The following is a 57,671-nucleotide window of genomic DNA, read 5'->3' as shown; positions in this document are numbered from 1 at the left end:
CAGCTGTTATTTTTACAGCATCGTCGGTATTTTCGTACGCACAATCTAATGCTCAAACCCTTGGTGAATCTGTCCAAGAAACAGAGCAGTCATTGGGAGAAACAATTAATGCTGCTGAAGTAGCTGATCATGAGCATGAAGCTGAAGCAGAACACGTAGCAGGTGAAAAATCACAAGCTGAAAAAGTGCAAGATCACATCACGCACCACTTAGCAGATGATTATTCATTCATTTTCTTCTCTGATGAAGAGACTGGAAAACATTACGGTTTTTCTTTACCAGTTATTTTAATAGACAATGGTCTTAAAGTATTTATGTCTTCTGAATTTGACTACGGAAACAAAGTAGTTGAGAAAGATGGACAACACTACAAGTTATATCACGGTAAGATATACAAAACTGATGCAGAGGGGACTATCTCTTATGATGAGGCACACCACCCTACAAATGAGAAACCATTAGATTTCTCTATTACTAAAAACGTTGCATCGTTATTATTCACTACAGTTTTAATTTTCCTTATGTTCTTAAGCTTAGCTAAGACATATAAAAAAGGACCGAACAATTTACCTAAAGGATTTGCTAGAGCACTAGAGCCAATGGTACTTTATGTTCGTGATGAGATGGCAGTTCCAAATATTGGAAAAGATAAATACAAGAAGTTTATGCCATACTTATTATCTGTATTTTTCTTAATTTTCTTATTGAACTTATTAGGATTGACTCCACTAGGATTTAACGTTACAGGAAGTATTTCAGTAACTGCGTGTTTGGCAATCTTTACATTCATAATTACTCAGTTCTCTGCAAATAAGGATTATTGGAAACACATGTTCTGGATGCCAGGTGTACCAGTTCCAATGAAAATTATGTTAGCACCTATCGAGATTTTAGGAGCTTTAATTAAGCCTTTCTCGTTAATGGTTCGTTTATTCGCTAACATTACAGCAGGTCACTCAGTAGTATTTGGTCTTATCGCTATTATCTTCGTTATGAAGGAAGCTTTAGGTACTGCAGGAGCTGTGGGAATAGGATTCTTCTTATCTACGTTCTTAGTTATTTTGGAAATATTAGTTGCTTTCTTACAAGCGTTCATCTTTACAATGTTGTCTTCTTTATTTATTGGAATGGCAGTTGCAGAGCACGAACATGATGAAGCACACCACTAGTAGATTAAAATAGAATAAAAATAAAATTTGTTTAATTAATATAAATCAATCACTATGACATTACCAAACATTATTGGTGCAGGTTTAATCGTAATCGGAGCTGGTTACGGTTTAGGAAAAATTGGATCTTCTGCAATGGACGCTATCGCTCGTCAACCAGAAGCTGCTGGAAAAATCCAAACTGCAATGATCATTATTGGAGCTTTATTGGAAGGTTTAGCATTCGGTGCTTTAATCTTAGGTAAATAATCCAAGACAAGAAAAAGAGTTTATCTGCAACGGTTGGTTGCAGGTAAACTTCTTAATTAAACAACATAGGTATTAAAAAGTATAATTTTAGATAATGGATAAATTAATTAACGATTTCGGTTTTGGATTATTTTTCTGGCAGTTCATCATTCTATTGGTGATCGTATTCATCCTAGGAAAATTTGCATGGAAACCAATTGTAAATGCTTTAGAGGCTCGTGAAGAGGGTATCGCTGATGCATTAGCAGCTGCTGAAAATGCTAAAAGAGAAATGGCTAATTTAAAAGCTGATAACGAGAAATTACTAGCTGAAGCTCGTGCTGAGCGTGATGCATTAATTAAGGAAGCTCGTGAAATTAAAGAAAAAATGTTAGCTGATGCTAAAGCTGAAGGTGAAGCTGTAGGAGAGAAAATGATCTCTCAAGCTAAAGCTACTATCGAAAGCGAAAAAGCTGCTGCTATCGTTGAGTTAAAAACTCAAGTTTCTTCAATTTCTATTGAAATCGCTGAAAAATTATTGAAAGAAGAACTAGCTAACACTGAAGCTCAAGCTAAATTGGTTGAGAAGATGTTAGATGACGTTAAACTAAACTAATAAAAGGATCATTATGGTAAGCACTAGAGCAGCTGCAAGATATGCAAAAGCAATGCTAGAAGTTTCTGGTCAAAAAGGAAACGCTGAAGCTATTAATAGTGATATGATCTTGATCTCTGAATCAGTATCTCAAAGTGAGGACTTAAAAGTGTTTTTAGTTAATCCAATCATCAGTGATGAGATTAAATTAAATGCTTTGTTAGAAGTATTCACTAATGTTGATCAAAGCACTAAAGAGTTGTTTAAAGTTCTTAAAGCAAACAAAAGATTCGAAATTCTTGGATCTATTGCTTTAGAGTTTCAAAAACAATACGAAGCTTTGAAAGGTATTGAGAAGGTAGTTGTAACAACTGCTATTCCAATGGATGCGGCTTTAGAGAGCAAAGTTTTATCTAAAGTTCAAAGTTTAGCTCCTGGAAAACAGATCATCATTTCTAACGTAGTAGATACTACTATCTTAGGAGGATTTATCTTAAAAATGGGAGATAAACAATACAATGCTTCGATAGCGAATCAATTACAAGTATTAAAAAGAGAATTAACTAATTAAAAAAATCACCGCACGAATGTTCGTGTATAAACATAGATAAAAATGGCGGAAATTAAACCAGCTGAGATATCAGCGATTTTAAAGAAACAATTATCTGGATTTAGCTCAGAGGCTTCTTTAGAAGAAGTAGGAACAGTACTAGAAGTAGGAGATGGTGTTGCTCGTGTTTACGGGTTAACAAATGCTGAGTACGGAGAGCTAGTTGTATTTGAGAATGGACTTGAAGCAATGGTACAAAACCTTGAGCAAGACAATGTAGGTATTGTATTGTTAGGTGCTCCTGTTGGTGTTAGTGAAGGTTCTGTAGTAAAAAGAACAGGTCGTATCGCATCACTTAAAGTAGGTGAGAAGATGGTAGGACGTGTTGTTAATACATTAGGTCTTCCAATCGATGGAAAAGGTGCTATTGAAGGTGATTTATATGAGATGCCATTAGAGCGTAAAGCTCCTGGAGTTATCTACCGTCAACCAGTAACTGAACCGTTACAAACAGGTATTAAATCTGTTGATGCCATGATTCCTATCGGACGTGGACAACGTGAGTTAGTAATTGGTGACCGTCAAACAGGTAAAACTACTGTTTGTATCGATACTATCTTAAATCAAAAAGAATTTTACGATGCTGGACAGCCAGTTTATTGTATATATGTAGCTATTGGACAAAAAGCTTCTACTGTAGCAGGTATTGCTAAAACTTTAGAAGATAAAGGTGCAATGGACTATACTATCATTGTTGCTGCTAATGCTTCTGACCCTGCTCCAATGCAAGTTTACTCTGCTATGGCTGGTGCTGCTATCGGAGAGTATTTCCGTGATACAGGACGTCCTGCATTAATTATCTATGATGATTTATCAAAACAAGCGGTAGCTTACCGTGAGATGTCATTAATCTTACGTCGCCCACCAGGACGTGAAGCTTACCCTGGAGACGTTTTCTATCTTCACTCAAGATTATTAGAGCGTGCTGCTCGTGTAATCGGTGATGATGAAATCGCTAAAAACATGAATGATTTACCAGAATCTATCAGACCATTCGTTAAAGGTGGTGGTTCATTAACTGCTCTTCCAATTATCGAAACTCAAGCTGGTGACGTTTCTGCTTATATCCCAACAAACGTAATTTCGATTACTGATGGACAGATATTCTTAGAATCTGATTTATTTAACTCTGGTGTACGTCCAGCGATCAACGTAGGTATCTCTGTATCTCGTGTTGGAGGTTCTGCTCAGATTAAGTCAATGAAGAAAGTAGCTGGTACATTAAAACTTGACCAAGCTCAATACCGTGAGTTAGAAGCTTTCGCTAAGTTTGGTTCTGATTTAGATGCTGCTACAATGAATGTAATTTCAAAAGGACAACGTAACGTTGAAATCTTGAAACAAGCAGTTAACGATCCTTATACTGTAGAAGATCAAGTAGCTATTATCTACGCTGGTTCTAAAAACTTATTAAGAAACGTTCCTGTTTCTAAAGTTAAAGAATTTGAGAAAGATTATCTTGATGCTTTAAATTCTCGTCATAGAGATACTTTAAACCAATTAAAAGCTGGTAAATTCACTGACGAAATTACTGCTGTATTAGAGAAAGTAGCTAAAGAGATCTCTTCAAAATATTAAGAAATAATGTTTATCCACAAGTAGTCATTTGACTATTTGTGGATAGATTTATATACAAATTACAATGGCAAACCTTAAGGAAATACGTAATAGGATTTCATCAATCGGATCGACTATGCAGATTACTTCTGCTATGAAGATGGTGTCTGCAGCTAAACTAAAAAAGGCTACTGATACTATTATGGCAATGCGTCCATATTCAGAAAAGTTGACTGAATTGATTCAAAATGTTAGCGCAACTTTAGAAGGTGATAATTCTGGGGTATACTCTCAAGAAAGAGAGATCAAAAATGTACTTCTTGTAGTTATTACTTCAAACAGAGGTTTGTGTGGTGGTTTTAATGCAAATATTATTAAGCAAATAAATGTACTTAAAGCTACTCAATACAAAGACGTTAATGTTGATTTATTGACAATTGGTAAAAAAGGTCACGATATATTACGTAAATCTTTTACTGTAATTGAGAATAAAAGTGATTTGTTTGATCATGTAGATTTTGCAAATTGTGAGGTTATCGCTGAGCAGATGATGAATGCTTTCGTTGAAGAAAAGTATGATTCTATTCAAATTGTTTACAATCAATTTAAGAATGCTGCTACTCAAGATGTAGTAACTGAACAGTTCTTACCATTGTTACCAGTTGAAACTAGTGAAAATACAAGTTCTGACTATATATATGAGCCTTCTAAAGAAGAGATTATCAATACTTTGATTCCTCTTTCTTTAAAAACTCAATTATTAAAAGCTGTTGCTGATTCAGTTGCTTCAGAACATGGTGCTCGTATGACTGCTATGCATAAAGCTACTGATAATGCTAAAGAGCTTAGAGATGATTTGACATTAAGCTATAATAAAGCTCGTCAAGCTGCAATTACAAATGAAATTTTAGAGATTGTTGGAGGTGCTGAGGCATTAAACAACTAATCTAACAATATTATACTTTTAGAAAAGGCTATCCCAAAGGATAGCCTTTTCTGTTTTTAAATGTGCTCTGTTTTGGGGTTAGTTTTCTTTGTTTGACAAATAGGTTTTAAGATGTTTTAAACCCTTTTAAGAGATTATTTTATAAAAGGTGTGTAATCTTATATGATGGAATTCATTTCTGCGTTTTAAAGGCTTTTTTAGCTAGTTTACTAAATTGTTTTGTGAAAGGTGTATGGTGATAGGTAGGAGTTAGGATTTTAATAATACAGTGATTAGATGTAAATAGTATCTATACCTAGATCGTTCAACAAGGTAAGTACTTGGATATAAAATTAAAAAAGGCCGTTTAAACATTGTTTAAACGGCCTTTTTTAGGATAGAGATTATTATTTCATTTCTCTGATTAAATAGATGTAGACAGGGAAGTGATCACTAAATCCTGGTTCTCCATTTGTATTTCTTAACGGGTAACCTTTATACTGTCCAGTAGGTTGAACCATAAAAGGTTTCTTGTATATTCTAGCTTTCCAGTATCCCCAACCTGAGAAATCACCTCTCATGTATGGTTCGCTAACAATCATTTGGTCAAATACGTCCCAAGCATCGCGGTAAGCTAATGTACCTAAACCATCTTTTGACATTTTTTCCATTGGATTGAAAAGTCCTTGAGCTTTTAAGTCTTCTTTTTTACCAGCAGTCTTAAGTACTTTTTTCATACTGTTGTTGTATGGACCATCATTCATATCTCCCATAGTTATAACCTTTGCATCTGGGTTAATAGCATATAGTGAATCAATGATCTTTTTGTTAAGAGCAGCAGCAGCCTCACGTAATGGGCTACTTTTCTTTTCACCACCAACTCTAGATGGCCAGTGATTAACGATGAAGTGAACTTCTTCTCCATCTAATTTACCACTAACTAATAATTGATCACGAGTATAGATACGTGTTCCTTTTTCACCAGTGTGTTTATCTACTTTGTTCATGTCGTAGATATAAAGTGGGTGAGGAGTAGCATTAGTAACAGTGAAGTGTTTCTTCTGGTATAAAAGTCCTACGTCAATACCACGTTTATCTGGAGAATCAAAATGCGCTATTCCGTAATCACCAGGCGCTAATTGTGGGTTTTTAACAAGGTCTTCAAGTACACCTCTGTTTTCTACTTCTGCAACACCGATGATAGCAGGCATTTTTGTGTTTTCATCTGTGCCTATTTGTGACATAACTTTTGCTAAGTTGTTCACTTTCTTTTGGTACTTCTTAGAAGTCCATGCTTGAGCTCCGTTTGGTGTCCACTCTTCATCGTAGATTTTAGGATCTCTTATTGTATCAAACAAGTTTTCACAGTTGTAAAATGCAATTGTTTGAATTTCATACTTTTTATCTTGTGCTTGAGCCCCAAAACCAAGGAGAACAAAGAACAAAACTAGTTGTTGAAGTTTGATGTGCATAACTAGGTTAATTTTAAGTAAAGAATTGTCTTATTTCTTTTACAAAAATAGCTAATATTATTATAATAACATACCTTTGTATTAGAAATAACCTTACGGTTTTTTTTAACATAGCACTTTAATCATTTTTAATTTATGAAGAAACTTTTATTTAGTTTGTTCTTTGTGTTACAGGTAGTTATATCTTATGCACAAGGAGTTCAGGAAATTAAAGGGAAGGTAGTTGATGCGAAGACGCAGATGCCAATTAGTTCGGTATCTGTTCGAATACAAGCTTCAACGAATTCCTCTTTAACAAACAATGAAGGGAACTTCACTTTAGAAAATGTTAAAGCTGGTAACCAGGATGTTGTTATATCTTATGTTGGATATATCACTAAGAGATTACCAGTAGAGGTTGGTGATAAAGTCATTGATCTTGGAACAATTTCTATAGATGAGGATTTCGCTTCTATTGAGCAATTGGGAATTATTTCACTTACGGAGAATGACCTTAGTGATGATAATTCTAGTAACGACACTTCATCAGGTTTGTTACAAGCTACTAAAGATCCATTCCAACAAGCAGCTGCTTATAACTGGGGATCTGCATTCTTTAGAATCAGAGGGCTTGACAACGAATATGGTAAAACCATGATCAATGGTGTTGTAATGAACAAAGCACAAGATGGCCGCCCACAATGGGGGAACTGGGGAGGTCTGAATGACGCTACTCGTAACCAGGTTTTCTCAGCAGGTTCTACACCATCTGATTTCAACTTCGGAGGTATCTTAGGTACCCAAAACATTTCTACAAGAGCATCTCAAATCAGAAAGGGTGCTAAAGCAGGTTTCTCTGCTTCTAATACAAATTATACTTGGAGACCTTATGCAATCTATTCTTCTGGTTTAAACAAGAAAGGATGGGCATTCGCGTTATCAGCGTCTTATAGAGGAGCTAAAGAAGGTTACTTCGATGGTACTAATTACGATGCATTATCTTTATTCGCTGCAGTTGAGAAGAAATTCAATGATAACCACAGCTTAAACTTTACAGCAATCTACGCTCAAAATAAGAGAGGAAAAAACTCTCCTATTACTGATGAGCAAGCTGAGTTAAAAGATTTTAAATACAACTCTTACTGGGGATGGCAAAATGGAGATAAAAGAAACTCTCGTTACAAAGATGTTTCTGAACCTATCTTCCAATTGACACACTACTGGAAAATTGACGAAGTTAGTAATTTGACTACAACTGCATCTTATCAGTTTGGACATATTGCTAATAGCCGTTTAGGATATATTGATGGTATTAACCCAGATCCTACTTATTACAAAAAATTACCAAGTTACTTCTTGAATAAAATAGAACCTAAATATTGGTCTATGACTAAAGAAGAATTTGAAAGTTTACCTGATAGTGAATTTAAAAGCTATACAAATTCGTTACTAGATCAAGCTCAATATGTTAAAGATGAATTCCAAAATTTTGGACAAATCAATTGGGATGATATCTATACTATTAACCAAGCTAATGGTGGGGCAAGTAAAATAATGCAGTACGAAGATAGACAAGATGATAAAACATTCTCGTTTAACACGAACTTCAAAACTATATTATCTGACCACGTAACATTAGATGCAGGTTTCAACTATAGAAGAGTTCACTCAAACTATTACAAGAAAGCTGTTGATCTTTTAGGAGGTGAATACTACATGGACCTTGATACTTATCAAGATGCTGGTAAGCAAGATAGTGATATGAATAATCCAAACCGTGCTATCGGTGTAGGAGATAAGTTTGGTTATAACTATAGTATTGACTCTAACATAGTAGATGTGTTTACACAATTTAACTTTGACTATGACAAGTTTGACTTCTATGTAGCTCAAAAAATTGGTTATACATCTTATGAGAGAGATGGTAAATATAGAAATGCTGTTTATGCTAACAATTCTTATGGTAAAAGTGGTTTAGTTGATTTCAACAACTACGGATTTAAAGGAGGAGTTGTATATCACTTGACTGGACGTCACGCGTTCAGTGTAAATGCAGCTTACTATAATCAAGCTCCAACAATCAGAAATACTTTTGCTAACTCTAGATTAAATAATTTAGTAACTAAAGATTTAACTAACGAAGACGTATTCAGTATCGATGGTAGTTATATCGTTAGAACACCAAAATTAAAAGCAAGAGTTTCTGGATATTTATCAGAAATCAAGAATAGTACTCAGATTAACTTTTACTATGCTGATGGTGTTGGTATCGTAGATGATAATGGTGATTTCTTATCAACTACAGGAGGTGCATTCGTATCTGAAATCTTAACTGGTGTGAACAAACGTAATATCGGTGTAGAAATAGGTGCTGAGTACCAATTAACACAAACATTAAAAGCTACTGCAGCAGCTACTATAGGACAGTCTATTTATACTAACAATCCTAACTTACGCCTTAACTCAGATAACGTTGCTAAAACGTTTGACTATGGTACAGCGTATATGAAAGATTATAGAACAGGTAACGGACCTCAAACAGCTTTATCTTTAGGATTAGAATACAGAGACCCAGCTTACTGGTGGGTAGGAGCGAACATCAACTATATGGATCACGCTTATACTAATATCTCTGGACTTAGAAGAACTGAAAACTTCGTGAAAGACCCTGCTACAGGACAACCTTTTAGCAACTTAACTGAAGATAAACTAAGATCTGTTTTAAAACAAGAGCAATTAGCGGACTTTACTGTTGTAAATATTACAGGAGGAAAATCATGGAGACTGCCTAATAGAAATATTATCGGTTTCTTCGCTAGCGTAAATAACTTGTTTAATAAACAATATAAAACAGGAGGATTCGAACAAGCAAGAAATGCTAACTACGAGCGTGAGATGTTAAACACTCAAAGTGGTACTAATACTTTCTCTAATAAGTACTGGTATGCTTACGGACGTAATTTCTTTGTAAATGTTTATTACAACTTCTAAAACACTTTTCAAGATGAAGACAATTTTTAAATCATTATTATATTTTTCATTCGCAGGGCTTATCCTTACAGGATGTGCGAAGAATGATGACTTCTCGGTTCCACCAATTAATTGTGAAGAACCTAATATTGCTGCTAACCAAACTATAGATGGGTTATACTCTACTATTAAAGAAGATAGTAAAGTTGTAGCTAAATATACTAACGACGAGGTTATTTCTGGTATTGTTGTTTCTAGTGATCAAGCTGGTAACTTCCACCAACAACTTTATATTGTTGATGAGAACACACAAACTCCTGTAACTTTAAAAGTTGATATTAAAGGAGGTTTTGCACTTTATCCAGTAGGATCTAAAGTTTTTGTTAAACTTAAAGATACTTATATTCACCATAGTTTTGGTATGATCACAGTTGGAGGGGGTATTTATACTTCAACATCTGGAAATAAATATGCAGATGTTATTACAGGGTCTAAATTAAGAAATACTTTATACAGATCTTGTAAGATAAAAACAGGAGATGAGTTTAATAAATACATCAACGTAGTTACTTTAGAACAACTTAAAGCTGATAAAACTTTATTAGGTAAGTTAATACGTGTTAATGAAGTTCAGTTTGAAAGAGCTGTAGTTGGTAAAACTTATTATGATAAAGATGATAAAGCAAGTAATGATGCACAAGGTCAAACACTAAGAAAAATTGTTGACAAAAAAGGAAACTCATTAGTTGTTAGAACAGGTCAATACTCTAATGGTATTAAGGATCAAATCATAGTAAAAGAGAGTGGAAGTATTACAGGTATTGTAAGCGACTTCCAAGGAACACTTCAGTTCTATCCTAGAACTATGGAAGATATGAAGTTAGACCAAGCACCATTCGATGAAGGAAATGGAGCAGTAGATGAGGATGGAAGTTATGATGACCCAAATATGAAATTAGAGCCAGGTAAGTATTTAGCATTTCCAGGATCTAATTTTGAAAAATGGGAAGATTTTACATCTGTAGTAAATAGCTATGGGTTGAAACATGTTGCTTTAGCCGAAAAACAAGGCTGGAATGGTACAAATGGAATGAGCCTTAAAGCTACTCCTACTGGTAATGATTTCTTATTTACTATTGAAAAAGTGAAAAATGTACCTACAGGAGCAACTAAGATATCTTTCTTAGTTAAAGGAAAAGCAACTGGTGGTTCGTTAGTTCCTTTAGTATATAAAGCTAATGGAAAAGATTATGTAGCATACAATGTTAAGAACCTAACTGTTCATAAAGTAGTAAAAGCAAATACTAAAGCTTTAGGAAACAATACAACACCTGTGTATGATGGTACAATTGATACAAAAGGTGAATGGGTAAAAGTTGTATTAGATTTAACTTCCGCTCCAGAAGGTGCTGGATATAATACATCAGGTGCAGGTAATTTCTTTGCTATAAAAGTTAAAAAAGAAATAGCTTATGATCTAATTATTGATGAGATTAAGTTTGAAGATGGTACACCAGGAGATGGTACAGGACCAGAAGTTCCAGAAGGAGACTTATCAGAAGCAAAAGGTTTGAATGAGGATTTCGAAAAAGAATTTACGAAAGATGATAGAGCCTCTAGTTATGATGTTAAAGATTTAGAGTTCCCTATTGGTATATGGTCTTTTTCTGATGGAGGAGTTTATGGAGAAGCTAATGATTTAAAAGCTTCTGGTAAACAATCTGTGAGACTTAGAGGAAATGATAAAGCAGAAGGATTTATACAAACTAAGTTCTTTGTTACAGGTTTGAAAAAAGTAGAATTACAGTTTGGTGGTACTAAATTTAGTGAAGCTACTGATGCAGATAAAGAGTTTGCTGTTGAAGTATTCTACTCTGTAGATAATGGTAAAACATGGAAATCTGCAGGGAAAAAAGTTGGAGTTAAAGAAGCTTTAACTAGTGCAACTTTTGATATTGCGTCTAAATCAACTGATAAAGTTATTGTGAAAATTCAAAATGCTTCTTTTACAAGAAGTACTAAGAATAGACTTAGAATTAATATTGATGATGTTAAGTTCATTAAGTAAGAAATAAATAAACTAAAAAGCTCGGCTATGCCGAGCTTTTTTTATGCAGTTAAGTTAAGTGTTATGCTTAAAGTGAATAGATCACTAAACCTATTTAAAACATCTTATTGATGATCTCTTGTCCATAGACTAGAGATACTTCCTCTACGAAAGATTGGAAGCTGAAGCTAGCTTCTTCGTTTGCGTTATCAGAGATAGTTCGGATAACGATAAATGGAACACCGAATTCATAGCACACCTGTGCTACTGCAGCACCTTCCATTTCTACACATAAAACTTCAGGAAGTTGAGCCTTAAGGTTATTTTTTTGGGTAGAGGTAGAGAAGAACTGATCCCCACTAGCTATAGTACCATAGTGAACTTTAGGTGTAGTGATATTAAACTTAGCTAATTCAGAAGGAGTGATTAATTGATACAAGTTCTCTAATCCAAACATTTCTTCGATGTGATCACATGTTTCTTTAGACCATGACTCATCAGTGTCAAAGTAAGTCTTGCCTAATAATGGAATCTCAAATTTAGGTCTAAGAGGTGAAGCATCCATATCGTATTGTACTAAATTCTTAGCAACTACCACATCGCCAACTTTGACATCAGCATGTATTCCTCCAGCCACACCTATAAAGGCAATACTGTCAACCTTGAATTCTAGCAATAATGTTGCTACTGTAGCTGCTGCAGCTACCTTACCGATACGTGAGTATACCACTACTACTTTTTGGTCATTTATGTATCCTTGATAGTAAGTGCGGTTACCTATTTTGTGTTCAGATCTATTCTTTAGTTGCGTGATAATCCCATTTACCTCTTGAGGGATTGCTCCTAATATTCCTATTATTTTATCTGCTTGCATGTTCTCATTAATAATTGATTAGTCAAAATTACAAAATTTTAGACCAATGCCTTTCCCTCTATTTTTGTTTATAATCTTATAGTGTTTTTTACGTTATGTAAGTATAGTGCTAGTACAATGCAAGTATAGTGCAAGTACCAAAACACCGTAAAATGGTACTAAAACTATACTAGGATTATGTACTAAGTATACTTACATATCATCTAGAAGAGCAATGGAAATGATAAGAAAACTATATTTGGTTATCTTCATTTTAGGTTTAGTAGTTTAGTTGATATAAATCTGGGATATTGTTGATTCGATTAAATATTTAGGCGTTAGTTTTTCTTTTTATACGCAGATGGATCACATTTAAAATGACTCTAGATTATACCTAATAAAAAGATGAAAATACAGATACACATAGAAGACTGTTACCCTCTGTACTGTATTTTAAATAAGAACTTTAGGTAATAGAGGTGGTGAAAACCGTGTGTTATAAAAAAATATTTAAGAGAGTAGTAAAAATAGTATCTTTACAGCGAGTAAATTAAATGCAATAATTCCCGAAAGGGATTCAATATATAAATATTATTAGATGGCTTGTACAAATTGTTCAACAGATAAAGATAGTAACGGGCTCCCGAAGGGATGCCAGAATAAAGGAACGTGCGGTACAGATGGCTGTAATAAATTAGCAGTTTTTGATTGGTTGTCAAATATGGTTTATCCTACTGGCACCGAAGTATATGATATAGTAGAAGTTCGTTTTAAAAACGGTAGAAAAGATTTTTATCGCTACCCTAAAGAGATAAGTATCTCTATGGGTGATATAGTAGCTACAGAGTCTTCTCCAGGACACGATATTGGTATTGTGTCATTAGTAGGTGAGTTAGTGAAAGTGCAGATGAAAAAGAAAAAAGCTGACCCTAATGGAGAAGTTTTAAAGATATACCGCAAGGCGACGCAAAAGGATATCGATATATGGCAAGAAGCTCGTAACAGAGAAGAAACTGTAAAAGTTAGAGCTCGTGAGATGGCTATTGCTTTGAAGCTGGAAATGAAGATTTCGGATGTAGAGTTTCAAGGAGATGCATCTAAGGCAACTTTTTATTATACAGCAAGTGAGCGTGTAGACTTTAGACAATTAATTAAAGACTTTGCACGCGAGTTCAGTATTCGTATAGAGATGAAGCAAGTAGGTTTCCGTCAGGAGGCTGCTAGATTAGGTGGTATCGGATCATGTGGACGCGAGTTATGTTGTTCTACATGGTTGACAGACTTTAGAAGTGTGAATACTTCTGCAGCACGTTACCAGCAGTTATCACTTAACCCACAAAAACTTGCAGGTCAATGTGGTAAACTTAAGTGTTGTCTTAACTTTGAGTTAGATACATACTTAGAAGCTTTAAAAGATATGCCAGATTCTGATACGAAGTTAATGACTGTAAAAGGGTTAGCTGTATGTCAGAAGATAGATATATTTAAAGGACAGATGTGGTTTGCTTATATCAATAATTCTGCGAATTGGTATGTATTATCTACTGAGATGGTTAAAGAGATAGTAGCTCTAAATAAGAAAGACCAAAAAGGTCAAGAGTTAGAGAGTTATATGTTAGAGGTAGAGTGTGACGAGGCAGACTTTAAACATGTTACTGAGCAAGATAGCGTTACTCGTTTTGACCAACCTAAGCGCAAGAAGAAACCTTCTAAAAATAAGAAGAAGGAAACTCCTGCTAAAGAAGGACAAGAGGGGAATGCTCCTGTAGCTAAGAAAGAGCGTTCTAATAACAATGATGCTAGACCTAAACAGGCTAAACAACAAGGTGATAGAGAACCTAATAATAAGCAACAGGTACGCAATAGAAATAAGAATAGAGCTGAAGGAACTAAGGAAAACGAAGGTGAAAAAGTAGTTAAACAAACTAATGGAGAGCCTAAGAATGTTCGCAAGGAAAAGAACGGTCCTAGAGAACAACGTGGACCTAGAGAGCCTAAAGCAGATAATAGAGGCCCTAGAGAACCAAAAGGACCTCAAAAAGAAAATAATAAACCTGTAGAAGGGGCAAAAGAGGGAGAGGACACACCTAAGGCTAAGCACCATAAAGGTAATCGCCCAAATAGAAATAAGAAGTTTAAAAAAGATAACAGTAATAATAGTGACAACTCCAATGCAGAGAATTAGTAGTTATTTGCTTGTACTAAGTGCTGTGATATTATCAATGACATCTTGTAAACAAGATGAGAATATGCTATTTGATCAGTATCAAGAGACCTCAGGTACATGGGATAAGACAGATGTGAAGACATTTGTATATGATGTACAAGACACAGTACAACGCCATAATCTATTTATGAATTTGAGGGTAAATAAGAGTTATCCTTACAGTAACTTATTTGTTATATTTAAGATACACCAGCCAGATTCAGATATACTAGTAGATACATTACAGTTTCAGATGGCTAAACCTGATGGTACACTACTAGGTAATGGTTTTTCTGATGTGAAAGAGAGTAGATTAGAACTAAAAGAAGGTTACGTATTTCCGAAGGCAGGTAGCTATAAGTTCAGTGTAGAGCAGGTAGTTCGTGAGTTAGGAGAAGTAGAGGGAGTTAGTTCATTAAATGGAGTTTCTGAAGTAGGATTCCGAATAGAAAAACAATAATAGAATAATAGATTTAGAAGTATTATACGCTTTATGAGTTCAGATAACAACAAAAAAGGAACAAAGAAACAACAGCCAAAGGGACCTAAAAACTATCTAAAGATGTTTTGGTTAGGCTTTTTAGGTTTTGTAGCAGCTGTTATATTCTTTTTCTTATGTGCTTCTTGGGGAGTTTTTGGGCAGATGCCGACCTTTGATGAATTAGAGAATCCTGCTAGTAATGTAGCTACAGAGATTATTTCGTCAGACGGGAAAACTATTGGTAAGTTTTACTTAGAGAACCGTGTTCCTATTAAGTATGAAGATCTTCCAGATTATTTAGTCAACGCTTTAATATCTACGGAGGATGAGCGATTTAAAGAGCACTCAGGTATTGATGCTCGTGGTACATTACGTGCTATTACTTCAGTAGGAAGTAGTGGTGGAGCGAGTACTATCACACAGCAGTTAGCTAAACTGTTGTTTCACGGTGAAGGATCTAGAAGTTTGCCTAAACGTATTACACAAAAGGCAAAAGAATGGGTTATCGCTGTTAAATTAGAAAGACAATATACAAAAGAAGAGATTCTGACGATGTATTTAAATAAAGCTGACTTCGTTAATAATGCAGTAGGTATTCGTTCGGCAACTCGTATTTATATGGGTAAAGAACCTAAGGATCTTACTATAGATGAGGCAGCGATGTTCGTGGGAATGTTACAGAACCCTGCATACTTTAACCCTGTGCGTCGTCCAGAGTTAGTAGAGAAGAGACGTAATGTAGTATTACACCAGATGGCTCGTAATGGGTACATTACTCAAGAAGAGAGCGAGAGATTACAGAAGAAACCTTTAGCTCTTCACTTCACACCTGAGAGTCATAGAGAGGGTATTGCTACATATTTCCGTGAGTATCTACGTGATTATATGCGTCGTTGGGTTAAGGAGAACCCTAAGAAGGACGGATCTACTTATGATATTTATAGAGATGGATTGAAGATATATGTATCTATAGATTCACGTATGCAGAAGTATGGTGAGGAAGCTGTAGAGGCACATATTGCTAATTTACAAGAGGAGTTCTTTATTGATCAAAAGAACAATAAAATGGCTCCATTCTATAAGATTAACCAAGGTGAGGTAGATAATATCATGATGCGCGCTATGAAGACTTCAGAGAGATGGAGACAGATGAGTGAGCAAGGTAAGTCTGAGAGTGATATCATCAAGTCATTTGATGTAAAAACAGAGATGAGAATCTTTACTTGGAAGGGAGATAGAGATACGATTATGACTCCTAAAGATTCGATACGTTACTACAAACATTTCTTACAAGCTGGTATGATGGCTATGGAGCCTCAGACAGGGCATATTAAGGCTTGGGTAGGAGGTATTAATTATAAGCACTTCCAATATGACCACGTAGGGCAAGGAGCTAGACAAGTTGGTTCTACATTTAAACCATTTGTTTATGCTACTGCTATTGAGCAATTGCACTATTCGCCATGTGATTCTATTATAGATTCACCATTCACTATGCCTAGAGGTAGATATGGTATTTCTAAGGATTGGACACCTCAGAACTCTAACCGTTCTTATAGAGGTATTATGACATTAAAACAGGCTTTAGCAGGATCTGTAAATACAGTTACAGCTAAGCTTATGGATAAAGTAGGACCTAAGGCAGTAGTAGATATGTGTAGAGATTTAGGTATCTCTGGAGATATACCTCAGAGTCCAGCTATCGCATTAGGAGCAGTAGACCTTACTGTAAGTGATATGGTAGCAGCATATAGTACATTCGCTAACCAAGGTATTTATGTGAAACCAATCTTTATTACTCGTATTGAGGATAAGAATGGAGTAGCATTGTTTAATGCAGTTCCAGAGACTAAAGATGTAGTAAGTAAAGATGTGGCCTATGCTATTATCAAGTTGTTAGAAGGGGTTACCGAGTCTGGATCAGGTGTTAGGTTACGTACTACTTGGCAAGGTGCTGGATATAAGCGTGTGACAGGTCACCCTTATAAGTTCACTAACCCTATCGCTGGTAAGACAGGAACGAGTCAGAATAATAGTGATGGATGGTTTATCGGTATGGTACCTAACTTAGCTACTGGTATTTGGGTAGGTAATGATGATAGAGCAGCTCACTTTAGAACAATGACTTATGGTCAAGGGGCTACATTAGCACTTCCGATATGGGGTATATTTATGAATAAATGTTATGCAGATAAAGGATTAAATATATCTAAAGCTGGATTCCCAGTGCCGGAGAACTTGTCTATTAGAGTAGATTGTACTAGAATAGTTCAACCAGAAACAGATGATGTATCTGAGGGAGCATTAGACACAGAAGAATTTGATTTTTAATAATACTAAACGCCTTTTTTGAAAAGGCGTTTTTTTTTGTATTTTTAGGAGCATATAACTAAACCTATAATTATGATCAATAAGAAAGTAGCTGGTGTGAAAGAAGCATTAGCAGATATAAAGAATGATATGACTATCATGCTTGGAGGATTTGGTCTATGTGGAATCCCTGAGAATAGTATAGCTGAGCTAGTGGAGAAAAATGTAACAGGGCTTACCTGTATCTCTAATAACGCTGGAGTAGATAACTTCGGGTTAGGATTATTATTACAAAAACGTCAGATTAAGAAGATGATTTCTTCTTATGTAGGTGAGAATGCCGAGTTTGAACGTCAGATGTTATCAGGAGAACTTGAAGTAGAGCTTACACCACAAGGGACTTTAGCTGAGAAATGTAGAGCAGCTCAGATGGGTATCCCAGGTTTTTATACTCCTGCTGGATATGGTACTGAAGTGGCTGAAGGGAAAGAGGTAAGAGAGTTTCATGGTAAACCACATATATTAGAACTAGCTTTTGAGGCAGACTTTGCTATTGTAAAGGCTTGGAAAGGAGATGAAGCAGGTAACCTAATCTTTAAGGGAACTGCACGTAACTTTAATGCATGTATGGCTGGGGCAGCTAAGATCACTGTAGCAGAGGTTGAAGAATTGGTGCCAGCAGGTCAGTTAGACCCAAATGAGATTCATGTACCTGGAATATTCGTTAAGCGTATTTTCCAAGGAAAGAATTACGAGAAGAGAATTGAGCAACGCACTGTTCGTTCTAAGAATTAATCACCTTTTTAAACTTAAGTTATGTTAGATAAAGTAGGAATTGCAAAACGTATAGCAAAAGAAGTAAAAGATGGCTTCTATGTAAATTTAGGTATAGGTATCCCGACCTTAGTAGCGAACTATGTTCCAGAAGGGATGAATGTAGAATTTCAGAGTGAAAACGGTATATTAGGTATGGGGCCATTCCCGTATGAAGGTGAAGAGGATCCAGATCTGATTAATGCTGGTAAGCAAACAATCACAAGTTTGCCAGGAGCTTCGTTCTTTGACTCAGCTACTAGTTTCGGTATGATACGTGGAAAGCATGTTGACCTTACTATTCTAGGGGCTATGGAAGTGTCAGAACAAGGAGATATAGCTAACTGGAAGATACCTGGTAAGATGGTGAAAGGAATGGGTGGTGCTATGGATTTAGTGGCGTCTGCTGAGAATATCATCGTAGCTATGATGCATGTGAATAAAGCAGGTGAGTCTAAGATTCTAAAAGAGTGTTCGCTGCCGCTTACTGGTGTGAAATGTGTGAAGAAGATCGTAACAGAGTTAGCAGTAATGGAAGTAACGGATAAAGGTATCAAGTTGCTAGAGAGAGCACCTGGAGTGTCTGTAGAAGACATTGTAAAGGCTACAGAGGTAACTTTAATCATCGAGGGTGATATACCAGAGATGAGTATATAATAATGGAATAGAAGAGCTCTAATGAGCTCTTTTTTTATTGTTGTATTTTGTTTTTTATTTTAACGTTATGTGGAGTAACGAGGTATTTGAGTATTTTTATATCAAAAAAAGCATGAATAAGTTTGTTAATTATCCCTTATATCTAAAGGTAACCTGTGTGTTATTGAGCCTAGTGGTATTTAGTTATATGGCTATATTGCTGGAGAATATATTTGTACCCTTATTTCTTGGGCTTTTGGTCGCATCATTGTTAGTGCCCTTTAGTCAGTTTTTAGAGACTAAATTTAGGTTTTCTCGTGGTATTGCTTCTATCATTGTTGTATTAATAGCTCTCTCTGTCTTAGTTGGAGTCTTGTTCTTGATAGGTATGCAGCTAGTCCATCTGGAGGATGAGTGGCCAGCTTTTCAAAGCCAACTTATGGATAGTGTAGGTGTGATACAAGAGTGGGTGTACACAAAGTTTGGCATAGCTAAAGAACATCAGTTAAACTATATAGAGTCAGCAGCATCTAACTCGTTAAAGACTGGTACGGATATACTCGGAGCAGCTATGAGCTCACTATCTACTTTAGTGATGTTTATTGTCTTTACCTTCTTGTATTCAGTTTTTCTGTTGATATACAGAGGGCATCTAGTACGTTTTGTATTAATGTTGTTCCATGATAAGCACAGAGATAAGGTATTAGATACTGTGCATGCTATACAGCATATGGTTAAGAAGTACTTAGTAGGATTGTTATTACAGATGATTATCGTAAGTACATTAGCACTTATTGTATTTGCTATTTTAGACATTAAGTATTCTTTGATGCTTGCTGTTATCACAGGGATATTAAATGTGCTACCTTATGTTGGTATTCTTATAGCATTGATTATTACAGTTCTAATTACTTTTGCTACTGCATCAGGAGCTAAAGTGTTATTTGTATTGATTGGTTTTGTGGTTATACATGCTATTGATGGAAATATTGTAATGCCTAAGATAGTGGGGTCTAAAGTAAAAGTAAATTCACTAGTGGTTATTATAGGACTTATTCTTGGAGAGATGGCATGGGGAATTTCTGGTATGTTACTAGCTATTCCTGCCTTAGCTATTATTAAGATTATCTGTGATAGAGTGGAGAGTCTTAGACCATGGGGATATTTATTAGGTGAAGAGAGTTTACCTAAGGATATTGTGGTAGAAGATGAGATAAAAGAAGAACAAGAGCATTAGAGCTAATGATAAGAAATAAAAGAGGCTATCTGATTCAGATAGCCTCTTTGTTATTATTGAAGTCTTATTTCTTTGATTTATACACGAAGAAAGGAACTTTTAGATGCTTAGCTAAGTGCTGTGTGATGCTTTTAGAAAGGATGTTTTCTATAAAAGACTTGTTTCTTTTAATAGTAGCAACTGTATCGACTTTCTCATGCTCAATAAAGTCTAATAATGTTTTCTCTATATTCTCAGCATTGAATAAATGGAAACTTACTGGAGAATCTTTATACTTCTCTTTCCATTTATTATAAACCTCTTCACAAGATGTACATCCTTTAGATTTAACATGTACCACTTTTACATGAGCGTTATTTGCTTCTGCTCCTTTAATGATGTCGTCTAAAGTAGATTCTTCTTCTAATTCAAAACGAGAAGTAAAGATAATATTCTCTAATTGTTTAAAGTGAGCTTCTCTAGGAATACTCATTACAGGTATATCTACTCTAGAGATTGTATTCACAGTATTAGAACCTAAAAGTTTCTTTTGGAAACTAGAGCTAGCTCCATCAGTACCCATTACTAAGAAATCTATTTCGTTTTCTTCGATAGCATGCAGTATCTCAGGGATAAGCAATCCTTCTTTTACTTTGAATAGTACTTCAACGTGCTCTAGGTTCAACTCTTTTCTCATTTCGATTAGAGCAGGACTATTAGCATGTAACTGTTCTAACTTCTCAAAAGAAGTTTTCTTAAGCACATTCTCGACTAAGTGTGGGCTAATACCTCCTGATATTACAGGTGGGTCATAAACGTGAAGAACATAAAGCTCTGCATCTCTATAGTCAGCTAACTGTAAAGCATATTTGAATGCATTATTTGCAGTCTCTGAGTAGTCAGTTGGGAATAATATCTTTTTCATAATATAGGTACTTTCATCTTGCATACAAGTTAGTGAAAAAAACGATGATTATTTATTTTTATCTCAATAGAATTAATGACACAGATATATTGCTTAAGTGTGATAAACTATGACCTAAATTTAAATAATTGTAGTTTTTTTACCTAAAACTTGTATGATAAGTTAGTAACCTCTGCTATCTTATTTCCACTGATTTTTTTATAAAAATCGCTATTATTCTCACCAAGTGGAGGTAGAGTTAGCTTGTGTTTCTCTGCTTCTTGAGCATAATAATCTAACCTACTCGTGTACTTAGGAGATACGATATTGTAAATATGATTACCTGAAAAACCTTTGTCTATAATAGCACTAGATAATGTAATAATATCATCTAGGTGTATCATGTTAATCGGTAGTTCTGGATTATCTAATATCTCTCTTCTCACGATATAATCAACAGGTCGTCTGTCTTCACTAAATAATCCTCCTAAGCGCAAAATACAAGTGTTAATACCAGCTTCGTTTAGCAATACATCTTCAGCTTCTCTGATCTGAACAGCGGTAGGCTCTGTAGAGAATAGTTGGTTATTTTCTGTTATTTCTTCTTTTTGTGGAGCATATACTGAGACAGAACTCATCATAATCACGTTTTTTATATTGTGCTTATGTAGGTAAGGTATTAGCTTTTTAAAATTATCAGCATATGTAGGTGTAGGCTCGTTTCTGATAGGTGGGATGGTGATAATTAGTAGTTCAGCATTACCTATAAAGGGATCTAAAAACTGGATGTTGTCTTCATAAAGGTTTATGTGATAAGGCTTTATTTTATGTTCCTCTAGTATATTCATTTTGGCTAGAGTAGTAGTAGATCCTTTGACGTAATATCCTTTATCGATTAGGTTTTCGGCTAATGGTGTTCCTAACCACCCACTGCCTAGTATACTTATATGTTTCATATATAGCGAAGTAATGTTTAAAATAGTTATAAAAATAGTCATTTACTTTGTAAGGATAAATTTATCTACGGATATTTGGTCGAGAAAAACAAAACAACATGAAGAAATTAATATTCCCCCTACTTACTTTAGGATTGTGTTTATTATCCTCTAATGCTATTACTGCTCAAGAGGTACAGAAACAAATAGTCGTTGAAAACCGTGTTAATGACCCTAAACAAGTAGATAAACCTTATGTAATCTTGATCTCTATCGATGGATTTAGATATGACTATATTGAGAAATATGGAACGAAGTTTTTAGAGAAACTTGGTAAAGAAGGTGTTAGAGCAGAATCGATGCAGCCATCGTACCCATCTGTTACATTCCCTAACCACTATACTATAGCTACTGGGTTATATCCATCACACCATGGATTAGTAGGTAATAATATGTACGATCCTAAGATAGAAGAGAGATATTCTTTAAGAAATGCTAAAGCAGTACACGATCCTGCTTGGTATGGAGGGACTCCATTATGGGTATTAGCAGAACAACAAGGTATGCTGAGTGCTTGTTATTACTGGCCAGGTTCAGAAGCTCCTATTAAAGATACATATCCATCATATTACTATGCATATTCAGAGAAGTTTGATATGGATGGACGTATTAAGGAAGTAGTAAATTGGTTAGAGTTACCAGAAGAGAAACGTCCACACTTCATTACATTCTACTTACCGGATGTAGATCATGCAGGTCATAGCTTTGGGCCAGATGCTAAAGAGACAGAAGAGGCTGTTCACTATGCAGACCAATCTATCGAGAAGTTAGTAGCGGCAGTAGATAAGCTTAACTTACCTGTTAACTATGTAATTGTATCTGACCACGGAATGTTAGCATTAGATCAAGATACATTATTAAGTTTCCCATTAAAGCTTAAAGGTGATGAGATGAAGTTAGCAAGTAATGGTACGTATATCAGTGCATTTATCAATGATAAGAAAGAAATAGATAAGTACTATAAGAAGATCAAAAAAGCAAGTAATCCTAAATACATGAAAGTGTATAAAACGGAAGACTTACCTAAAGAGTTTAACTTTAGCAAAGAGCACGACCGTTTTGGTAGAATTGGAGATATTGTAGTAACGGCTGAAGCACCATATTACTTTACGAATAGAAAGTTAGCAGGTAGTCATGGTTTTGATCCCAATACAGTGAAAGAGATGCATGCTATCTTCTTAGCTAAAGGACCACAAATCCAATCAGGTAAAACGATTGAGACATTTGAGAACATAGATGTTTATCCTGTTATCGCTAAGATATTAGGACTTGATATTACAGAACCGATTGATGGAACAGATAAAGTAGCAAACAAAGTATTAGTTAAATAAACATATACTGAGTTTATATAAATAAGAAAAGGCTTGTAGGTATATCTACAAGCCTTTTTATTTGCGTTTTAAGACACTTAATTAGAATTGGTAACCAAACCCTAGGTTTAAGTATATATTGTGCATAGAGAACGAAATAGCATCGAAATCTTTATTAAGCACTCCATTAAATCCGTATGATAACTCTCCTAATAAGAAGAAGTTTTTGTTCATCTTCCATTCAGCACCTACTTGAGTACCCCATTGGAATTTACGTACTTCATTAGAGAAGTCATATGGAGCAGTATTATCGCCTTCAAATAACATTTTTTCTCCAGTTGGTGTATTTTGACGTAGGTATCCATCGTATACATATCCATCAAAGGTTTTATCTATTAAAGCAGATACATAAAGACCACCATATACATTCCAATTTTCATTAATTTTATAAACTGCAGAAACAGGAACTGTAAGGTAAGTATTTCTAACTTTTGTTTTTACTCCACCTGTAAAGTATCCTTTAACTCGTTCTCCTCCATCTCCAATAACTTCTGTCTTATAGTTTTTTACAGTAGCTTTTGTTGTCATTCCTTTGCTTTCAAAACGAAGACCTAAGCGAACCCCCCATTGTTTGTCATCAGTTAACCACTTAGTAGCATTAGCTTCTAATCCTAACTGTAACCCAGGATTATAACTATCAATACTTCTAATCTCTTCAGGAATTCCTAGAGGGGCAGATCCACCAATACTGAAGTGAGCTCTCACTTGGTAATCCATATTTTGAGTAAAAAATTCTTTAAATTGATTACTCTCTATCTTAGTATTGTTGATAGAGTCGTTTGTTTGTGCATTTGCTGTTATGGCAACTATTGATAAAGCACAAACTAATATTATTTTATTTAGATTCATTGATTTGTCTGTTTTTGTTATTTAACTTTTTCATAAATTATTTCAAGGTCATCTACAAGTAATGTACTTTCTAATGCACCTTTAAAGAAATCACCATCAACACTTGATGACATAACAATTGTTAAACTATATCCATCAGATTTTAGTTTTTGGATATTTATAGATTTGCCATTTATATTTACGAATGGAATTTTAAAATCTATCCAAGAATCTGTTTCTATTGCTTTACTAGGATCTATTCTAGCTATTGAAACAATATTCGGATGATCAAATTTATTTGTTCCATCTAAATAGATATTCTTACCCTCAGTTTTATTTTCAAAGAAAACAGCGTACAAGTCAAATTTGTCTATAATCTTTTTACCTGGGGTCTCTATCACTCTTTTGTTTATTACTTCAACAAAAGTACTACCAGATTCATATTTAAATTTACCAGTGATTGCAGTAGGTACTTTATCAAATGGAGCTCCTAAGTGGATTGCTAGTAGTGAGTTAGATAATGCCTGTTGAACATCAAACTGACCGATGAATGAACTACCTGCAGCAATAGGTTTTTTTAATATATTACCAAAGAAACCAGTAGATTTTGTTGTTAATTTAATAGCACTTTTATCATATCCCTCTTTGCTTATTGTTGTAGGGTAGTCATATGGTGTAGCATCTTCTCCTACAGAGAAGTAAAAAGCTGCGTTAGCATTAGTCCAAGGGTATGTTTTTATTCCTGCTTCATCATAATCAAAGAAAGTAAAGTATTTTTCCTCTTCGTCATCACTGTTTATTCTGATTTCATAATTGTCAAAGTTGTATTTAGTTGGTAACTTAGCTGTTGAGTATGTTACTTTATATTTTTTTGACCATTTACCATCTTGAGAAGTCACAGTGTAAAATTGTGAATCAGTGAAGTCTAGTTCTGTTTTACTTGCAGGTGAGATAGTAGCTCCATCTGTAATTATAAATTCAGGAGCTTGTTTAGTTAAATCAGTCCCTGTATTTACATAAACAGTTATATTGGTGTTTTCTATCTTTGGAGAAGTTCTTTGAATAGAGTCTGTTGCAATTATTTTTAGTATATCTGCTTCAGCATTTAACGCCTCATCTTTTATACAAGAAGAGAACGTGATCCCTACTATTGCCAATAGGGTGAAAAATAAGTAATTTATTCTCATAAGGTTTGTATTATGTTATTTATTTATGTTTGTTTTTAAAACTTAATATTGGCTTAACATATAAGTCAATAAAGTAATTTGCAAAGATAAGGAATATACTAATGAATATAGTTTTCTAAAAATGGAGTTAATAATATGAGCCTTACGTATTGTTTCATACACAGTATAATCTTATTGTGATTTTTAGGGACAAAATTTTTACTGTTTGATACCAAAATATGTGTACACTTTGCGTTTATGTCAAAAGGTTTTCAAATAAAAAAGGCCAATCTAATAGATTGACCTTTATAGTTTAATATTTCTTTAACTCTAGAACGTATACCCAAAACCAATGTTCGCGTAGATATTATACATTTTGAAAGTGATAGCATCGAAATCTTTTTTGAATACCTGATTTAGCCCCCAGTTTAAGTCAGCGAATAAGCGGAAGTGCGTATTTAGCTTGTACTCACCGCCTAGCTGTATCCCGTACTGGAATCTATTTAGTTCGTCAGAGAAATCATAATCACCTTTAGCGTCACCTTCAAACTCTACAGGAGTACCTATAGGAGAGTCTTCTCTTAGCACACCATCATATACATAACCTGTAAAGTCTTTGTCGATCAGACCTGAGAAATAAAGACCTCCATACGCATTCCAATTTTTAGAAGCATTGTAAGTCATTAGCACAGGGAATGTGATATAAGAGTTCTTCATCGTAGTCTTTACATTACCAGTAAAGTATCCTTTCGTTTGTTTTCCCTCACCTCCATCTATCTGTGTGTAATAGTTCTTTACACGGGCATCCGTTTTCATTCCTCTACCTTCCATACGTAGACCAGTACGCACACCCCATTTATGTTCATCAGTGAACCATTTAGTCACATTTAGTTCTAATCCTAATTGTAAGGTTGGGTTATAACTATTGATTTCTCTAATCTGTGCAGGCATCCCTAAAGGAGTACTACCTCCAATACTAAACTGCCCTCTTAGTTGATACTCTAAATTCTCTTTAAAGAAAGCTTTAAATCCTGTAGAGTCTTTTTCTTGAGCGATTGTAGTTATGCTGAATCCTAAAGTCAGTATGATTGCACTGATATATCTATATAATGTGTTCATGTTACTTACTGTTTTCTTTTTCGTATACTAATTCTATTTCATCCACTAGAAGTGTACTACCGATGGCACCTTTAAATTCTGCTCCATCGATACTAGATGTCATTACTATAGCGAGTACATAATCTTTCTGTGGATCATACGTCTTACCTGGTAATAATTTAAACGGCACATCAAACTCAGTCCATAAATTAGTTTCTATTCTATCCTTTTCATCTACTCTAGCTATAGCTACATTTCTTGGATCTTTAAAAGCGTGGTCACCATATTGAAAGTTATCTTTCTTTTGTGTTTCGAATAGTATCGCATAGATATCAAAACTATCTTTCGCACCAGGAACTTCTTTAAAGTCACTATCAGTAACTACTTTACCAGCAGTATATTTAAAAGTACCTCTTAGACTAGTAGGCATTTCACCAGTATAAGGAAGCCCAAAGCGTGTTGATTTTAATGTATTGAATATATTAAGCTTGAATGTTCCTAAAAACAGGTTACCAGCAGCAATAGGATTACCTGTTAATTGCCCTGATTTAGACGTGTACACAGTCTGCATCTTAACAGCGAATCCACCTCTTCTACCAGGAGTTATTGTAGTAGGATATCCATCAGGAGGAGTACTTCCTGCTACAGTAGAATAGCCTTCATTACCACTGTCCCAGTCATATATTTTGTCTCCATTAGATCCTACCTCATAGAATCTATAGTATCTGTCTTTGTTTGTAAGTTCAGCATTGTTAAACGTGTATAGCGTACTTAACTCATCACTAGTAAAGCTGACGATATATGTTTTCTTCCATCTATTATCTTGTGCTGTGATAGTCACCTCTTGACTATTTGTATAGTTACGTGTGGTACCATTAGGTGGATCCATAGTAGCATTAGGCGAAATAATAAAGAACGGAGTTTGTTTCTCTAAGTCTATATTAGCCTTTACCTTAAATTCTATCGACGTATTTGTGATTATAGGATCAGTCTTTAGATATTCGCTTGGAATATAAGCCTCTAAGATATCTGCATTAGTATCTAACTCTTCGTCTTTTATACACGATGTCAGTACCACAGGAGTAAGTAGTAATAAGGCTTTAATGTATTGTCTCATATAAGTCTTTGTTTTTTCAGATGTCCTTGCAATATCCTTGCCATAATGGTTCAGGTAGAAGAATGCATCACAGTGGTGATTTAGTATTTTGTGTTAAAAGTATAAATAAAATCATTTGAATTTATCCGTGAAGCAATAGTTTTTACACAGTTGTAAACTTGTGTATCGCCCATAAAAAAAACGGCACTTATATAAGCGCCGTTTCTATTTATCGTTGATTGATTATTTTTTAAGTTTTCTAGTTTCGTATAAGTCAGTACGTCTATCTTTCTTAATACGCACACTACCGTGCTCGTGAAGTTCTTTAAGTAAGTCCACATCCACATCCACGATAAGAGTCATCTCTGTATTAGGAGTAGCCTCAGCCTTCACTCCATTAGTAGGGAAGGCAAAGTCAGATGGAGTTAATACTGCTGCTTGAGCGAACTGTATATCCATGTTATTTACCTTAGGTAAGTTACCTACACATCCTGCAATAGCTACATAACACTCATTCTCGATGGCTCTAGCAGCCGCACAGTTGCGCACACGAGTATATCCGTTTTGTGTATCTGTTAAGAATGGTACAAATAAGATATCCATACCCTGATCAGCTAATAATCTCGATAGCTCCGGGAACTCTACATCATAGCAAATCATAATACCAATCTTACCACAGTCTGTGTCAAATGTCTGTATAGTAGAACCACCCTTCATCCCCCAGTAGTGCACCTCATTAGGTGTAATGTGTATCTTAGAATACATCTCATACGTACCATCTCTCTTACATAAGAATCCTACATTGTATAGAATACCGTCTACTAGATAAGGCATACTACCAGTGATGATATTTATATTATACGAGATGGCAAACTCTTGAAACTTCTTACGTATAGGGTCTGTATATCGTGCTAACTCACGTATCGCATCTGCCTCAGATAAGTGGTTATAGTCAGCCATAAGAGGTGCTGTAAATAGCTCTGGGAACATAGCGAAGTCACTCTCATAGTCAGATACCGCATTGATAAAGAACTCAGCTTGGTCAAAGAATTCTTGCAAATCATTAAGAGGTCTCATCTGCCACTGAATTAATCCTAGTCTAATAACACTCTTTTTAGCATTGATCAGTTGCACATCCTTTTCATAGTAGATATTATTCCACTCTAGTAACACAGCATACTCCTTAGAACTTGTGTCTCCCTCTAGATAATTGCGCATCAGGCGAACCATATGGAAGTCATTAGCCATCTGGAATGACATTACTGGATCGTGTATTTCTTTAGTTTTTACTTTCTCTAGATATTGCTTAGGAGTTAATTCATCTGCATATTTCGAGTATTTAGGTATACGTCCAGCGAATACGATAGACTTTAGATTAAGCTGTTCACACATCTCTTTACGAGCATCGTATAACCTTCTTCCTAATCTTAGTCCTCTATATTTAGGATGTATAAATACATCTATACCATACAGCACATTTCCCTCAGGGTCATGTGTGCTGAATGTAGAGTATCCTGTGATCTGTTCATAGGTATGCGCAGACATTGCACGCTTTTCATCAATAATAAGTGATAAGGCCGAACCTACTACAACACCATCTACAAGTACTACAAGTTGTCCTTCTGGAAAGACTTCTAATAACTGTTCGATTTCTTCTTTGTTCCAATACGAATCTTCCAATCCTTGATATGATTCAAGCATTGACTTCTTAAGTTCTAAGTAATCGTCAATTAATAAATTTCTTAATTCTACTTTATTGATAGTAGCTTCCATAATAATTTTTTTGTTTGCAATTTACGAATAAAAGAAAACAAAGTAAATAGAAGTGTTGATTATAAATTCAAATAAATGTTAAAAAACGGAGTTGTTTTTGATGTTGTTTGTAATGAATATCTTTTTTAATAACAAATTGTTAACTACTAAAACTAAGAGCTATGAGTTCATTAAAAAACAAAGTGCAATTAATCGGCAGGGTAGGACAAGACCCAGTCGTTAAGGTTTATGAGTCTAATAAGAAGCGAGCTACCTTTTCATTAGCGATTAATGATGTATACTATAACGATGCAGGTGAACGCGTAGAGTCTTGTGATTGGCACAATATTACTGTGTGGGGGAAGTTGGCCGAAATTGTTGACAAGTTTGTTAATAAAGGAAAAGAAATTGCTGTCGAAGGTAAGCTAGTTAATCGTAGCTTTGAAGACAAAGATGGTAATCAGCGCTATGTTACCGAAATTGCTGTTTCAGAATTAGTTTTTCTAGGCAGTAAGTAAAGTTTTATTATTTCTGTTGTCGCTCAGTATTTTAATCAATATTGAGCGACTTTTTTTGCCCTTATCTGTTACAGAATGGGTTTAATGAAGTAATTCTGCGGCGGATATATTGTGTTAATCAGGGAGTAATCACTCTCTTTTTTAAAAAAAGCCTTAACTTGGCGAATGATAATTTAAGCATTAACACTGTGGATAAGATATTAGTTATCGAAGACGACGTCCGAGTTGCAGAATTACTTCAGCGCAGTTTAGAAGAACAAAACTTTGAAGTAGATTTAGCCTATGACGGCTATTTAGGCAAAAAGCTTGCCTTACAGAAACCTTATGATTTAATCATTACAGATGTAATCTTGCCTAAGATTAACGGGATAGATCTATGTAAGGAAATCAAAACAACTCACCCACATATACCTATTATAATGCTTACAGCGCTTGGTACTACTGATGATAAGGTAGAAGGCTTTGACGCAGGAGCAGATGATTATCTAGTAAAACCCTTTGAACTTAGAGAACTGTACGTACGTATCAGAGCATTGCTAAAGCGTTTTGAACATATCCAATCTGCTGAGGTGAATACACTGAAGTATGCAGATCTAGAGATAGATCTAAAAGAAAAAGTATTTAAACGTTCTGGACAAGAGATACACTTGACTCCTAAAGAGTTTAACCTGATGCAGTATATGATGGAGAATCCTGAGCGTGTACTATCTAGAACAGAGATATCTGAGAAAGTGTGGGATACACACTTCGATACAGGTACTAACTTTATAGATGTGTATATTAACTATCTACGCAAGAAGATAGAGACAGACCCTGCTAATAAGCTGATACATACTAAATCTGGTATGGGCTTTATCCTAAAGAGCAATGAGAATTAAGACTAGACTAACCCTGTGGTTTACCCTACTAGTGGCTTCCATCTTATTGGTATTCGCTGTAGTAGTGTATTGGTCGTCATCTAAAAACAGAGAAGTAGAATTCTTTGAAGAACTAGAAAAAGAGGCTATTACTAAGGCTAAACTTTATCTAGAGACAGAGGTCAAATCGTCTACACTGCATAAAATATACAAGTATAACAATGAAGTAATCAATGAAGTACAGGTAGCTGTATATGACTTTGATTTTAATTTACTCTACCACGATGCAGAGGAGATAGATAGTGTCAAGGAGACTAAAGAGATGATTGACCAGATTGTATCTAAAGGTCGTGTACATCTATTTCAGGGGGAGTGGCAAGTCATCGGTATTGTCTATAGTAGTGGAGGTAAAGACTATGTGGTTACTGCTATCGCTTTAGATCAGTACGGATATACTAAGCTGCACAATCTGTTTTTGACAATATTAATATTGAGTATTGTATCTCTTATCGTGATATTCTTTGTGGGTAGCTTCTTTGCAGAGCGTGTACTGCGTCCCTTAAAGTTAATGAATGAAGAGATTAATAATATCACAGCTACTAATCTTGATTTACGCGTTAGTACAGATAGTAATCAAGACGAACTTAGCCGCCTCGGCAATACGTTTAACACCATGCTAGATAGGCTAGAGCAGTCTTTTGACTCACAGAAGCAGTTTGTCTCTAATATATCTCATGAGTTGCGCACTCCATTAGCAGCAGTAATAGCAGAGTTAGAACTATCACTAGCGAAAGAACAAGATAAAGAGAAATATGTAAAGACTATAGAGAATGCTTTAGGAGATGCTAAGAGATTGGTTCGACTATCTAATAGTTTACTAGACTTCGCTAAGGCGAGCTATGACCCTACAGAGATTGTCTTTAAGCCAACTAGAGTAGATGAGGTAGTATTAGACGCTTGTCAGAAGATACAGAAAGCTAATGCTGGATATACATTTGGGTTTATGATAGATGAGCGTATAGACAGCGAAGAGTTGGTCACAGTACATGCTAACCCTTATCTATTAGAAGTAGCTATCGCTAATCTATTAGAGAATGCGTGTAAATATTCAGATAACCATCACGGGACTGTTAGTATCTCTAACCATCATGGAGCTGTGATTATTGAGATTACAGACCAGGGGTTAGGGATGAGTGCAGAGGACTTAGACGGCATCTTTAAGCCGTTTTTTAGAGGTGAGAATGGTAAGCATTTTGATGGCAACGGTATTGGTTTATCACTGACTAAGAAAGTTATTGATTTACACAAAGGAACTATTACAGTCCAATCTGAAGTAAATAAAGGAACTACGTTTACTATTAGGTTAGAATAGAGTATGTAAGACGTATTATGTATTTAATTGTATTGTTGAGTTATTTATAAATAATTATATTTTGTTTTTTTGATTTAAAATCATATATTGTTTGTAATTAACCAATTAACTATTTTTAAATCATGAAAAAATTATTAATTCTAGGTGTGGTTTTTACCGCTTTTATTGGGGGAGTTAATGCCTCAACTTTAGAGAATGAAGCTAGTTTTACGAAAGTAGAAGCTTCTTTCTTGGTTCAAAACAACTATATTGTTGTAGTTGTTGTTAAGACATCTAATGGTTCTATTATTGAAATTAATGGAGAAGAATGTGCGAGACGTTATGTTCAAAACAATGGAGGAGAAATTATTGGATATAAAAGTGTTCCTGCTTCTGGACCAACTCCATTCAGATGTGCTGATTTACCAGGAAGTGATGGAGAATATCCTAATGTTATAAATCCAGGTTCTGGCGGCGGAGGCGGCGGAAGCACTGGTGGTGGCGGTGGTGGAGGAAAACACAAGTTTAAGCGTTATAATCCAGACGAAGATGTGTTTAATTAAGATAGAATCATATCTAAGTATCTTATAAGAAATATTAAAAAGGAAGTTACTCAATTAAGTAGCTTCCTTTTTTGTTTGGACATATCTGAATTGTTTTTAGTAAGTCATTCTTTAGAGTAAGTACTTTGATGATATTAGATTCTTAATATGTACAATGTAACTGTGTTTACTATCACTTTATAGTAAGGCATTGATTATATAGAGAAGCACTCCATTATGGGGTGCTTTTTTAGTTTTGGCTGTTTACTCTGGGTATACCTTAAAGTAGGTGACATAGATGATAATCTATCTCTACATTGGTATACACCCTTTATATCATAAAGAAGCAGAATGTTTCTCATTCGTAATTTATATCCCTTGATTGTTTTGCCCTCATTTGGTCTTTTTGGTTTCAGATGGTTTTTTTGCCCTAATTTGAAAGAGGTTTTTTATTTTAACTAATTGAATATCAGTTTTTAATGAAATTTTATTTTTGATTTGTTTGGATAGTGTTCGGTAATTTCCTGTGTTTACTTGGGATAGAAGGCTGTTTTCAAAACCGTACTAAACTCGTACCCAAACGATCTCCTATAGAAGTAGGGTGAGAGAATGAAATCTTTTATGATTGGGAAGTTAGATAGTAGCTAAGTTATAGAATATTTTTTCGTGTTAGGTGATGATTATATCGTTTTTGGAACACTATATGTGACTATTCTAATAGGATTCTAATTTTTTTCTAAAAGCTTTCTAATAGCCTTCAGAAGAGGTTATAGGTACTTTTGCCAAGTCAAAAAAATTAAGAGATGGAAACAGAATCCAGATTAGTTAAACTAGAATGTTAAACCTTCTTTCTGAATATACACGTTAACGATGTAGCTCAGAAAGAGCAAAAAATAGTTATCATGTTAATTTCAGTATTTATAGGAAGATTAGTTCTTGCTTTCGTTTTAGGAGCGCTAATCGGGGCAGAGAGACAAGTAAGACAAAAGAGTGCAGGACTGAGAACGAATACACTTGTATGTATAGGTGCAGCAGGCTTTGTGCTTATGGCTCATACTATAGGAGATGCGGCTATCGGTAGAGTAGCCTCTTATGTAGTGAGCGGTATAGGTTTTTTAGGTGCAGGGGTGATTATGAAAGACGGATTTAGTATCCGTGGACTAAATACAGCTGCTACGATATGGTGTTCGGCATCAGTAGGGTCTATGTGTGCAGTAGGATTATGGATGGAAGCGATAGTGATGACAGTGCTTATCCTAACGGCTCACTTATCACTAAGACCTTTAGGATCTATCATTAATAAACTTTCTTTTGAGACAGAGACAGATTCGGCAGAGGCTCACTACGAGATTATTGTAGGGTGTAAGGAGCAGGTAGAGAATCACATCAGAGTAATGGTGTTAGAAAACTTGCGTTCGCAAAAAGAGTTACAACTACGTTCTTTAAAAAGTACAGATAATGGGAATCCAGCTTTCTCTTACTTAAAGTTTGAGATACTAGCTATCGGAAAGAAGGATGACATATTAGAACAGATCACAAGTAAGGTATCTCTAGAGTATGGAGTATCAGAAGTAACATGGGAACTTACCTCTTATTAATCTTTAAAACTCAGGGAATATGAAAATGCATAATAGAGATTTAAAAAATCTACAGAAGATAGCAAGCGATATGAACAGTATGGAGAAGATAACGATGGTAATGCCTGTGATAAAGAAGATGCCTATCATAGATGTTAGTGAGGTGCTGAGTCTAGTGGAGAATGATGATTTGGTAGTAATCTTTAACGAGTTTACACATGAGGAGCAAGGAGAGATCTTTGCAGAGTTTCCATTAGTTAAGCAGTTGAGTTTCTTTCAGAGGGTGAGTAAGAAGCTGTTCTCTAAGATATTCGAAGAAATGCCATCAGATGCGAGAGCAGATTTGTTTCAACTGATGACTCAGCAGGAGCAAGTAGATTTGTTACCCTATCTAAGTAAACCTGTTAGAGAGAATGTGTTGTCACTGAGTTCTTACCCGGCAGATACAGCAGGAGGGATTATGATTACAGACTTCGCTACTGTGTCTAAAGATATGACTTGTTTTGAGGCAATACAGCAGGTGCGTAAGGATTCACCTTCTAAGAAGACAATCTATTATGTGTATGTGGTGAATAGCGATAAGACCCTAGTGGGCTTTATCACATTAAAGGATTTGATCATAGCAGAGCCAGATGTATTAGTGGAGGATGAGTTACACACAGAGTTTGTATTCGGTTATCTAGAGGATACGAGTGAGTCTGTAGCTAAAAAGATAGATAAGTACCAATTAGTAGCCTTGCCAATACTAAACGATAAGAATCAATTAGTAGGTATCGTGACACACGATGAAGCACTAGATGTGATACAGGCAGAACATACAGAAGATATGGAGCGCTTCATGGGAATACTTAGCAATAATGAGGAACTAGATTATAATGAGACATCTATATTCGGTCACTTTAAGAAGAGAGTATTCTGGTTAGTGACTTTAGCTATAGTAGGTATTATATCAGGACTGATTATTCACAGTTATGAAGGGGCGTTAGCTCAAATGATGATACTAGCCTTATATATGCCTATGGTAGCGGATACTGGAGGTAATGCAGGTAGCCAGTCGGCTACAGTAGTGATAAGAGCATTAGCCCTAGGACAGATCACGATGAAGTCTTGGATAAAGGTGTTGTGGAAAGAGACACGTATTGCCTTAATGCTTTCGATATGTCTAGGTGTACTAGCATTCGCTAAGGTAGTGTTCTTGAGTTGGGAGACTGATATACCAGCAGCATATTCGTTAGTATCTATAGGAGGTGTGATCGCACTAGCTTTATCACTACAAGTAATTTCATCTACTATTATCGGAGCTATATTGCCGATACTAGTACGCAGATTCGGAGGCGATCCTGCAGTGGCAGCGAGTCCAGCGATCACTACGATAGTAGATATTTCTGGGTTACTGATATATTTTAGTCTAGCTGCTAACTTCTTTAACTTATCGTAGCACGGTTATTGTAATATCACTTAACATAAATTATATAAATATCAAATGCGAAAACTTCGTTGGAGATGCGACTTGACAGCAGAGGGATAATATTTTTATATTAAATCATTGAATAATAGTTAATAATGATTATAAAAATAGGTAACTTTAAAGAGAATTAGGTTAAAGCTCTTTATAAAGCAATAAGAATTAGTAATAAAAAAACATACATAATGGCTAAGACATTAAAACTAGCAGGTATTTTAGGAGTTAGCGTATTATTAAGCTTTTGTTCTGATAAGAAAGAACAATCTACAGATAGTGCACAGTTCACAATAGAGAACCACGTGGTAACCTTGACTGAAAACTCTAATCTTAAGGACAGAATAAAAACGAGTAAAGTGTCTGAAGAAGACTTTACGTTTGACCTAGTTACTGCTGGGGTAGTGAAAGCTATTCCCAACCATTATGCCGAAATAGCATCACCATTCTCTGGGAGAATAGTAAAATCATTTGTGAAATTAGGGCAAAAAGTAAGTGAAAATACACCATTATTTGAGGTGTCTTCGCCAGATTACTTTGAAGCTCAAAAAGGATATTTTGATTCAAAACAAGAGTTTAAACAAGCGGCTCTAAATCTTAAGCGTCAAGAAGACTTGCTTAATAATGGAGTGGGAGTTAGACAAGAGTTTGAAGAATCACAAACTGAATATTCTATCGCGAAAGCAGCTTATGACAATGCTGTAGCAGCTCTTAAAATATATAGTGTAGATGCGAAGTCTCTAGTGTTAGGACAAGCATTAACAGTGCGTTCTCCGATAGCTGGAGAGGTGTTAGAGAATAACTTAGTGATAGGACAGTTTATCAGTGATGAGGCTGAACCAGTGATTAAGATTGCATCTCTAGGTAAGATTTGGATTGTAGGTAAGATTAAAGAGAAAGATATCCAACACTTAGAGAAGTTAAACAAAGTACAGGTAGAGTTGGCTGCATATCCAGATGCACCATTAACGGGTACTATCTATCATATCAACGAGATCGTGGATGAAGAAACGAGAAGTATAGATGTACTGATAGAAGTAGATAATGAGAAGAGAATATTAAAGCCAGGTATGTATGTGAATGTTCGTTTTATAGACCAACCACAGCAGGTAATCCTTATTCCTTCACGTGCCGTATTACAAGGTGAGGATAGTTCATTCGTATTCGTCAAAGCTGGAGATCACAAGTATAAAAAGAAAAGTGTAGTGATAGGTGGTGTGTCTGGTGAGAAGACAGTGATCTTGTCTGGATTAGATAGAAACGATGAGGTAGTGAGCGAAGGTGGTATTTACTTACCACAAGGTCTTTAATAATAAACAACAGTACAATGAAGAAAAGTATAATAGATACAGCTATTCACAAAAGATGGCTTGTAGCAGCGTTGTTTGCTTTGCTATGTATATTTGGATATTATTCTTGGAAACAATTATCGATAGAAGCTTATCCAGATATTGCAGACGTTACTTCTCAGGTAGTAACGCAAGTGCCAGGTTTGGCAGCAGAAGAAATAGAATTACAAATTACTATTCCGATAGAGCGTGCTCTTAATGGGATGCCAGGAATGCACGTGATGCGTAGCAACAGTACATTCGGACTGTCTATGATCACTATAGTATTCGCTGATGGAGTAGATGACTACTTCGCTCGTCAACGAATTCAAGAACGTCTGAATGACGTGGAACTTCCATATGATGCAGTACCAGAATTAGATCCACTGACATCGCCTATCGGTGAGGTTTATAGATATATTATCGAAGGAGACGGATATAGTCTTAGAGAGTTAACGGACTTACAGAACTTCGTGATTATCCCTAAGCTTAATCAGGTACCTGGGGTAGCTGAGGTGACTAACTTCGGAGGGATTACTACACAGTTTCAAATAGAACTTGATCCACATAAATTAGAACAGTACGGATTGTCTCTTAGCGATGTGACAGAGACGATAGAAGAGAATAACGTAAATGCTGGAGGTAGTGTTCTGACTAGAGGTGATCTAGGGTATGTGGTGAGAGGTATCGGACTGATCAAAGACTTAGAGGATTTAGGTAAGATCGTAGTAAAGGCTGAAGATGGTATTCCGGTATTCTTAAATGACCTTGGTCGCTTAAAATATGGTAATGTAGAGCGTAAAGGTGTTTTAGGATTTACAGATAGAGAAAGAGATTATTCTGATAGTATAGAAGGGATTGTACTGTTGTTAAAACACGAGAATCCGTCTGTAGTATTAGAGAAAATACATCAGTATGTAGATGAACTAAATAATGGCTTGTTGCCAGAGGGAGTTAAGATACATACATTCTTAGATCGTACTGATCTAGTAGATACTACATTGAATACAGTATCGATGACCTTGATAGAAGGGATAAGCCTTGTAGTTATAGTGCTTATCGTGTTCTTAGGTAGTTGGAGAGGAGCACTTTTAGTAGCTATCACAATTCCTGTGTCTCTGTTGTTTGCATTTATTATGATGCACTTCACTAATATTCCTGCAAACTTACTTTCGTTAGGAGCTATTGACTTCGGTATTATTGTGGATGGGGCTATCGTAATGATGGAGTCCATACTGAAGAAGAGGGAGGATAATCCGGAAGAGGAACTTAAAGAAAAAAGTATTGCACAACGTACGAAAGAGGTGGCTAAGCCTATCTTCTTCGCTACGATCATTATTATCACAGCTTATTTGCCATTATTCGCTTTTGAACGTGTAGAGAAGAAGTTGTTTACACCGATGGCTTTTACAGTAGGGTATGCATTACTAGGAGCTTTATTAGTAGCGCTTATCTTAATACCTGGTCTGGCGTATGCTGTGTATAGAAAACCACGAAAGATATATCACAATAAATGGTTAGAGAAGTTAACTAACTTATATCACAATAGAATTATTAAGATAGTTAATAAACCTAAGCAGGTATTCGTACCACTTATTGTGGTGCTAGCTATAACAGTAGGGCTTACAATGAAGGTAGGTAAGGACTTCTTACCCCCACTAGATGAAGGATCTATCTGGCTTCAAGTAACCTTACCTCCAGGTATCTCATTAGAGAAGTCAAAGGAAATGAGTGATACTCTACGTGCAAGAACAATGAAGTATGATGAGGTAACGTATATCATGGTACAGTCTGGTCGTAATGATGATGGAACAGACCCATTTACACCATCTCACTTCGAATGTTCTGTAGGTATTAAGCCTTATAAGGAATGGCCAAGAGGTAAGACTAAAGATGACTTAATCGAAGAGTTGGCTGCGGAGTATGAATCTTTACCTGGATTTATAGTTGGATTTGCTCAGCCGATGATTGATGGGGTTATGGATAAGATATCTGGTGCTCACAGTGAATTAGTAGTGAAGGTATATGGTGAAGATTTCCACGAGACTAGACGTATTGCTAATGAGGTGTTAAGCACACTGCGTACAGTAGATGGTGCGGTGGACTTAGCGATAGATCAGGAGCCGCCTTTACCACAGTTACAGATACATGCTAATAGAGACAAGATAGCGCAGTATGGACTGAATGTGTCTGATGTAGCTGAACTTATCGAAGTAGCGATAGGAGGTAAAGCTATTTCTCAGATATTTATTGGTAATAAGGTGTATGACATTAGTGCTCGATATACTGAGGAGAGTAGAAATACTCCTGAGAAGATTGCTAACTTAATGTTGACGTCAAGTACTGGTGCTAAGATTCCGCTATCTCAGGTAGCTGATGTGAAGACGAGTACTGGAGAGAGTACAATCACTCGTGAGATGAACAGACGTCACTTAACTGTGAAACTGAATGTGCGTAATAGAGACTTAGCTTCTCTATTAAAAGAAGCACACCAAAAGATAGAGAGTAATATTACATATGATCACGAGAAGTTCCACATCGAATGGGGTGGACAGTTCGAAAATCAGAATAGAGCTTATAGCCGTTTGGCAGTAATTGTTCCTTTGACATTGTGTTTGATGTTTGTATTGCTTTATGGAGCATTCGGACAATTTAGACAAGCTGGACTGTTAATGATTGTAGTGCCGCTAGCGTTATTCGGAGGTATGTTAGCCTTAAATATTAGAGGGATGTCATTGAATGTGTCTTCTGCTGTAGGGTTTATCGCCTTATTCGGAGTTGCGATACAGAATGGGGTGATTATGATTTCCTATATCAATGATCTCCGACGTAAAGGGGCTGCACTGAAAGATGCTGTATTAACTGGAGCAGAACAGAGATTTAGACCTGTATTAATGACTGCTACTGTGGCGGTATTAGGTTTATTCCCTGCTTCATTAGCTACGGGTATTGGATCGGATGTACAGAGACCATTAGCAACAGTTATCGTATATGGATTGTTATTTGCTACTGTTCTTACACTATTTGTACTGCCTGCATTATATTATATGGTAGAGCGCAAATGGGGTAGTGATAGCGATTTTGTAAAGAGTGAAACGGACGAAAATTAGTATAAGATATGAATGTTATTAAAAGATATATACTAGTAGGAATATTAGCTGTGTTCTGTAGTGGAGTTGGGTTTGCCCAGCTTCATACTGAAGCAGTGGAAGGTAAAACACCATTGACATTTACAGAGTATCTGCACAAGATGTCAATGAACAATTTAGGATATGCTGCGGCTAAGTATAATATAGATATTGCTGAAGCTGAGGTACAGGCTGCTAAGGTGTTTCCTGATCCAGAGTTGAGCTTTGGTTGGTTTGACAATCAACAGAAGCGTATGCAGATGGGATATGGTTTTGAGGCTGAGTTATCTTGGGACTTAGAATTAGGTGGAAAGCGCAAAGCAAGAAAAAACCTTGCTGCAGACCAAAAGGTATTGGCTGAGTTAGAATTACAAGAGTTCTTCCAAACGCTACGTGCGGAGTCAACAATACTGTTCTTAGAAGCAATGCAAAATAAGATGCTGTATGATATACAGAAAGACTCTTATGAATCTATGAAACAAGTGGCTAAGTCTGATAGTATCCGTTATACATTAGGTCAAATCAGTAAGGTCGATGCTATCCAAAGTAACTTAGAAGCTAAGGGAATGTATAATGATCTACAAGATGCCGATGATACTTGGGAAAATAGTCTGATAGAGATTAGAAATGTAATTAGTAAACAGAGAAATGATACTATCTATATTCCTAAAGGGGAGTTTAATAAGTTCGATAGGCTATTTGATTTAAATGATCTTATCGTTACTGCTCAGAATAATAGAGCTGACTTCTTAGTGGCTAGACAAAATAAAGTTGTGGCTAGTAAACAAGTTACTTTAGCTAAAGCTGAGAGAGTGATAGATCTAGGTCTTAACTTCGGGGTAGAGAACAACTCTTTCGTTAAGAATGCGATAGCTCCTACTCCTGGTAATACTGTGGTGAAAGCTGGATTCTCTGTGCCGTTAAAGTTTTCTAATAGAAAAGAGGCTGGACTGAAAACTGCTTTATATGAAGAACGCCAAGCTCATTTAGAATATGACTTTATAGAATTAGAGTTAGAAAAGGAGATTACTCAAGCGTATCGTAACTATCTAACGAAACAGAAGCAAATCAATAGATTCGAAAAAGGAATGTTAGAAGAAGCTAAACAGGTGTACGAAGGTATTAAGTATAGCTATCAGAGAGGTGCGAGTAGTTTATTAGAAGTATTGGATGCTCAACGTACTTATAACGAGACACAACAGGCTTATGCTGAGACTTTATTTGGGTACGCATCTGCGTTAGTGGAGTTAGAGAATGCTGTAGGAATGTGGGATATAGATTTTTAAGAATTAGAGGTATGAGAAACTTATTACTAAGTGTTTGTTCGGTTTTAGCTGTATCAGGTACAGCTCTAGCACAAGATATCAATCACGACTTAAAAGGGAATACAACTTTTAGTGTAAAAGGAGGTTGGATACAGTCTACGCTTAAAGGAGATGATTTAGAACATCTGGCTATAGATGGTAAAGTGAATAGTAAAAATAGCTTTTCTGTAGGAGTAGCTGTTGATAATAGCTTAGGAAAATATTTTGGGTTAAAACACGAATTGTTTTACCAACAGTATGGAGCTAGTTTTGATAGAGAGAATGAAGATGGAGTAGCATTAGATGCTAAATTGCAGATGCATAGTCTACGCCTTAATCCTATTAGTGCAGTATTTAAGACTGGAGGATTACAAGTGTATGCTGGTCCTTATGTGAATATGCTGTTATACTCATCTATAACTGCTGTAGACGAAGATGGAAACAAGTATAAATATCACGGAATCTTTGGAAGTATAGATGACGATCAAGAAGATGGTCAGTATCTACAAAAGATGGACTATGGTATAGTAGTAGGTGCTGAGTATCAGTTTAACTGTGGGTTCTTAGTAGGTGCTAATTATAGCAGAGGTTTCGCTTCGATATTTGATAATTCGAATACTTTCGGGTTAGAAGAAAATCCTGGAGTAGGTGATCTTAAAATATATAATCAAAGTTTTAATGTATTCGTAGGATATAGATTTTAGAAATACATTGTTTATAAGTGTTAGTAAGAAGGGCTGGTTTTATGTAAAACCAGCCCTTCTTTTTATAGTAATATATCTTTTATCTCGTTAAGCTTCTTGATAGATGTGAAGTTAGGATGTACTATCTCGTGATCTACATGCTCATGTAGCCAAGTAGTATGGAAAGGGACATGTACAGCATGCCCTCCTAGCTCTAAGACAGGTAGTACATCTGATCTTAGCGAGTTGCCAATCATAATAAATTCTTCAGGACGAATATCTAAGCGTCCTAGTAATTTCTGATAATCTATTTCTTCTTTATCAGTCATTACTTCAATGTGATGGAAGTATGGACCTAGACCAGACTTGTGTAGTTTGCGGTGTTGATCTTTTAGATCACCTTTAGTCGCTACTACTAGTTTATATTTTCCTTTTAGTTCTTCTAATACATCTTCTACTTCATCTAGTAACTCCACAGGTTTAGTCAGTAAGTCTTTACCTATAGCTATAATTCTCTCCATTATTTTAGGACTTACAGTCCCTTTAGAGATTATACCTGCTGCCTCTACCATAGATAAAGTAAATCCTTTAATACCGTATCCATAAAGAGGAAGATTGTCTATCTGAGTTTTAAATAATACTTGTGAAATGCTTTGGTGTGTTAGGTAGTCTTCCATTAAGATACAGAATGATTTCTCTGCTTCGTTAAAGAATGGCTCATTCACCCATAGGGTATCATCTGCATCAAAAGCAACTACTTTAAAAGGCTTCATATTCTTGTTTGATTTAGTTATGTAGAGTAAATATACGGGATATTGTGTAGTTGTCTTATAAAAAAGGTGTAGTAAGCGTGTTAAAGATTGTACTTTTTATATGTTAAGCTTGCATTAACTTTATTTTAATAAACACGTATTTTCACCTTGTTTTTCTTCATGATATGTGAATTATTTCTTTATAAAATACGCTGTTTTATGTTAAAATGATTAATGATATTTCTGTTTTTGGTTTATTTATTTGAGTAATTTTACAACTATTTATTGATTAAATGTGTAATATGTTTTTTTGTATTCTTTTTTTTATATTTTTGACAATGCTAAAATAATCTTAAAAAGATGTTTATGAAATTAAAACTTTACTTAACGTTTTCTATGCTTGTGTTAACAAGTGTAGTTTTTGCTCAAGCAAAAAAGACAATAACTGGAAGTGTAAAAGACACTGAAGGTTCACCTTTGATTGGTGCAACTATTGTTCTAGAGGGAACTGACTTTGGAACAAGTGCAGATGATCATGGGATATTTACAATTAATGCTAGCGAAGGCGATGTGTTAGTTGTTTCTTATGTGTTCTATGAAACGCAAAGAATCAGATTAACATCAAAAACACATTATGACATAAAATTAAAAGAAGATGGTCAGGTGTTAGACGATGTAGTAGTAGTAGCTTATGGTACTGCGACAAAAGAATCTGTAACTGGAGCTATCGCTGTAGTAGGCAGTGATGATATTGCGAAAAGACCAGCGACAAATGCTCTAGGAGCATTAGAAGGAGCAGCTCCAGGTATTCGTGTGAATAATGCTTCTGGTCAGCCTGGTTCTGAGCCAAGTATTCGTATTCGTGGGTTTTCTTCATTGAGAGATAATGCACCTTTACTTGTAGTAGACGGTGTTCCTTTTGGAGGAAATATTTCTGATATTAATCCAAATGATATTGAGAATATGTCTGTTCTTAAGGACGCATCTGCTTCGACTTTATATGGAAATAGAGCTTCTAATGGAGTTGTTTTAATTACAACTAAGAAAGCTTCTAAAGGAAAAGGTTTCTTTGGGGTTAGTATGAAGCAAGGTTTATTTACTCGTGGTATGAAGGATTATGATAGATTAGGACCAGATGAGTTTATGGAAACGATGTGGACTGGATACAGAAACAGTTTAATTAGTAATAAGGTTAATTACGAACAAGCTAGTTTAATGGCTAATCAGAAATTAGTAAGTGATATCTTGTGGACTAATATTTACAATTTGCCAGGTGATCAATTATTTGTAGAAAATGGTAAATTGAATCCTAATGCTAAAATATTAGCTGGATATTCTGATGATTTAGATTGGTATAAGCCAATAGAAAGAACTGGTATGTATCAGGATATTAATATGAGTGGTCGTGTAGCTAATGATAAAGGAGGTGCTTATTTTTCTGGAGGATTCCTAAATAATGAGGGATACTTTAAAGGAAGTGATTTTAAGAGGTTTACAGGAAGAGTAAATGCTGATTATAAAGTAAATAATGCAATTAAGGTAGGTGCTAATATTGCTGCTTCTCACCAAATTTCAAATGGATTGAGTGCGACAACTAGTGACACTGGACTTTATACAAATCCATTTATGTATGCTCGTAACATTGCTCCTATTTATCCTGTACATGCACATGATCAAAAAACAGGAGAATATTTATATGATGGTGATGGGAATAAGATGTTCGATACAGGAGACTCTTCTCGTAAGCAGTTTAATGGACGTCACGTAATTTGGGAGAATGAATTAAATAGTAATGAATCTATCCGTAATACAATTAATGGACAGTTTTATGCTGATTTTAAATTCTTGGAAGACTTTACATTTACAATTAAAGGAGATTTAAGTTTACGCAATAGCGAGAATAGAAAGTATGACAATGCTATTATTGGTGATGGAAAAGGAAATAATGGACGTTCTAGAAGAGATATTTATAGATATAAAACATACTCTGCTCAACAATTATTAAATTGGAATAAGAGTTTTGCAGACCACTCTTTAGAAGTATTGTTAGGTCATGAGAACTATAATACTGATTATAGCTATTTATATGGATTAAAAGCAGGACAAACATTTCCTGGTATTCCAGAGTGGGTTAACTTCAGTGATGTTACAAGTTTAACTGATTATACAGTTAAGTATAGAACAGAGGGGTATTTATCTAGAGTGAAATATAATTATGCTAATAAGTATTTTGCTGAAGCATCATTCCGTAGAGATGGTTCATCTAAATTCCATAAAGATTCAAGATGGGGTAACTTCTGGTCTGTAGGAGGTAGCTGGATTGTATCAGCAGAAGAGTTCTTTAAAGTTAAGCAAATAGATTATTTAAAATTAAGAGCATCTTATGGAGAAGTCGGTAATGATGGAGGAGCTGATACTTATGCTTATCAATCGTTATATGCAATTGTTAAAAATGCTGGTAAACCTGCAATGTATAAAAATCAAAATGGTAATGTTGATTTACAGTGGGAAACTTCTTCATCTGTGAACGTTGGTTTAGATGGAAGATTGTTTAATCGTGCTAACTTTACAGTTGAATATTTTGATAAACGCTCTCAAAATTTATTGTTTGATTTAAGTATGCCATTATCAAATGGATCAACTAGTACAGGATCTCAGACTTCTAGTGTAACTAGTAATGTAGGAACAATTTCTAACAATGGATTAGAACTTTCATTTGATGTAGATATTATCCGTAATAAAGATTTTAAATGGAATTTTGGAGTTAATGCTACATGGATGAAGAATAAGTTAGTTACTTTACCTGCAGAGAACAGAGAATTTGGAATTCCTTCTGCACCATTTTTAAGAAAAGAGGGTAAAAGTATATATGAATTTTGGTTACCAGTATTTGTTGGAGTTGACCAATTAACAGGTAGGTCGTTATACGTTGTTGACAATGAGAGTTTTAATGTAAATGGTTCAGCACCTGGAAAAGAAGAGATTGATGCTGCTAACTTAGTGACTATAAATGGAGTAACGTATACTACTAACGCTTCAGCGTATGGTAAGAGAGAGTTTGCTGGTAATGCTTTGCCAAAAATGGAAGGAAGTTTTACAACGTCATTTTCATATAAGAATTTCTCTTTATCAGCATTATTTACTTATGCTTTAGGAGGGAAGATGGTTGATTATTCTTATTTAGGTTTAATGACAGTTGGTTCAACTCCTAGTGCAATTCACAAAGATATTTTAGGATCATGGAAGGAGGCACCAGAAGGAATGACAGCAACATCACCGGATAGAATTGATCCTAATGGATTACCAATTGTTCAATTTGGTACTGTAGGATCACAAAGTAATGCTCTATCGAATAGATTTATTAAGAGTGGAGATTATTTAGTAGTAAAGAATATATCATTGAACTACGATATGCCTAAGACAGTATTGACAAAAATGGGAATCAGTCAAATGAGCTTGAATTTAGGAGTAGACAATTTAGCTACTTTTACTAAATTAAAAGGAATGAGCCCACAACAGTCATTTGGTGGTTATAGCCAAGATGCATGGGTAACTGCAAGAACATTTATTTTTGGGGTTAACTTAGGATTTTAATATTAAAACTTGATTAAGATGAAAATTAAATATATAAAATATGCTTTATTGTCTACAGTATTAGCTTTAGGCTCATGTAGTAAAGATTATTTAGACACTCTTCCAACTAATCAAACAGCTCCAGAAAATGTATTCAAAACTACAGAGACTGTAGCTATGGCTGTGAATGGGTTAGCAAAAATTATGACAGCTCAACATAATGCACAAGGATATAATGGCGAAGGAACAATAAAATTGCATTATGGTGAAATGCCTGGAAATAATTCAAGAAAAGATATATTATCTGCAGTAGCTAATTTTGAGTATTTAGAGAATACAAATCATGCACATAATTCTTACCCATGGCATTATTACTATATGTTAATTACTAATGCTAATGCAATAATTGACAAAGTAGATGGTGTAGATGGACCTGCTAATGAAAAGAAATATTTAAAAGCACAAGCTTTAGCTTTTCGTTCATATGCTTATACAATGCTAGTTCAACTTTATGGAAATCGTTGGGTTGATTCAAATAAGGGAGAAACTAAATCTGTTATTTTAAGATTAACTCTTAATGATCCTAAAGAAATGCCATTGTCGCCTTTAAAAGAGGTGTATGCTCAGATTTATAAAGATTTAGATTTAGCTATTCAATTATTTGAAGAAAGTGGTTATAAGAGAGCTGGGACTAATAATTTTATGATAGATCTGAACGTAGTTCATGCTATTTATGCTAGAGCAGCACTAAATAAACAGGATTATACAGTTGCATTAAAAGAAGCAGGGCTTGCAAAGAAAGGGTATCCTTTAATGTCTGTAGCAGATTATAAAGATGGTTTTTCAAACCCTAATAAAGAGTGGATATGGAGTAGTTATGGTGCGACTGATGAGCAGTTACATTATTTTTCTTATGGTGCTTATATAGGATATAATTCAAACGCTAGTGCAGTAAGAAACTCTCCAAGTCGTATTAGTAAAGAGCTTTATGAAACTATCCCAGCATCAGATATTCGTAAAGGGTTATTTATGGATCCTACCGGGTATTCAGATAAAGACTTTAGTGTTGATAGTGGATTAACTGTTACTAAGAGCCCATTAGACTTGAATATTCGTTCTAAGTTTCCAGATATAGCTTCTGATGCTAGAACAGCCGCTTATATGCAAGTAAAAATAAAGAATAATGCCAATCCGGGGGTTGGACATATAAATCATTTCCGTTCTTCGGAGATGTATTTAATAGAAGCTGAAGCATTACATTTCTTAGGACGTGATTCTGAGGCTGCAAAGTTATTAGAAGAATTAACTAGAAGTTCTGGTAGAGATGCGAACTATACTTGTTCTAAATCTGGTAAAGAGTTATTTGAGGAGATAGTTAAATATAGAGGTATTGAATTATGGGGAGAAGGATTTGATTGGTTTGATTACAAACGATGGAATAGAACTATTAGTAGAAAGTTAGGGTCTGACGGAGGAAATGCAAGTCCAACATTTGCAAAAGAATTTACTCCAGAAATGAATAACAAATGGACATGGAGAATACCTAAAAAAGAATCGGATTTTAATCCAAACATATAATAAGTCTTAGATTATAAAGAATTAGTTAGCATTAAAAGGCTGTCCATATAAGGGCAGCCTTTTTGCTTTTGCATATAAATGACATTGATAACATACAGTTAATCTTAGTTTTAGATAGAATGTATATTTTTGATGGATATAATTCTAAATGTTAATGTTAGAGTTTTTTGTAGAATAAATGTTTGTAAAGTCTTTGAGTTTAATAGTTTTGTAAACAGAAGCCTTATTAAAAACATATACAAACCTTAATTAAAAGATGAAAATCAGAACAACCTTATTTGCAGCAGTAGGCTGTATGTTCTCTTTGACTGCATTAGCAGGAGGGACATTACCGAAACCAAAGTTAGTAGTAGGAGTAGTAGTTGACCAGATGAGATGGGACTACTTATATAGATACTACGATCGCTATTCAGATAATGGATTTAAGCGTTTATTAAACGAAGGATTTTCAAGTGAGAATACTTACATAGATTATGTACCTACGTATACAGCTATTGGGCACAGTACAATTTATACAGGTAGTGTACCAGCTATTCACGGTATAGCTGGTAACGATTTTATTATCCAAGCTACAGGAGAGAGCATGTATTGTACTCAAGATGATAGTGTAGAAGGAGTAGGTGGGGGAGCTGGTAAGATTGGTAAACAATCACCTAAAAACTTACTAGTATCTACAGTTACTGATCAATTGAGATTAGCTACTAACTTCCAATCCAAAGTGGTTGGTATTGCTATTAAAGATAGAGGTGGTATCCTTCCTGCTGGACATTTTGCTAATGCTGCGTATTGGTTAGATGGTACTACAGGAGATTGGATCACTAGTACATATTATATGAAAGATCTACCTAAATGGGTTAAATCATTTAATAAAGAAAAATTAGCTGATAAATACTTTAAACAAGGATGGAATACACTTTATCCTATCAATACTTATGTATTAAGTACAGCTGATGATAATGTTTACGAAGAGCCTTTTAAAGGAGAAGACAAACCTGTATTCCCTCGTAATTTAGTTAAATTGAAAAAGGATAATGGATATGACTTAATTAAGGCTACCCCATTTGGTAACTCATTAACTCTTGATTTTGCTAAAGCAGCGATTGATAGTGAAGAACTAGGAGCTAACCCTGCAGGTGTTACAGATTTCTTAGCTGTAAGTTTATCATCTACAGATTATGTAGGTCACCAGTTTGCGATTAACTCTATCGAGGTAGAAGATACTTATTTAAGACTTGATGCTGATTTAGGTGAATTCTTAACTTATTTAGATAAGAAAGTAGGGAAAGGAAACTATACACTTTTCTTAACTGCTGATCACGGTGCAGCTCATAATCCTAAGTATTTTGCTGATCAGAAAGGTAACGCAGGTTACTTCAATACAGCAGAAGCAAGAAAGACTTTGAACGAGAAGTTAGAGAAGAAGTTTGGAGAAAAAGATATTATCAAAAGTCTTACAAACTACCAAGTTCACTTAAACAATGCTCTTGTTGAAGAAAAAGGACTTGAGGAAGAAGATATCAGAGAATACATCGTTAGAGAGATGAAGAAATTAGAAGGTATTGCTTTTGTTACTGATATGGATGATGCAGCATCAGCAGCTATTCCTGCTAAGATTCGCGAGCGTATCGTTAATGGATATAATATCAAGAGAAGTGGAGTTATCCAGTATATCTTAGAACCACAATGGTATAGTGGTAAAAAAGATAGTAAAGGAACTACACATGGTACTTGGGGTTCTTATGACGCTCATATTCCTGCAGTATTTATGGGATGGGGAGTTAAACCAGGTAAGACTATCCGCGAGACTCATATGACTGATATAGCACCTACTATTGCTGAAATATTAAAAATAGAAGTGCCTAATGGTAACATAGGAACACCTATTCACGAAGCAGTAGATGTAAAATAATAAGTATTATACTCTATATAGAAAGTCGCTTGTAGTAATACAGGCGACTTTTTTGTTTCTGTAATTTAGATTCAATTTTAATAAAGTAGTGTAAAATATATTTTATAGATTTGGGACTTAGACACAAAAACACCGTTATATGAAAAAAAGGTACCTACTTTTTGGTTTCGTTTTTGCTGTAAGTGCTTCAATGCATGCACAGTATAAGACTGTAACTAAAAAAGATGCTAATGGGTTTACTTACGAGTATGTAGAGAATGACCCTTCTAAAGCTAGAGTGTATACATTAGGCAATGGCTTAAAAGTATATCTAGCACAGAACCACGACGAACCACGTATACAGACTTATATACCTGTTCGTACTGGTTCTAATAATGATCCTGAAGACAGTACAGGTCTAGCTCACTATCTTGAGCATATGGTGTTTAAAGGAACATCTAAGCTAGGTACTATTAACTGGGCTAAAGAGCAAGAGCTAATCAAACAAATCTCTGATTTATATGAGCAACATAAAGCTGAAAAAGACGTAGAGAAGAAAAAAGCTATTTATAAAAAGATAGATGAGATTTCTAAAGTGGCGTCACAGTATGCAGTTGCTAACGAGTATGATAAATCTGTAGCTTCTATTGGAGCAACTGGTACTAATGCACATACTTGGTTTGACGAAACAGTTTACCAAAATACGATTCCTTCTAATGAGCTAGAGAAATTCTTATTAATCGAGAGTGAGCGTTTCTCTGAATTAGTATTGCGTTTATTCCACACTGAATTAGAAGCAGTATACGAAGAGTTTAATAGAGGACAAGATAATGACTATTGGGCATCTCATGAGGCAATGATGAAGTTATTATTCCCTGCATCTCACTATGGTACTCAGACTACGATAGGTACTTCAGATCACCTTAAGAACCCTTCTATGGTAGCTATTAATAACTACTTTAACCAATACTATGTTCCTAATAATATGGCAGTAGTATTAGTTGGAGACCTTGAGTTTGAATCTACTATTAAGTTGGTTAATGCTTACTTTGGAGCTATGAAGAAAGCAACTCAACCAGTTGAGTATATTGCTAAAGAAGCTCCTTTGACTAAGATTCAAACTAAAGATATCTATAGCCCACAGAGTGAGCGAGTAGAAATAGGTTTCCGTTTAGGAGGTATCCAAACTAAAGATGCTATCTACTTAAACTTGATTGATATGTTATTGAGCAATGGTCAGGCAGGTATCATTGACTTAGATGTTAATCAAAAACAAAAGACATTATATGCAGGTAGTTCTCCTATGATTATGAAGGATTACTCTGTACACCAACTTACAGGTATGCCTAACGAAGGACAAACTGTAGAAGAGGTTAAAGACATCTTATTAGCACAAATCGAAAAGCTTAAGAAAGGTGAATTTGATGAATGGTTATTAGAAGCTGTAGTTAATGACTTCCGTAAGAACTCTATGGAAGCTTTAGAAAGCAATGAAGCAATGGCTACAGAGATGTACCAAGCATTTATCCATGGACGTACTTGGGAGCAGTCAGTATCTGACTTAGAACGTATGTCTAAAGTGACTAAACAAGAAGTAGTTGACTTCGTGAACGCTAATTATAAAGACAACTATGTAGTTATCTATAAGCGTCAAGGTGAAAACAAAGACTTAGTACGTGTAGAGAATCCTGGTATTACGCCTATTGATTTGAATAGAGACAGTGAGTCAGAATTCTACAAACGCTTAAAAGGAATTGATGTAAAAGAGATTGCACCTGTATTTGTTGACTTTAATAGCGCTATTCAAAAAGAGAAAATTGGCAAAGGGAACAGTCAATTATACTCTATTAAAAATACTACTAATGACCTATCTACTGTGACTTATATTACAGAAGTTGGTTCTGATAATGACAACAAATTATCATTAGCTATTGGATATTTAGATTACCTAGGTACTAGTAAATATTCAGCTGCTGAGATTAAGAAAGAGTTCTATAAATTAGGTATTTCTTATGGTATTAGTACTGGTACAGATAAAACATATATTACTGTAAAAGGACTTAAAGAAAACATCCCAGCAGGTATTAAATTATTAGAACATTTAGTAACTGATGCTAAAGCAGACGCAGATGCTTACGCGAATATGGTTGATCAAATCCTTAAAGGACGTGTAGATGCTAAATCAAGCAAAGGAGGAATCCAGAGAGCATTGAATAGCTATATCGTATCTAATGGAGAGTTAAGTCGTTTTAAAGACATCTTAAGTGAGAAAGAATTAAAGACTATTAAACCAACAGAATTAGTTGGATTAATTCACAACTTCTTTGATTATAACAACGATGTATTCTACTACGGTAATGATAAAGATACAGCTAAGAAAGCTATTGTAGAAAACCACAATTTAGGAAAAGGTAAGAAAGTACCTGCAGCTAAGATCTATCCAGAACCAGCTACAGACGGAACACTATACTTCGCTCCTTATGACATGGTTCAAGCAGAGATTACTTATAGAGCGAGAGAGAGCAAGTTTAACAAAGACTTACTAGCGACTAGTTCTGTATTTAATAATTACTTCGGAGGAGGTATGGCTTCTGTTGTATTCCAAGAGATTCGTGAGTCTAAATCATTAGCTTATTCAGCTTATGCATACTATATGAATGCAGCTAAGGCTGACAAACATAACTATGTAATGGCTTATGTAGGAACTCAAGCTAATAAACTAGGGCAAGCAGTAGATGCAATGATGGAATTAATGAATGATATGCCACAAGGCGAAAGTCAATTCCAGAATGCTAAGAATACTGTACTTAAGAATATCGCTACTCAGCGTTATACTAAAGCACAAATATTCAACTACTGGTTAAGCTTAAAAGAAAAAGGACTTGACTATGATATCAATAAAGACATCTATAATCAAGTAGAGAAAATGCAGATGACTGATCTAGTTAACTACTTTAATAAATATGTAAAAGGTAAAACTTTCAACGTAGGTTTATTAGGTAAGAAAGAGAACTTAGACTGGGAAGCTGTTAAGAAAATGGGTAAAGTAAAAGAACTTAGCCTAGAAGACTTATTTGGATACTAAGATTAAGTTTTAAACTATATATCATTGAGGCTTTACACATCGTGTAAAGCCTCTTTTGTTATTTTTAAGCAACTATTAAGCGTTTACTAATATTTGTGTTGATTCAATAATAAAGAGCCTTTAAAACGCTTATATTTAAATAAGTACTGGACTAAAATTAAAACGCCCGATATAAGTGATAAAACCTTATATCGGGCGTTGTACATTTATACTAAGCTTGGTTAGAGTCTAACAACTCTATGTACTCAAGACCTTGTTTTATAGTTTTTACGTTTTTAAATGTCAGGAGTAGTCTCAGTCCATTCTTTGTTTGTTTCTCTTTCATCTCACAGATATTAGAGCGATGCTGTACGAATGTAAGCACCTTTCTAAACTTATTTGATTGATAGAACCCTGACTGTTGGTCACCTAAGAAGTAGCAAATCATCTTACCTTGTTTCATTACTATTTTTTCTATTCCCATATTAGCCGCATGCCATTTGATACACAAGCTGTTTAAAAGTGCCACAGCTTGACGTGGCAATGGCCCAAATCGATCTATTAGACGTTGCTCATACTGCTGTAATATATCTTCGTTAGGGATAGTACTCAGTTCGTTATATAAGTTTAGGCGCTCAGTGATATTATTGATATACTCATCAGGGAACAGTATTTCGAAGTCAGTATCTATCTGAGTATCCTTGACAAATACTTTGTTTTCTTCTTTGTTCTCTTCTTCGTACAGATCCTTAAACTCGTTAGCTTTAAGTTCCTCGATAGCTTCTTGCATAATCTTTTGATATGTCTCGAAGCCTATTTCATTGATAAATCCACTTTGTTCACCACCTAGTATATCTCCAGCACCTCTAATCTCTAGATCCTTCATCGCTATATTTAGACCACTTCCTAAGTCGCTGAATTGCTCTAAGGCTTGTATCCTCTTACGAGCTTCTTCTGTCATAGCAGAGTATGGAGGACAGATAAAGTAGCAAAACGCTTTCTTATTGCTTCGACCTACGCGACCTCTCATCTGGTGTAGATCCGATAGACCGAAGTTATTTGCGTTATTAATTAATATTGTATTCGCATTAGGAACATCTAAACCACTTTCGATAATGGTAGTAGCTACTAGTACATCAAATTCTCCATTCATAAAAGCTAACATCAATTCCTCTAGCTTTTTTCCTTCCATTTGACCATGACCAACACCTACTTTAGCATCAGGTACTAAGCGCTGTATCATACCAGCTACCTCTCTGATATTTTCTATGCGATTATTGATAAAGTACACTTGACCACCTCTCTCTATCTCATAAGACACAGCATCTCTAATCACCTCTTCGTTAAATCCTACTACATTAGTCTCTATAGGATATCTATTAGGAGGAGGAGTACTTATCACAGATAAATCACGTGCAGCCATTAGTGAGAACTGAAGTGTACGTGGGATAGGGGTTGCAGTCAGTGTAAGTGTATCTACATTCTCAGAGATAGTCTTTAACTTGTCTTTTACAGCCACTCCGAACTTCTGTTCCTCATCTATAATTAGCAGGCCTAAGTCTTTAAATACAATACCTTTATTAACTAATTGATGTGTACCGATTAAGATATCTATCTTTCCATCGTGAAGATCTTGAAGTATCTCAGCCTTCTGCTTAGCAGTTCTAAATCTATTGATATAAGACACACGTACAGGCATATCCTTAAGACGCTCACTAAAAGTCTGGTAGTGCTGGAAAGCTAAGATAGTAGTAGGTACTAGTATTGCTACCTGTTTACCATTATCCACCATCTTAAAGGCAGCTCTTATCGCCACCTCAGTTTTACCAAAACCAACATCACCACATACTAATCTATCCATTGGTCTCTCTTGTTCCATATCAGCCTTTACCTCTTGAGTAGCTTTAAGCTGATCAGGAGTATCCTCATAGATAAACGAACTCTCTAGTTCGTGTTGTAAATAACTGTCTGGAGCACACTGAAACCCCTTCTGTAGACGGCGTTTCGCGTATAGTTGTATCAAGTTGAAGGCTATGTGTTTTACACGAGCCTTAGTCTTATTCTTTAATGTTTTCCAAGCCGAAGATCCCAGCTTGTGTATTTTTGGTACAGCACCATCCTTGCCATTGTACTTAGAGATCTTATGCAGAGAGTGTATACTCACATACACGATATCATTATCAGCATATACTAGCTTTATCGCTTCTTGTGTTTTGCCCTCTACTTGTATCTTTTGTAATCCGCCGAACTTACCGATACCGTGGTCTATATGCGTTACATAATCCCCCACAGATAGAGAGTTAAGTTCTTTAAGCGTTATAGATTGTTTCTTGGTATACCCGTTCTTGATATTAAACTTGTGGTAACGTTCGAATATTTGATGGTCAGTATAGCAGACGATTTGTTTTTCCTCATCTATAAACCCTTCGAATATAGGCATTACTACAGTCTTAAAAGCCTGTACTACCTTATGATTATCATCCTCTTTAAGTGATTCGAATATATCCTTGAAGCGTTTTGCTTGATTTTCATTAGCACAGAATAGATAATTGTAATACCCATTGTCTGTATTTTCGTTTAAGTTGCGAGCTAGTAAGTCAAACTGCTTGTTAAACGAAGGTTGTGGCTTTATGTGAAACTCAACAGTCTTATTAATATCAAGTAGTCTAGTATCATTTAACTCTAGAAGAGTAAACAACTCTAGTTTATGTAAAAACGATTGACCATCTAAGAACATATCTTTAGGTTCTTTGTGTTTCAGGTCTTTGTTTAGCTTTTCGAATGTAGTAGTAGCTCTTTCGAAGTGTCTGTTTAGCTGATCTACACTCATCGCCGTATTCTGTGTAAGTACTATAGTCTTCTCAGAAATATAATCTAAGAAACTCTCTCTAACCTCAGACGAGAACTTATTCTCTACGTTAGGGATAATCGTAATCTTCTTTTGTCTTTCTACAGATAGCTGAGTTTCTACATCGAAGGTACGTATACTATCTATCTCATCCCCGAAGAACTCTATACGATACGGATTGTCATTAGAGAACGAGAATACGTCTATAATACCACCACGTACAGAGAATTCACCTGGCTCCGCTACGAAGTCAACTCGCTTAAAGTTGTATTCGAATAGCACCTCGTTTACGAAGTCGATAGACATTTTATCTCCTTGCTGTACCTTTAAGGTGTTTTTCTCCAATACCTTTTTAGTAACTACTTTTTCAAAGATTGCTTCTGTATACGATACGATAATAGCAGGCTTCTTACGAGAACTAATTCTGTTTAATACTTCTGCACGCAGTAGTACATTCGCATTATCAGTCTCTTCTATCTGATAAGGTCTTCTATATGACCCAGGATAGAATAGAACATCCGTTTTATTAATTAGTGTCTCAAGATCGTTGAGATAGTATGCAGCCTCTTCTTTATCATTAAAGATTAGTAAGAAGGGAGCGTCTAGCTGAGTGAAGAGACTCTCTATTTGAAAAGAAACAGCCGAACCTATTAATCCCTTCAGATATATTTTATTCCCTCTAGACTGTAAGTCTTGGAGAAGTTGTTTAGTCTTTGAAGATTCTTTAAATCGTTGTTTAATTTCCATTATTCAGTTACATTTTCAGTTGTAGGATTAGCTCTTCGCTCATTGTCTATAGCCTCTAGCATTTCTGCTTCCCCTTCTTCTTGTGGTATATTTGCTTTTCTAATGTTTTCTTCCATCTGAGCAGTTAGTAGTCTAAAAGCTCTATTGACATATTTGATATCGTGATCTAATTTCTTGATATCTATAGGTTCTACTTCTAAGAACATATTCAGATTATTTAGAGCAGTTTGTAATAAAGATACCCTAGTCTTAATGTCAGGAAGGTTTAGTTCTGCAGGATATTCTTGATAAGTCAGAGAAGATATTAACTCTGCTAATCTCACAGACCTTTTCTGAAACGCACCTATAGAAGATACAGGTTTAAGTCTTACTTCTTGAGCTAGCTCTTGCCAAGGTTTCCACTCTTGTAATATTTGGTCTAACTCAGGAGTAGTCTCAGGAATACGCAGGTTCCAATTCTTTGTTAGGAACTCATATACACTATCATTGTGTTGAGTAAGTTTTAATTCTTGTTCTTTCTCAAATCTGTTATCATCTTTACAAGAGAATGTTAAGATAGAAACTAAGAATAGTAATGGTAAAAGTATATAAGAGTTGCTTTTCATTTTTTCAAAATGTTTTAGATGCCAAATTTACAAAGTTATCTACATTTTATATTACTTGCATTGTCAGATTGTTATATAAGTTATAAAGTTGTAGTAATGTTTATTGTGAAAATTGATTTGTAATCGTAGTTAAACTATATTTGTGTACTTTTTAAATACACAAACAATGGGAACCAAAATTCTTATAATCGGAGCTTGTGGACAGATAGGTTCTGAGCTAACGCTTAAATTAAGAGATGTTTATGGAAGTGAGAATGTAATCGCTTCTGATATTAGAGAAGGTAATGAAGCTCTTATGAGTTCTGGACCTTTCGAAACATTAAATGCTATGGAGTTTGAATCTGTTAAGTCAGTTATCGAAAAACACCAAGTAGAAGAAGTTTATTTAATGGCAGCTTTGTTATCAGCTACTGCAGAGAAAAACCCAGCATTTGCTTGGGATTTAAATATGAACTCTTTGTTCCACGTATTGAACCTTGCTAAAGAAGGATTAATTAAAAAGATATTTTGGCCATCATCTATTGCCGTTTTTGGACCAACAACACCTAGACATAACACACCTCAGTATACTGTAATGGAGCCAAGTACTGTAT

The 57,671-nt window shown here is 35.2% G+C and carries 42 protein-coding genes (2 of these 42 only partly in view); 30 read left to right on the top strand and 12 right to left on the bottom strand.

Annotated features, from left to right (window positions below; all coding sequences use genetic code 11):
- The 6 genes from atpB to atpG form a co-directional block, all read left to right on the top strand.
- Positions 1 to 1,169: the 3' portion of a F0F1 ATP synthase subunit A gene (atpB, locus tag BMX53_RS03620; protein WP_038985227.1), read on the top strand. The gene continues 34 nt to the left of window position 1, outside the view; only the last 1,169 of its 1,203 coding nucleotides appear in the window; its start codon lies off the left edge, out of view; the stop codon is at positions 1,167 to 1,169.
- Positions 1,170 to 1,223: 54 nt separating this feature from the next.
- Complete coding sequence (atpE, locus tag BMX53_RS03615) at positions 1,224 to 1,418, top strand: ATP synthase F0 subunit C (protein WP_006257837.1); 195 nt, start codon at positions 1,224 to 1,226, stop codon at positions 1,416 to 1,418.
- A gap of 94 nt (positions 1,419 to 1,512) precedes the next feature.
- Positions 1,513 to 2,013 carry a F0F1 ATP synthase subunit B gene (locus BMX53_RS03610; protein ID WP_038985228.1) on the top strand — a complete coding sequence of 167 codons (501 nt, stop codon included), beginning with the start codon at positions 1,513 to 1,515 and terminating at the stop codon, positions 2,011 to 2,013.
- A 13-nt stretch (positions 2,014 to 2,026) separates the two neighbouring features.
- Positions 2,027 to 2,563 carry an ATP synthase F1 subunit delta gene (gene atpH / locus BMX53_RS03605; protein ID WP_074744719.1) on the top strand — a complete coding sequence of 179 codons (537 nt, stop codon included), beginning with the start codon at positions 2,027 to 2,029 and terminating at the stop codon, positions 2,561 to 2,563.
- Positions 2,564 to 2,605: 42 nt separating this feature from the next.
- On the top strand, positions 2,606 to 4,180 hold the full coding sequence (gene atpA / locus BMX53_RS03600; protein WP_038985232.1) for a F0F1 ATP synthase subunit alpha: 1,575 nt from the start codon (positions 2,606 to 2,608) through the stop codon (positions 4,178 to 4,180).
- Positions 4,181 to 4,244: 64 nt separating this feature from the next.
- Positions 4,245 to 5,105, top strand: coding sequence for an ATP synthase F1 subunit gamma (atpG, locus tag BMX53_RS03595; RefSeq protein ID WP_038985234.1), 861 nt, complete (start codon positions 4,245 to 4,247; stop codon positions 5,103 to 5,105).
- A gap of 386 nt (positions 5,106 to 5,491) precedes the next feature.
- On the opposite strand, the gene BMX53_RS03590 is transcribed toward atpG, so the two are convergent.
- On the bottom strand, positions 5,492 to 6,556 hold the full coding sequence (locus tag BMX53_RS03590; protein ID WP_063175348.1) for an endonuclease/exonuclease/phosphatase family protein: 1,065 nt from the start codon (positions 6,554 to 6,556) through the stop codon (positions 5,492 to 5,494).
- A gap of 135 nt (positions 6,557 to 6,691) precedes the next feature.
- Here BMX53_RS03590 and BMX53_RS03585 point away from each other — a divergent pair, with 135 nt between their 5' ends.
- Together BMX53_RS03585 and BMX53_RS03580 are read left to right on the top strand one after the other, a co-directional pair.
- The gene (locus BMX53_RS03585; RefSeq protein WP_074744717.1) at positions 6,692 to 9,526 is read left to right on the top strand and encodes a TonB-dependent receptor; all 2,835 of its coding nucleotides are present in this window, start codon (positions 6,692 to 6,694) and stop codon (positions 9,524 to 9,526) included.
- Positions 9,527 to 9,539: 13 nt separating this feature from the next.
- Positions 9,540 to 11,573 carry a DUF5689 domain-containing protein gene (locus BMX53_RS03580; protein WP_063175369.1) on the top strand — a complete coding sequence of 678 codons (2,034 nt, stop codon included), beginning with the start codon at positions 9,540 to 9,542 and terminating at the stop codon, positions 11,571 to 11,573.
- A 94-nt stretch (positions 11,574 to 11,667) separates the two neighbouring features.
- Here the strand turns inward: BMX53_RS03580 and BMX53_RS03575 are convergent, their stop codons facing one another.
- Positions 11,668 to 12,426 (bottom strand): 5'-methylthioadenosine/adenosylhomocysteine nucleosidase, encoded by a 759-nt coding sequence (locus BMX53_RS03575; protein WP_074744715.1) that lies wholly within the window; start codon positions 12,424 to 12,426, stop codon positions 11,668 to 11,670.
- Positions 12,427 to 13,003: 577 nt separating this feature from the next.
- On the opposite strand from BMX53_RS03575, the gene ricT reads away from it, so the two are divergent.
- The 6 genes from ricT (at position 13,004) to BMX53_RS03545 (ending at position 20,088) form a co-directional block, all read left to right on the top strand.
- Complete coding sequence (gene ricT, locus BMX53_RS03570) at positions 13,004 to 14,590, top strand: PSP1 domain-containing protein (RefSeq protein ID WP_074744713.1); 1,587 nt, start codon at positions 13,004 to 13,006, stop codon at positions 14,588 to 14,590.
- Positions 14,577 to 15,071, top strand: a complete 495-nt coding sequence (locus BMX53_RS03565; RefSeq protein WP_063175351.1) for a gliding motility lipoprotein GldH — start codon at positions 14,577 to 14,579, stop codon at positions 15,069 to 15,071. The genes ricT and BMX53_RS03565 overlap by 14 nt, the downstream gene beginning before the upstream one ends.
- Before the next feature lie 33 nt (positions 15,072 to 15,104).
- On the top strand, positions 15,105 to 17,423 hold the full coding sequence (locus BMX53_RS03560; protein ID WP_074744711.1) for a penicillin-binding protein 1A: 2,319 nt from the start codon (positions 15,105 to 15,107) through the stop codon (positions 17,421 to 17,423).
- Between the two features lie 72 nt (positions 17,424 to 17,495).
- Positions 17,496 to 18,197: a CoA transferase subunit A gene (locus BMX53_RS03555; RefSeq protein WP_038985245.1), complete on the top strand. Its 702-nt coding sequence runs from the start codon at positions 17,496 to 17,498 to the stop codon at positions 18,195 to 18,197.
- A 21-nt stretch (positions 18,198 to 18,218) separates the two neighbouring features.
- The gene (locus tag BMX53_RS03550) at positions 18,219 to 18,872 is read left to right on the top strand and encodes a CoA transferase subunit B (RefSeq protein WP_063175353.1); all 654 of its coding nucleotides are present in this window, start codon (positions 18,219 to 18,221) and stop codon (positions 18,870 to 18,872) included.
- A gap of 112 nt (positions 18,873 to 18,984) precedes the next feature.
- Complete coding sequence (locus BMX53_RS03545) at positions 18,985 to 20,088, top strand: AI-2E family transporter (RefSeq protein ID WP_074744800.1); 1,104 nt, start codon at positions 18,985 to 18,987, stop codon at positions 20,086 to 20,088.
- A 64-nt stretch (positions 20,089 to 20,152) separates the two neighbouring features.
- Here BMX53_RS03545 and BMX53_RS03540 read toward each other — a convergent pair whose 3' ends face one another.
- Positions 20,153 to 20,992: a universal stress protein gene (locus BMX53_RS03540; RefSeq protein ID WP_074744798.1), complete on the bottom strand. Its 840-nt coding sequence runs from the start codon at positions 20,990 to 20,992 to the stop codon at positions 20,153 to 20,155.
- A gap of 143 nt (positions 20,993 to 21,135) precedes the next feature.
- Positions 21,136 to 21,927: an NAD(P)H-binding protein gene (locus tag BMX53_RS03535; protein WP_074744709.1), complete on the bottom strand. Its 792-nt coding sequence runs from the start codon at positions 21,925 to 21,927 to the stop codon at positions 21,136 to 21,138.
- Positions 21,928 to 22,025: 98 nt separating this feature from the next.
- Here BMX53_RS03535 and BMX53_RS03530 point away from each other — a divergent pair, with 98 nt between their 5' ends.
- The gene (locus tag BMX53_RS03530) at positions 22,026 to 23,297 is read left to right on the top strand and encodes an alkaline phosphatase family protein (RefSeq protein ID WP_074744707.1); all 1,272 of its coding nucleotides are present in this window, start codon (positions 22,026 to 22,028) and stop codon (positions 23,295 to 23,297) included.
- An 81-nt stretch (positions 23,298 to 23,378) separates the two neighbouring features.
- Here the strand turns inward: BMX53_RS03530 and BMX53_RS03525 are convergent, their stop codons facing one another.
- From BMX53_RS03525 to BMX53_RS03505, 5 genes are all read right to left on the bottom strand, one after another.
- Positions 23,379 to 24,185, bottom strand: a complete 807-nt coding sequence (locus tag BMX53_RS03525) for a porin family protein (protein WP_074744705.1) — start codon at positions 24,183 to 24,185, stop codon at positions 23,379 to 23,381.
- Positions 24,186 to 24,202: 17 nt separating this feature from the next.
- Positions 24,203 to 25,351, bottom strand: a complete 1,149-nt coding sequence (locus tag BMX53_RS03520) for a PCMD domain-containing protein (protein WP_074744703.1) — start codon at positions 25,349 to 25,351, stop codon at positions 24,203 to 24,205.
- Positions 25,352 to 25,660: 309 nt separating this feature from the next.
- On the bottom strand, positions 25,661 to 26,449 hold the full coding sequence (locus tag BMX53_RS03515; protein WP_038985253.1) for a porin family protein: 789 nt from the start codon (positions 26,447 to 26,449) through the stop codon (positions 25,661 to 25,663).
- Position 26,450: 1 nt separating this feature from the next.
- The gene (locus BMX53_RS03510) at positions 26,451 to 27,545 is read right to left on the bottom strand and encodes a PCMD domain-containing protein (protein ID WP_074744701.1); all 1,095 of its coding nucleotides are present in this window, start codon (positions 27,543 to 27,545) and stop codon (positions 26,451 to 26,453) included.
- 222 nt (positions 27,546 to 27,767) lie between these two features.
- Positions 27,768 to 29,297, bottom strand: coding sequence for a bifunctional GNAT family N-acetyltransferase/carbon-nitrogen hydrolase family protein (locus BMX53_RS03505; RefSeq protein ID WP_074744699.1), 1,530 nt, complete (start codon positions 29,295 to 29,297; stop codon positions 27,768 to 27,770).
- A gap of 161 nt (positions 29,298 to 29,458) precedes the next feature.
- Here BMX53_RS03505 and BMX53_RS03500 point away from each other — a divergent pair, with 161 nt between their 5' ends.
- The 10 genes from BMX53_RS03500 (at position 29,459) to BMX53_RS03455 (ending at position 42,044) form a co-directional block, all read left to right on the top strand.
- A complete protein-coding gene (locus tag BMX53_RS03500) occupies positions 29,459 to 29,794 on the top strand; it encodes a single-stranded DNA-binding protein (protein WP_074744697.1) in 336 nt (111 codons plus the stop codon).
- Positions 29,795 to 29,952: 158 nt separating this feature from the next.
- Positions 29,953 to 30,672, top strand: coding sequence for a response regulator transcription factor (locus BMX53_RS03495; protein ID WP_080752479.1), 720 nt, complete (start codon positions 29,953 to 29,955; stop codon positions 30,670 to 30,672).
- Positions 30,662 to 32,023, top strand: a complete 1,362-nt coding sequence (locus BMX53_RS03490; RefSeq protein WP_074744695.1) for a sensor histidine kinase — start codon at positions 30,662 to 30,664, stop codon at positions 32,021 to 32,023. Before BMX53_RS03495 ends, BMX53_RS03490 begins: the two co-directional genes overlap by 11 nt.
- Before the next feature lie 122 nt (positions 32,024 to 32,145).
- Positions 32,146 to 32,565 carry a hypothetical protein gene (locus tag BMX53_RS03485; RefSeq protein WP_074744693.1) on the top strand — a complete coding sequence of 140 codons (420 nt, stop codon included), beginning with the start codon at positions 32,146 to 32,148 and terminating at the stop codon, positions 32,563 to 32,565.
- Positions 32,566 to 33,446: 881 nt separating this feature from the next.
- Positions 33,447 to 34,142, top strand: coding sequence for an MgtC/SapB family protein (locus BMX53_RS03480; RefSeq protein ID WP_038985263.1), 696 nt, complete (start codon positions 33,447 to 33,449; stop codon positions 34,140 to 34,142).
- A gap of 19 nt (positions 34,143 to 34,161) precedes the next feature.
- A complete protein-coding gene (gene mgtE, locus BMX53_RS03475; RefSeq protein WP_074744691.1) occupies positions 34,162 to 35,559 on the top strand; it encodes a magnesium transporter in 1,398 nt (465 codons plus the stop codon).
- A 212-nt stretch (positions 35,560 to 35,771) separates the two neighbouring features.
- Positions 35,772 to 36,890, top strand: coding sequence for an efflux RND transporter periplasmic adaptor subunit (locus BMX53_RS03470; RefSeq protein WP_038985267.1), 1,119 nt, complete (start codon positions 35,772 to 35,774; stop codon positions 36,888 to 36,890).
- A 17-nt stretch (positions 36,891 to 36,907) separates the two neighbouring features.
- Entirely contained in the window at positions 36,908 to 40,018 is a 3,111-nt protein-coding gene (locus tag BMX53_RS03465; RefSeq protein ID WP_074744689.1) for an efflux RND transporter permease subunit, read from the top strand.
- 8 nt (positions 40,019 to 40,026) lie between these two features.
- Entirely contained in the window at positions 40,027 to 41,322 is a 1,296-nt protein-coding gene (locus BMX53_RS03460; RefSeq protein ID WP_074744687.1) for a TolC family protein, read from the top strand.
- Positions 41,323 to 41,333: 11 nt separating this feature from the next.
- Positions 41,334 to 42,044, top strand: a complete 711-nt coding sequence (locus BMX53_RS03455) for a porin family protein (protein WP_074744796.1) — start codon at positions 41,334 to 41,336, stop codon at positions 42,042 to 42,044.
- A 62-nt stretch (positions 42,045 to 42,106) separates the two neighbouring features.
- On the opposite strand, the gene BMX53_RS03450 is transcribed toward BMX53_RS03455, so the two are convergent.
- Positions 42,107 to 42,796, bottom strand: coding sequence for an HAD family hydrolase (locus BMX53_RS03450; protein ID WP_038985273.1), 690 nt, complete (start codon positions 42,794 to 42,796; stop codon positions 42,107 to 42,109).
- A 345-nt stretch (positions 42,797 to 43,141) separates the two neighbouring features.
- On the opposite strand from BMX53_RS03450, the gene BMX53_RS03445 reads away from it, so the two are divergent.
- The 4 genes from BMX53_RS03445 to BMX53_RS03430 all read left to right on the top strand — a co-directional run bounded on the left by BMX53_RS03445 (position 43,142) and on the right by BMX53_RS03430 (position 52,899).
- Positions 43,142 to 46,369 carry a SusC/RagA family TonB-linked outer membrane protein gene (locus tag BMX53_RS03445; RefSeq protein ID WP_074744794.1) on the top strand — a complete coding sequence of 1,076 codons (3,228 nt, stop codon included), beginning with the start codon at positions 43,142 to 43,144 and terminating at the stop codon, positions 46,367 to 46,369.
- An 18-nt stretch (positions 46,370 to 46,387) separates the two neighbouring features.
- Positions 46,388 to 47,926, top strand: coding sequence for a RagB/SusD family nutrient uptake outer membrane protein (locus BMX53_RS03440; protein WP_074744685.1), 1,539 nt, complete (start codon positions 46,388 to 46,390; stop codon positions 47,924 to 47,926).
- Between the two features lie 256 nt (positions 47,927 to 48,182).
- Positions 48,183 to 49,835 (top strand): alkaline phosphatase PafA, encoded by a 1,653-nt coding sequence (pafA, locus tag BMX53_RS03435; protein ID WP_038985277.1) that lies wholly within the window; start codon positions 48,183 to 48,185, stop codon positions 49,833 to 49,835.
- Positions 49,836 to 49,974: 139 nt separating this feature from the next.
- Positions 49,975 to 52,899 (top strand): M16 family metallopeptidase, encoded by a 2,925-nt coding sequence (locus BMX53_RS03430; RefSeq protein WP_074744683.1) that lies wholly within the window; start codon positions 49,975 to 49,977, stop codon positions 52,897 to 52,899.
- 211 nt (positions 52,900 to 53,110) lie between these two features.
- Here the strand turns inward: BMX53_RS03430 and mfd are convergent, their stop codons facing one another.
- Both mfd and BMX53_RS03420 read right to left on the bottom strand, forming a co-directional pair.
- Positions 53,111 to 56,473, bottom strand: coding sequence for a transcription-repair coupling factor (gene mfd, locus BMX53_RS03425; RefSeq protein ID WP_074744681.1), 3,363 nt, complete (start codon positions 56,471 to 56,473; stop codon positions 53,111 to 53,113).
- Complete coding sequence (locus BMX53_RS03420) at positions 56,473 to 57,078, bottom strand: hypothetical protein (RefSeq protein WP_074744679.1); 606 nt, start codon at positions 57,076 to 57,078, stop codon at positions 56,473 to 56,475. Before BMX53_RS03420 ends, mfd begins: the two co-directional genes overlap by 1 nt.
- Positions 57,079 to 57,244: 166 nt before the next feature.
- Between BMX53_RS03420 and BMX53_RS03415 the strand changes: the two genes are divergently transcribed.
- Positions 57,245 to 57,671, top strand: partial view of an NAD-dependent epimerase/dehydratase family protein gene (locus BMX53_RS03415; RefSeq protein ID WP_038985281.1) — the 5' portion only. It continues 527 nt past the right edge of the window; the window shows 427 of its 954 coding nt (coding positions 1–427); it begins with the start codon at positions 57,245 to 57,247; its stop codon lies off the right edge, out of view.

Source organism: Myroides marinus (genome assembly GCF_900109075.1).
GTDB classification, from domain to species: Bacteria; Bacteroidota; Bacteroidia; order Flavobacteriales; family Flavobacteriaceae; genus Flavobacterium; species Flavobacterium marinum_A.
This window is presented reverse-complemented; position numbering and strand designations above follow the sequence as displayed.

Bases quoted from the DNA above. Each gene is read 5' to 3' on its own strand.
- atpE (WP_006257837.1), top strand. From the start codon at position 1,224: ATGACATTACCAAACATTATTGGTGCAGGTTTAATCGTAATCGGAGCT.
- BMX53_RS03530 (WP_074744707.1), top strand. From the start codon at position 22,026: ATGAAGAAATTAATATTCCCCCTACTTACTTTAGGATTGTGTTTATTA.
- BMX53_RS03525 (WP_074744705.1), bottom strand. From the start codon at position 24,185: ATGAATCTAAATAAAATAATATTAGTTTGTGCTTTATCAATAGTTGCC.
- BMX53_RS03455 (WP_074744796.1), top strand. From the start codon at position 41,334: ATGAGAAACTTATTACTAAGTGTTTGTTCGGTTTTAGCTGTATCAGGT.
- pafA (WP_038985277.1), top strand. From the start codon at position 48,183: ATGAAAATCAGAACAACCTTATTTGCAGCAGTAGGCTGTATGTTCTCT.
- BMX53_RS03515 (WP_038985253.1), bottom strand. From the start codon at position 26,449: ATGAACACATTATATAGATATATCAGTGCAATCATACTGACTTTAGGA.
- BMX53_RS03560 (WP_074744711.1), top strand. From the start codon at position 15,105: ATGAGTTCAGATAACAACAAAAAAGGAACAAAGAAACAACAGCCAAAG.
- mgtE (WP_074744691.1), top strand. From the start codon at position 34,162: ATGAAAATGCATAATAGAGATTTAAAAAATCTACAGAAGATAGCAAGC.
- BMX53_RS03565 (WP_063175351.1), top strand. From the start codon at position 14,577: ATGCAGAGAATTAGTAGTTATTTGCTTGTACTAAGTGCTGTGATATTA.
- BMX53_RS03580 (WP_063175369.1), top strand. From the start codon at position 9,540: ATGAAGACAATTTTTAAATCATTATTATATTTTTCATTCGCAGGGCTT.
- BMX53_RS03450 (WP_038985273.1), bottom strand. From the start codon at position 42,796: ATGAAGCCTTTTAAAGTAGTTGCTTTTGATGCAGATGATACCCTATGG.
- BMX53_RS03505 (WP_074744699.1), bottom strand. From the start codon at position 29,297: ATGGAAGCTACTATCAATAAAGTAGAATTAAGAAATTTATTAATTGAC.
- BMX53_RS03465 (WP_074744689.1), top strand. From the start codon at position 36,908: ATGAAGAAAAGTATAATAGATACAGCTATTCACAAAAGATGGCTTGTA.
- BMX53_RS03485 (WP_074744693.1), top strand. From the start codon at position 32,146: ATGAAAAAATTATTAATTCTAGGTGTGGTTTTTACCGCTTTTATTGGG.
- BMX53_RS03610 (WP_038985228.1), top strand. From the start codon at position 1,513: ATGGATAAATTAATTAACGATTTCGGTTTTGGATTATTTTTCTGGCAG.
- BMX53_RS03460 (WP_074744687.1), top strand. From the start codon at position 40,027: ATGAATGTTATTAAAAGATATATACTAGTAGGAATATTAGCTGTGTTC.
- BMX53_RS03590 (WP_063175348.1), bottom strand. From the start codon at position 6,556: ATGCACATCAAACTTCAACAACTAGTTTTGTTCTTTGTTCTCCTTGGT.
- BMX53_RS03470 (WP_038985267.1), top strand. From the start codon at position 35,772: ATGGCTAAGACATTAAAACTAGCAGGTATTTTAGGAGTTAGCGTATTA.
- BMX53_RS03510 (WP_074744701.1), bottom strand. From the start codon at position 27,545: ATGAGACAATACATTAAAGCCTTATTACTACTTACTCCTGTGGTACTG.
- mfd (WP_074744681.1), bottom strand. From the start codon at position 56,473: ATGGAAATTAAACAACGATTTAAAGAATCTTCAAAGACTAAACAACTT.
- BMX53_RS03540 (WP_074744798.1), bottom strand. From the start codon at position 20,992: ATGAAAAAGATATTATTCCCAACTGACTACTCAGAGACTGCAAATAAT.
- BMX53_RS03480 (WP_038985263.1), top strand. From the start codon at position 33,447: ATGTTAATTTCAGTATTTATAGGAAGATTAGTTCTTGCTTTCGTTTTA.
- BMX53_RS03500 (WP_074744697.1), top strand. From the start codon at position 29,459: ATGAGTTCATTAAAAAACAAAGTGCAATTAATCGGCAGGGTAGGACAA.
- BMX53_RS03430 (WP_074744683.1), top strand. From the start codon at position 49,975: ATGAAAAAAAGGTACCTACTTTTTGGTTTCGTTTTTGCTGTAAGTGCT.
- ricT (WP_074744713.1), top strand. From the start codon at position 13,004: ATGGCTTGTACAAATTGTTCAACAGATAAAGATAGTAACGGGCTCCCG.
- BMX53_RS03585 (WP_074744717.1), top strand. From the start codon at position 6,692: ATGAAGAAACTTTTATTTAGTTTGTTCTTTGTGTTACAGGTAGTTATA.
- BMX53_RS03440 (WP_074744685.1), top strand. From the start codon at position 46,388: ATGAAAATTAAATATATAAAATATGCTTTATTGTCTACAGTATTAGCT.
- BMX53_RS03445 (WP_074744794.1), top strand. From the start codon at position 43,142: ATGAAATTAAAACTTTACTTAACGTTTTCTATGCTTGTGTTAACAAGT.
- atpA (WP_038985232.1), top strand. From the start codon at position 2,606: ATGGCGGAAATTAAACCAGCTGAGATATCAGCGATTTTAAAGAAACAA.
- BMX53_RS03555 (WP_038985245.1), top strand. From the start codon at position 17,496: ATGATCAATAAGAAAGTAGCTGGTGTGAAAGAAGCATTAGCAGATATA.
- BMX53_RS03535 (WP_074744709.1), bottom strand. From the start codon at position 21,927: ATGAAACATATAAGTATACTAGGCAGTGGGTGGTTAGGAACACCATTA.
- BMX53_RS03545 (WP_074744800.1), top strand. From the start codon at position 18,985: ATGAATAAGTTTGTTAATTATCCCTTATATCTAAAGGTAACCTGTGTG.
- BMX53_RS03575 (WP_074744715.1), bottom strand. From the start codon at position 12,426: ATGCAAGCAGATAAAATAATAGGAATATTAGGAGCAATCCCTCAAGAG.
- atpH (WP_074744719.1), top strand. From the start codon at position 2,027: ATGGTAAGCACTAGAGCAGCTGCAAGATATGCAAAAGCAATGCTAGAA.
- atpG (WP_038985234.1), top strand. From the start codon at position 4,245: ATGGCAAACCTTAAGGAAATACGTAATAGGATTTCATCAATCGGATCG.
- BMX53_RS03520 (WP_074744703.1), bottom strand. From the start codon at position 25,351: ATGAGAATAAATTACTTATTTTTCACCCTATTGGCAATAGTAGGGATC.
- BMX53_RS03490 (WP_074744695.1), top strand. From the start codon at position 30,662: ATGAGAATTAAGACTAGACTAACCCTGTGGTTTACCCTACTAGTGGCT.
- BMX53_RS03420 (WP_074744679.1), bottom strand. From the start codon at position 57,078: ATGAAAAGCAACTCTTATATACTTTTACCATTACTATTCTTAGTTTCT.
- BMX53_RS03550 (WP_063175353.1), top strand. From the start codon at position 18,219: ATGTTAGATAAAGTAGGAATTGCAAAACGTATAGCAAAAGAAGTAAAA.